The following is a 57671-nucleotide window of genomic DNA, read 5'->3' as shown; positions in this document are numbered from 1 at the left end:
ACAACTTGTGGATCCGAGTCCATCACTATGTAGGTTTTAACCCCGCAACTTAAACGATAATAACGACGGAAGCTCGCATCCCCCGTAATCAATGAAAGCTGATACTTCTCATTATTGAAGTGGCGATTTAAAAACTGTTGTAAACATTTATAACGATTCATTGCACACGATATCTATTTTTCACTAAGTCTAATACTGTATTTGCCATTGATTTCCTTTATTATGTCAGTCCTGTATTCAAAGACACCATATTAAGGTTACTAAATGAGCAAAACCTGGGGCATTATGATGCTAAGCGTACTCAGCGCACCATCGCTTGCCGAAACTGAACTGACACACAACTTTTGTGGCAATTCAATGCAAACCAGTGCTTGGCAACCGCTTATTGGCCTAGATTTGGGCATGATCGATATCCGTTCAGATGATATAGAGCTGCTTGGTACCCAAAGCGCTGAATTTACTGGTAACGTTGATATTAACACCCTTAATATGAGTTTGTCCGCACAAAGTGCACTAATTGATAAACAACGTGGATTGCTTAATGCCACGGGGCCTATTACCTATCGCGATGCAATAAGTCAGGTTGATAGCGCAGGACTTAATGCCGATTTAAATAACTCAGAAATTAGTTTGCTTGGTGCTGATTACACATTAACAGAGCAACAAGGTCATGGTGGCGCTGAAAAACTCACTGTTAATGAGTCTGGCTTAAACTTGCTGAATGCAAGCTTTACTACGTGCCCTGATGAAACACCTTTGTGGGCGATTCAAGCCGAAGAGATTTTATTATCCAGTGAAAGTGGCTGGGGAGAAACACATGATATGGTATTGCGTATAATGGATACGCCAGTGCTCTATCTACCCTACTTTACTTTTCCAATAGATGACCGTCGTAAATCGGGATTATTAACCCCCAACATCTCTAGTTCAGATCGTTACGGTGTTGAAACTATCACTCCCTATTATTGGAATATTGCTCCTAACGTTGACGCAACCATTACACCACGTTATATGTCTAAAAAAGGGGTTCAGCTTACCAGTGAGTTTCGATATTTAACAGAGAATAGTAATGGCTTGCTAGGCTTAGAGTTTTTACAAAAAGATGATTCTGAGCCTGCGCTTAAAGAACGTTTTTTATTCCACTGGCAACAACAAAGTTATTTTGGTGATAAATGGCGTGCCAATATTGATATAACCAATGTTAGCGACGATAACTATTTGACTGATTTAGGCTCAGATTATGCGACGCGTACTGACACTCAACTTTATCGTACTGGGTCATTATCTTACTTAGGTGAGCGTTGGCGTACGGATATCAAAGTTCAAAACTTTGAAGTGCTCGGTAATCATACTGAATCCTATGCAGCATGGCCTCAAATAAGTTTTTCGCAAACAGAGCCGTATACACTCAGTGATGTAGAATTTACACTTGACGGCGAACTCAGCCACTTTACAAACAGTAATGCTATTATCGACAAAGCGACTCGACTTCATTTAGAGCCGAAAGCCAGTTATGGCTATCAAGAATACGCTTGGTCGTTTTTATCTGAGTTTAGTGTATTACACACTAATTATAAGCAAGAAGGTGATTTAGCCAACAGTGACTATGCTGATTCGGTATCACGGACATTACCCAAAGTGCGCTTGTACAGTCAGCTAAACTTTGAACGTGACACCACACTAGTAACAAATGGGATTCAAACCTTAGAACCTCAATTGCAATATTTATATACGCCTGATAAAGATCAATCAGACATTGGCTTATACGATACCACTAAACTTCAAGATGACTTTTTTGGTTTATTTCGTGATAAACGTTTTTCAAGCGTAGACCGTATTGCATCTGCTAATCAATTCACATTGGGTGCAACCACCCGCTTGTTTAGTGACAAAAATGAAGAACTCTTTAACTTCAGTGCCGGCCAGATATTTTATTTGAACGATTCAGCCAAACCCACAGCACAGGGCATTGATCCTAATACTAACTATAATGCCTTGTTTGCAGCACAAACCATGATACATTGGCATCGTCGTTGGTATTTATCCGGCGGGATTCAATATGATGCCGATGGCAAGCAAATTATTCAGTCAAATGTAACTTTAGATTACAAAGGTGACAATAATCAGCTAGTCCAATTGAACCATCGCTATGCAAATGATGTCTCAGGCAATACAATCGAACAAGTTGGCTTGTTTACTAGTTTCCCAATTAGTGAGCAATGGCAATTTGTGAATAGCTACCACCGTGATCTTGAAACTGGACGTAGCATTGAGATATTCAGTGGATTGCAATATGAATCGTGCTGTTGGGCTTTTCAACTCACAGCCCGTCGCCAAATCGAAACTGATTTAAATCAATCGATAGGCCAAGAACAAGCTACATTTGACTCAAGCATTGGATTTAATATTGTCTTGAAAGGATTAGGTAGTAAGAGCCGTTATGATGCACAAAAATTATTACAACAAGGTATTTTTGGCTATCGTAGACCGTATTTTCTTAATAACTAGTATTAGCAGAGTATTAGAAAAAGTATGAATTTAAAAAAATTATTAGCATCAGCACTATTAGGTTTTGGTTTATGCCAAAACGTTATTGCAGCACCAGTAGAAATTGATAAAGTAGTTGGCATTGTTAACCAAGGCGTCATTTTACAAAGTGAAGTAGACACCATTGTCAACCGAGTCAAAATGCAGGCGAAAGAACAAGGCCAGCAACTCCCATCCGATGAAACATTGCGTATTCAGGCTATGGAGCGCTTAGTTAACCAAACACTTATGATGCAGCTAGCTCAGCGTATGGGCCTAGAAATTTCTGATAGCCAGCTTGACCAAACGCTTGTCAATATGGCAAAAGAGCAAGGTGGTGGTATTGCTGACTTGCGCCGTACGATTGAAGCTTCAGGTGAAAGTTTTCAAGCATATCGAGAAGAGATACGTAAAGAAATAACAACGCAGCAAGTGATGCGTGCAAATGTAGATCGCCGTATTTACATCAGCCCACAAGAAGTGGACAATCTATTAAAAATAATGGAAAGCCAAGGGCAAAACACTGAAGAATTTGATATTGGTCACATATTGATTGATATTCCAAATAATGCAACAGCAGACGAAATCAGCAGCGCAAAAACACGTGCAGATAAGGTTATTGAATTCTTACAAGACGGTAAAGAATTTAAACGTATTGCCATCTCATCATCAAGCGGTTCAAAGGCCCTTGAAGGCGGCCAGCTAGGTTGGATGAGCATTAACGAAATGCCATCCTTGTTTGCTGAAGCAGTAAAAGGCGCTAAGAAAGACGCTATTATTGGACCGCTTCGCTCTGGAGCCGGTTTTCATATTGTAAAAATTCAGGATATCCGTGGCCGACAGGTTGTCGAAACAACGGAAGTTCGTTCGCGTCACATCTTAATCAAACCTTCAATAATATTAAGTGAAGAGAAAGCCCGTTCAATGCTCAATGGCTTTGCCAAAGAATTGCGCGAAGGCACTGCTGATTTTGGTGAATTAGCGAAAGAGTACTCAGAAGATCCAGGCTCAGCATTAAAAGGCGGAGAGTATGATTGGACAGATCCAACGACCTATGTCCCTGCATTTAGAGATACGCTTTTATCGCTAGATGAGCAAGAAATTAGTGATCCTTTTAGAACGACCTTTGGCTGGCATATAGTGCAACTTCTAGGTAAGCGCGTAGCTGATAAAACAGAGCTTGCTAAGCGAAACCGAGCTCATGGAATGTTGTTTAACCGAAAATTTAAAGAGGAGAGTTTTAACTGGCAGCAAGAAATGCGCGAACAAGCCCATGTTGAAATTTTCCCAATTGAAGATTAACCAATGACTTTACGTATTGCAGTTACCCCCGGCGAACCTGCCGGGATAGGCCCTGACTTATTACTTAAGCTTGTTCAACATGATTGGCCAGCTCAACTAGTCGTCATTGCTGACGGAGGCATGCTTAAACAGCGAGCCAAACAACTCGGTTTAACGATTAACCTTATCCCCTTTGACGCATCAGCCCCCGCCTCACTTGCGCCCGCGGGCAGTGTGTTTTTGCATCAAGTCGATATCGGGTGTGAAGTTCAATTAGGGGTGCTTGATGATGCTAATGGCCAATACGTTCTGGATACTTTACGCATTGCGTCTGAAAAGAATATGGATGGGACATTTGATGCCGTTGTAACTGGCCCTGTGCATAAAGGTATTATTAATAAAGCCGGAATTTCATTCAGTGGTCATACTGAATACTTCGCACAGCAATCAAATACCGCTGATGTCGTTATGATGTTAGCAACTGAGGGTCTGCGCGTTGCACTAGTGACAACGCATATTCCACTTGCCTATGTCTCTCGTGCGATCACCGCTGAACGGCTGTGTAAAGTCGCGGGTATTTTACATCATGACTTACAGACAAAGTTTGGCATAGAACAACCCCGCATTTTAGTCTGTGGATTAAATCCGCATGCTGGTGAAGACGGTCATCTAGGTCGAGAAGAAATTGAGACCATTACGCCTACTCTTGAGTTACTAAATAACCAAGGCATGAACCTGATTGGTCCACTCCCTGCTGATACACTGTTCCAAGATAAATACTTATCTCAAGCCGATGCAGTGCTTGCAATGTATCACGATCAAGGATTACCTGTGCTAAAATATAAAGGATTTGGTAAGTCCGTGAATATCACTTTAGGTTTACCTTTTATTCGCACGTCAGTTGATCATGGTACAGCGCTAGATTTAGCCGGTACAGGTGATGCTGATGTTGGTAGTTTTGAATTAGCGATCCGCGAAGCAATTAAGCTCGCCCATGAAAAAGCACAGAATCAATGACAGATAAAGTACACTTAGGTCACCGCGCCCGTAAACGTTTTGGACAAAACTTTTTGTTCGATGAGTCAATCATCGATAAAATAGTTACTGCAATCGATCCGAAACCTGAAGACAACCTAGTAGAAATCGGCCCTGGTTTGGGCGCTATTACTGAACCTGTCAGCGAGTTAAGTGGTCACTTAACAGTTGTAGAACTCGATAAAGACCTTGCACAACGTTTAACAGAGCACCCATTTTTAGGTCCTAAATTAACCGTGCATCAGGGTGATGCGATGAAGTTTGATTTTTCAAGCTTGGTTCGTGATGACAAAAAATTAAAAGTATTTGGCAACCTGCCTTACAACATTTCAACGCCATTACTGTTTCACTTGTTTGAGTTTGCAGACAACGTTGAACATATGCATTTTATGCTTCAAAAAGAAGTCGTAAAACGCATGGTTGCAGGCCCAGGTAGTAAAACATTTGGCCGCCTGAGTGTAATGACACAGTATTATTGTAATGCGATGCCGGTAGTTGAAGTGCCACCAGAGTGCTTTAAACCTGCGCCAAAAGTTGATTCTGCAGTGATACGCTTAATCCCGAAAAAACCAGAGCAGCGCACAGCAAAAAGTGTAAAAATACTGAACACTGTATGCCTAGAAGCCTTTAATCAACGCCGAAAAACACTTCGTAATAGTCTGGGTAATTTATTAACTGCCGATGAACTAACAAGTATTGGTATCGATATTACACTTCGTGCTGAAAGCCTTTCATTACAACAATTTATAGATATAGCTAACTGGATTTATGACAACAAGCAGTAATTTGGGCTCCCCCATAAAAGTGTCGGTTGAGACTTTCTACGTTGAAGGACAATCTCAACCTGAACTTGATAAATACGTTTTTGCCTACTCGGTGACAATTAAAAACCACAGTTTATGCAATGCGAAACTCGTCAGCCGTTATTGGTTGATAACAGACGCAAACGGTAAAGAAACAGAAGTGCAAGGCGAAGGTGTCGTTGGGGAGAAACCAACGATCGCACCTGGTGAGAGTTACAAATACACCAGTGGCGCTGTGCTTGAAACCCCTGTGGGTACTATGCAAGGTTATTACACATTAAAAAATGAATTCGGCACTGAATTTGATGCGCCAATTAATGTGTTTAGATTAGCTCAACCTAATATTCTGCATTAAGTTATATGGCTGATTATGCTATAGGTGATTTACAAGGCTGTTATGATGAGTTTCAGGCTTTGTTACAGCGGGTAAATTTTAACCCAGCTAAAGATCACCTATACTTGGTTGGCGATATTGTTGCAAGAGGACCTAATTCCCTCGCCTGCCTTGAATACCTCTATCGACACCAAGATAGCATTACTGTGACGCTTGGGAATCATGACTTACACTTGATTGCGTGTTATTTACTCAACAAGCCTTTTAACCCTAAAGATAAACTCGGCGCAGTATTTGACTCCCCTCTCCTTGATAATTATATTCGTTTTTTACGCCAACAACCCCTTGCACTGTGGTTAAACGACAAGAAAATATTTATTTCACATGCAGGTTTAAACCCTGACTGGTCAATAAAACAAGCGATGGAACATGCGCAATTTGCCGCTCACTGTTATCAAGGTGTTGACGCTCGTGAATTTTTTAATGGTATGTATGCTCAACACCCTGCCCATTGGGATAATCAATTAACAGATATTGAAAAATTTCGATTCATTGTTAACTATTTTACGCGAATGCGATTTTTAACTCCAGAAGGCCAACTTGACTTAAAATTTAAAGGCTCGATTGATGAAAAAAAAGCAATAAAACCTTGGTTTTCACACCCTCGATTTCAAGCGATTAAAAAGCACATTATATTTGGCCATTGGGCTGCACTTGAAGGAAACACTCAGCTCTCAAACGTTCATGCGCTTGATACTGGATGTGTATGGGGAGGTAAAATGACGCTAATGGAACTAAAAAATAAGCAATGCTTTAGTGTTAATTCTAATCATTTTATCTAAATTAACTGAAAAATAAGTCATTCTCTGTTAGATTTAGTATACTAATTGTTAAAAGTAATTAAATTTAATTACTTAACTTATCTGCATTAAAGCCGATAAAGTCTAATCAATACTCTTTTATGGAAATTCATATGAACTTAACTGTTAGCCAACGCATCTGGGGTGGATTCATCTGCATCACCTTATTGCTTCTTTTAATTGGTGGGAACTCTCTGTTCAGAATTGCAAATATTAATAACTCTGCCCAGCAAGTTAATCAGCTATCTTTGCCTGCATTGAAAGAAAGCTCAGACTTACAAGTTGAGTTCACTTTAATGAGTAAGGCTGCACAAGCAAGTTTTTATACAACATCAGCATCCGAGCTTGAGCCGATAAAAAAAGCGCTTCAGACTCGCCAGCAAATTTTTGATAAATCACAGTCTCAACTTAAGCAGGTTGTTGCGAACAACCCACAGTTAAGTCAAAGCAGCTTTGATGTTGAAAAAACCTATAATGGCTTTTTAAAAACTGTACAAGACTTATTAAAAGACAAAGCGATCGAGCTTGAGCTAAACAAAAAGCTACGAGCACAACTAGAGAGTATTGAATTAGCCGCAGAAGATGCGAATTCCGTCGTACTAGACATTATCGATATCGACGGCCTTGAAGAAAACGATTCTCGCGCTTATCAAGCAGCCAATATGCTTGAAAATAACTTTTTATCATTAGTTACTACTAGCACCGATATGCTCACAGTAAAAACTCTCAATACGCTTGATATCGTTAAAAATGAACAAATTTACTTCCTCGAAGAAATTGAACGCAGCATCGCTCTTTTAAAGCCAGCAGTTGAAGCTGCAGATGCTGATCTTTTTGATGACTTAAATAATTACTTCATATCAGTTAAAGACAATGTTCAAGGCAATAACAGTTTATCAGCAAATAAAAAACGCTTAATCGACACCATCGCACTGACTAAAACAGAGTTAGCAGACGCTGAAAAAGCAACAGCTAAAGCACTTCAGCAACTTAATGAGCTCGTGAAACAAGCAAATAATGTAGCCTTTGAATTACAAAAAGGTGTAAGTAGCGATGTATCATCAGCAAATCTATGGACTTGGGTCGGGATGGTAAGTGCAACATTACTTGCTATTATTGTTGCTTACATAACTGTTAGCCGTATTACTAAACCTTTAGCTGAAGTTAATCGTGTACTCGATATAGTCGCCAGTGGTGATATGACACAACGCCTAGATGACTCAGCTAAAGACGAATTTGGTGAACTATCGCAAAGCTGTAACACATTAATCGACAGCTTAAGGAATTTGATTAGAGGCATTATATCGCGCTCTACTCAGCTTGCTGCGGCCTCTGAAGAAACATCTGCAATTACTGGTGAATCTAGCCAAGCTATTCGTAACCAGCAGGCACAAGTTGAACAAGCAGCAACCGCTACGACTGAAATGAGCAGTACATCACAAACAGTAAGTAACAGTGCTCAACAAGCATTGAAAGAAATCAAAAATGCGGATAAAGAAGCTGACCGAGTAAAAGGGATTTCAAGCCAGAATAAAGCGACTATTGAACAGCTTGCTCGTGAAGTTGATGATGCATCACAAGTGATTAATAAACTTCATCAAGACAGTGCGTCGATTGGTAGTATACTTGATGTGATCCGCGGTATTGCCGACCAAACAAACTTACTTGCGCTTAATGCTGCAATAGAAGCGGCTCGGGCCGGTGAGCAAGGTCGCGGCTTTGCTGTTGTAGCTGATGAAGTACGCTCTCTTGCAAGCAAAACACAAGAGTCAACTCAAGAGATTCAAGCTATGATTGAATCTTTACAAAGCGGTGCTGAGGCTGCGGTATCAGCAATGTCTAAAGGCAAACAACAAGCTGAGTCATGTGTTGAGCAATCAGATTTAGCAAACACCGCTCTAGACTCAATTACCGCGGCGGTTGCACAAGCCCACGATGTTAGTGAAGAGATTTCAACGGCAGCGCAGGAACAACAGCAAGTATCTCAAGAGATAAGTGAACGACTTGAGTCAATCGTTGCAATTGCAGAACAAACTGCAGAGGGTGCGAATCAGACCAATATATCTAGCTCTGAAGTTGCAAAACTAGCAGAAGAATTACGCTTATCAGTTGATGAATTTAAAGTGTAATTTATCAGTTAAATAGAATAGTAAATAGCCGCATTTGAGAAATCAAACGCGGCTTTTTTAATACCTAATTTACACACCAAATAATAGTTGAATATAGCTCAGTAACACTACAGCTGTTATTAAAGTTAAAAAACTGATGGCGCAAAGCCGATGTGGAATGGTGTGATATAAAAGGCTGGGCATTTGCCGAAGGTTTGCAAAGCTAGGAATAAAAAATAAGGAGTAGCATTCAAACTTACTGAATTTGTTGAGCGTGTTTTTACATACTAATCTTAGCCCCGAAAAATACATTAGCACAAAGCTGGAAGCACCCATTACCTCTACTAATGCCATTAGTTCCATACTAATTACTATCTCTGGCCCAGCAATAAACATGACAATTATAATTGCGAATGACTGCCAAATCCCCTTGGTAGCATACCCCTTTAATCGATTAAGCATTCATAACCTTCCCTTACTCTATGCATATCTCACTTTAGCGTAACGTTAGATTAAAATATAGATGCAGAAAAATAATAGTACTCATGACCTACTAACTAGCCAGCATATAATCAATGGGCTAGGTCCTTAAAAGGTTTCACTCAAAGTTATATTAATAGATTAAAGTTTATGTAAGTAATAGACACAAAAAAACCGCGATAAACGCGGTTTTTACTAATAACCTGTAGACTTATTATAAGCCTGCGCGGTCTTTAATCGCGGCGATAAGTGCTGAGCCACCATGTCCATTAGATTCAGCCCAGGCGATATCTGCGCCATCTGCTAGTGAACTTTTTGAGAGGTTCTTAACAACATACTCACCAGCATCAACTGCATTGCTCGCAATTGCATGGCGCAATAAGTTGTTTCCATTACATTGAATTGCATCGTAAACATTACGAATTTTAACACGAGAGCTTTTTAACTTGCTACGAAGGCGATTTTTATCATCTGCAGCTATATACTCACAAATAGACACTGCTAACTGATCATTCGCTTTAGCTGGTGCACTAAAAGCAAAAGACCCAGAAACCACCGCAGTAACAACTAGTAATGTTGATAATTTAACCATTAGAGACCCTTAAGTAATACTTTTTACCTATATCGATTGTTTAATATTGTACCAATCTATAAGATTAATCGCAATAATGTTACTCAACTTTATCTAAAGTTACGAATTTATACTGATGTAAATTCTTATCATCAGGTGCGTTAACGGACTCTTCAATGATCTGCCAATCAGCTACTTCCTCGTAATCTGGAAACTGAGTGTCGCCAGCTACATCAAGTTCGATGAACGTTAAGTAAAGTGTAGTCGCTTTATCCAAAAACTGCTGATAAATATTGCCCCCCCCAATAATCATCACTTCATCAACATTATTAACTAACATCAACGCCTCTTCAGGTGATTTTACTACTTCAATACCGGGTGCACTATATGCCTCGTTACGACTGATGATGATATTTTGCCTGCCAGGAAGTGGGCGCCCAATAGACTCAAATGTTTTTCGCCCCATGATCACCGGCTTACTCATCGTCACTCGTTTGAAGTGCTGCAGGTCAGCAGGCAAATGCCATGGCATTTTATTGTCATTGCCAATAATACGGTTATTAGCCATTGCTGCAATCATTGAAATTTTCACAAAACCACCTATACTTTTTACTGAATAAAGAAAAAAGGAGCATAAGCTCCTTTTTATATAAATCTATTTTGTATTAACGCTCATAGACAACTTCTACGTCGTAATCATCTTCGTCCCAATCTTCCCAGTCATCATCATCGGTATTTTTGGTTGCATCTTTATGATACGTATCCCACTTAAACTCGACTTCTTCATCTTCGATTGGAACAAACTTTTCTTTAGGCATACTATCAAGCAACGCCATAATATCATGGCAAAGTGCTTGCGTATTTTGCTTATTAACTGCTGAAATACGATAGATATTTGCCTCTTCGCCCAATTCTTCTGCAATTTGCTCACACAATGCTTGCGCTTCATCTTCTGGGAGTAGATCAATCTTATTAAATACTAACCAACGTGGCTTTTCAGCAAGCTTAGGACTGTACTGATGCAACTCGTTGATAATAGCAAACGCATTCTCTACAGGGCTCGAGCCATCCACAGGCATAATGTCGATAATGTGCAATAACACACGGCAGCGCTCAAGGTGCTTTAAGAAGCGAATACCTAAACCTGCGCCATCCGAAGCACCTTCAATTAGACCTGGTATATCAGCAATTACAAAAGACTTATTTGCATCAGGTCTCACAACACCCAAATTTGGAATAAGCGTTGTAAACGGGTAATCAGCAACTTTTGGCTTTGCAGCAGATACACTGCGAATAAAAGTAGACTTACCTGCATTTGGTAACCCAAGTAAACCAACATCAGCCAATAGCATGAGCTCAAGCTTAAGCATACGCACTTCACCTGGCGTGCCTAACGTTTTTTGACGAGGCGCACGGTTAGTACTTGATTTAAAACGTGCGTTTCCTAAGCCATGAAAACCACCTTTAGCAACCACTAAACGCTGACCATCCTGAGTTAAATCACCCAATGACTCTTGCGTATCAACATCAGTTACACGTGTGCCAACAGGCACTTTTATATAGAGGTCTTCACCTTTTTTACCCGTACAGTTACGGCTCTGGCCATTCGTTCCTCGCTCAGCACGATGAAAGCGCTCAAATTGATAATCAATTAAGGTATTTAAGTTTTCATCCGCTTGTAGATAAACACTGCCACCGTCACCACCATCGCCGCCATCAGGGCCACCATCCGGCACATATTTTTCACGACGGAAAGACACGATACCGCTGCCACCGTCACCAGCTTCTGCGCGAATTTCTACTTCATCTACAAACTTCATGATTACTCACTTTAGGATTGGCTTGTTAATAACTCTATTATATACCTAAGTGGCCTATTGAGCACACTATGCATAAAAACACTTGGGTATATAGTTTGATAGGCTTAAAACAAAAAACCCCGCAAAGGCGGGGTTTTTTAAGAACCGGCTCTGATTACTCAGATACGATGCTTACGTATTTACGGTTTAAAGGACCTTTTTGTTCAAACTGAACTTTACCATCTGCTTTTGCGAAGATAGTGTGGTCTTTACCGATACCTACGTTTGAGCCAGCGTGAAAACGAGTTCCACGTTGACGTACAATGATGCTACCCGCTAGAACTGATTCGCCACCAAAACGCTTAACACCTAGGCGTTTGCTTTCTGAATCGCGACCGTTACGAGTACTACCAGCTGCTTTTTTATGTGCCATTTCTAAGTACCTCTAATTAAGCGCTAATGCCAGTGATTTTAACTTCTGTGAACCATTGACGATGGCCCATTTGCTTACGAGAATGCTTACGGCGTCTAAATTTAACAACCTTAATTTTCTCACCGCGACCATGTGAAACAACCTCAGCTGTTACTTTACCACCGTTTACGAACGGTACACCGATCTCGATTTTCTCACCATCAGCAACTAAAAGTACTGAATCAAATTCAACTGCTGCACCAGTCTCAACGTCTAATTTCTCAAGACGAATTGTTTGACCTTCAGTCACACGGTGCTGTTTACCACCACTTTGGAAAACCGCGTACATAATTAACTCCGTCTGTGCGCCCTCAAATCGACGCAACTAAAATATTCTTCAATAGGGCGCGAAGTTTACGCTAATGTGCAAAAACTAGCAAGCCCGTTTTTTAATTAAATGAATAAAAAATAGCTGCATTGAGAGCAATTCAATATTTTCACCTATTTTATATTAAATTAGCGTTATGCCAAGTGCTTTTTTGTTCATGATGACAAATAAATTACATATGCTGTAAACGCATACAAAGAATAAAAAACAACCGTGTGAATCATCATTATTTTTAAGTTATCCCCTGTAATAAAGGTTAAATTAAGTACTTTAAACCTATTTTTTTAGCGAATTGTCACAAAATATCGAGCAAGCGCGTTTTTTGTTGTACAATCAGCACCGTATACCCATAAAAATTGGCTCGGAGATCAATGGATATAAAAGCTATCCAGGCGTTAATCGAAAACGATATGAATGACGTCAATCAACTTATTCACGCACAAATGCGCTCTGATGTGGCATTAGTCAATCAACTTGGCTTATATATAGTTAACAGCGGTGGCAAGCGAGTTCGCCCTATGTTGGCTATTTTAGCCGCTAAAGCGCTTGGCTATAAAGGGTGCGATCATATTACACTGGCAACCATTGTGGAGTTTATTCATACAGCTACATTGCTCCATGATGACGTAGTAGATGAATCTAACTTACGCCGCGGCACACCCACTGCAAATGCTGAGTTTGGCAATGCAGCAAGCGTGCTTGTCGGTGACTTTATCTACACGCGTTCTTTTCAACTGATGGTTGGCATTGGCAAAATGCAAGTAATGCAAATACTTGCAGATGCAACAAACGTTATTGCTGAAGGTGAGGTGTTGCAATTGATGAATTGCAATGATCCAGATACAACTGAAGCTAGTTATATGCAGGTAATTTACTCCAAAACAGCTAAGTTATTTGAAGCTGCAACAGGTCTCGCAGCTGTTATCACAGAGCAAAACGAAACAACGCTAAAAGCACTTAATTTATATGGTATGCACTTAGGCACCGCGTTTCAGCTAGTCGATGATGTGCTTGATTATAATGCTGACGCTGACCAACTTGGTAAAAATATTGGTGATGACTTAGCTGAAGGCAAACCTACATTACCTTTAATCTATGCTATGCAAAAAGGTGATGAGCAGCAAGTTCAACTTATTCGCGACGCGATAGAGCACAGCAATGGTATGGAGCATTTAGAAGCTATCTTAAGCGCTCTTCGTGAAACAAACGCACTAGAGTTTACAATGAACAAAGCTGACGAAGAAGCTGATAAAGCCATTGCGTGTTTATCTGTATTACCGGACTCGCCTTATAAAGAAGCATTAGTCAGCCTGGCCAGAATTGCAGTTGAGCGAAATCACTAAAATAAATTTACTTCGAGCATAAAAAAGCCTGCATTAGCAGGCTTTTTTATTACCGCCAACTACTTGGCAGTAATAGCAAGATTATGCGTTGATGAAATCAACACCTTCTTGGATATCTTTCTTAAGTGTATCAAGCATGTCATTTTTTGCCTGCTCTTCAAATGCACTTAGTTCACCGTAAGAAAGAATCTCTTCAACGCCGTTTTTGCCTAAACGCACTGGGTGAGCAAAATATTCAGCATCGCCACTTTCAACAGCAACATATGCATAATCAATAACGTCTTCACCTTGTAAGCCTTTAACTAAAGACATACAAAAACGTGCAGCAGCCGCACCCATTGATAATGTAGCTGAACCACCACCTGCCTTTGCATTTACTACTTCAGTACCTGCATTTTGGATACGTGGAGTTAGTGCCGCCACTTCTTCATCAGTGAAAGTCACACCTTCAACTTGAGAAAGTAAAGGTAAGATAGTTGTGCCTGAGTGACCACCAATAACGGGTACTTTTACAGTTGCAACATCAACACCTTTAAGTTCAGCAACAAACGCTTCTGAACGAATTACATCAAGTGTCGTGATACCAAAAACACGCTTAGCATCGTAAGTGCCTGCTTTTTTGAATACTTCAGCAACAATTGGAACTGTACCGTTAACTGGGTTAGTGATAATACCCACTAATGCTTTAGGGCAGTTAGCAACAATACCTTCAGCTAATGTTTTAATAATACCAGCATTTACGTTGAATAAATCAGCACGATCCATACCAGGCTTGCGTGGCATACCAGCTGGAATAAGTACAATGTCACAACCAGTTAGTGCTTGATCAAGTGCATCAGCACCAAAGCCTGCTACTTTAACATCTGTTGGGATGTGAGAAAGGTCAACAGCAACACCAGGAACAACTGGGGCAACATCATAAAGTGATAATTCAGAACCTGCTGGTAAACCCGTTTTTAGTAATAAAGACAAAGCTTGACCGATACCGCCTGCAGCACCTAATACAGCAACTTTCATTGGAATTCTCCGTAATTTAAGGTAGAAAATATTTGTGGCACTAAGATAAAGAAATTAACGCCTAAAAACAAATTTATCCTGCTTATTTTGCGTATAATTTCGACCATAGTTGTAAATAAGTTAAGCTAAAGATAATAAGGTGAGTGATTAGCTTCATAAATCAGCATTAATTAATGCAAGCCTGCAACTCTTCAAGCTGCACATTTTTGGCTTTTACAGCAATATTGCTTATTCATAGCAAAATAAACACGCGACATATATTATGGCTTGCCTAAAAGCCGCGCTAAGTATCGAATAAATCAACCTCAAAATATAGTGATACACTTTGGACCATCTATTGTTTTAAGCCATACTTATGGTGCTCACTCATCAAGCAAAACGAATCAACTACTGCATAAATATTCATTTTTGTGTAAACTTTGCGTTATCACATAATAAAAGCAGACCACACACATGCAACCACAAGATAAGCAAGAAGCGTTAGTTAAAGCCTTTAAATCACTTTTAAAAGAAGAAAATTTTGGCTCTCAAGGTGAAATTGTCGACGCATTAAAAGAGCAAGGTTTTGATAACATAAGCCAAAGCAAGGTCTCGCGCATGTTAAGTAAATTTGGTGCCGTGCGCACTCGCAATGCTAAACAAGAGATGGTGTATTGTTTACCAGCCGAAATGGGCGTGCCAACAGCAAAAAGCCCGCTGCGACAACTAGTCATCGATATCATGCATAATGAAATGATGATTATCATACGTACAAGCCCCGGTGCTGCCCAGTTAATTGCCCGTTTACTGGATTCTTTAGGTAAAGCCGATGGCGTATTAGGAACAATTGCTGGTGACGACACTATTTTTATTGCGCCGGCTAAAATATCTGAAATAGACGTTACATTAGAACGAGTAAGAATACTGTTCGATACAGTGTAAAACGAGGCTCTCTTAGAATCTCTTATTTAAAGAAGGTTAGGCTATAACTGCTTTAAAAAGTTAACTGATGGGGCAAAAAATGCGGATCCCATATCCGCTTGGGTAAAGTCAAGCCAGTGATCATAACACTCTCCCTGCCCCAAACGGCTTTGAAGTATTTTTTCAAACATACTCCCATTCGCTGCACAATGTATTGCTAATATCCCCTGCTCATATACATCACCATACGGCATACTTTGATTCAATAACAAAGGGTGCCCTTGTTCGTCCTTGAGCTCCGTACGGATCGCATGACTCGTTTCAACAACAGGATCAAGTAACGTATTATCGAGGCGAGTTCGGCCCATAATTTGCTCTTGTTCATATAACGATAAGTGCTGCCAAACAGTCAGATCATGCTTATAACGTTGAACATGTATGTAACTTCCCTGATCTTCAAAATTACCAGGTTTATGAACTAGCGCAGTAGTGCGCTTTTGGCGCCCATGAGGTGTATCACCACCAAGTATAAAGCCATTAAAGTCACGGCCATCTAAAAACCTAAAATTACGTACTTGTTCAACTAACTCCACATCCGGTGAAAACAGTTTTAGAATCTGAAGCGCAAATAAGTGATTTACATCCTCTCTGTCAGAACGGATTTGGACAAAAAGATCGAAGGGTTGTGCGGCCATAACATGATCATTATGGGTAATATGAGGAAAGCTTTGTAATTGACTAGGAATAAATTCAGGGAGTATATGAGGCCAATACTGTGCTCCCACAGCAACGAAGCTGGATAGCATTGACTCAGAAAACTGATCTGAGAACTCGTCTTGGATAATACTGACACGCTTTAGCTTTTTACGTAATGACTCGTCATGTCCATCAAATACATTAAAAAACAAATGCAAACCGTGTAAGTTTGCTTCAGCACAAATCCCTGATTGCGCTTGCGCCATGGTGATTCCTTAACTCTCGGTTATACACAGCATTACCACTTTAATCATTATTCAGCGAAAAAATTTACCGTGTGTGGTTTTATTTTTATTGTTACCTGTTCATTTATAGTAAATGATTGGCTTAATTCTGCAGCGACTTCAATTTCTTGACCACAAATCATCACTTTAAACACATTACATGAACCAATAAATCGTTGACTCAATATTGTCACAGCTTGACTATCGGGTTCTGATGTAGCAGATAGCACTAAATGATGTGGGCGAATATACAACACCCCTTCATCTAACTTATCGCTATGGGCTTGCAATGACTTTACGTGTCCAAAACAGGTTGAATATTCAGTTGCTGTTATTACTTTTGCGTCTAAGTATATGCCCTGACCGAGAAACTCTGCAACTACCTTTGAGTTTGGCATATTAAAAAGCTGCTCTGGTGAGCCTTGTTGAGCAATTTTTCCTTGATGCATAACAGCTAAGCTATCTGAAAATGCAAATGCCTCTTCCTTTGAATGGGTCACAAACACAGCTGAAACTTGCTGATTTTTTATTATACGACGTATGTCAGCAATCAACTCAAAACGCACTTGAGTATCAATGTTTGAAAAAGGCTCATCTAGTAACAATAAACTAGGTTTATACGCGAGCGCTCTAGCAATTGCGACACGCTGCTGTTGCCCACCAGATAATTGATGAGGAAAACGTGCTGCACAGCCCAGCAAATGAACTAACTCTAGCATTTCTGTAACACGTTCTTTCTTTTGTGCCTTGGTCATATTTGTAAGACCAAATGCAATATTATCGGCAACAGTCAAATGTGGGAATAATGCATAATCTTGGAACATCATACCTATATTACGATGCTCTGGTGCTAAAAACGAATGCTCATCTGACACCAATTTTGAATCAATGAACACCTTCCCTTGTTTAGCTTCAATAATGCCTGCAATAGCTTTAAGTGTCGTGGTTTTTCCACAGCCACTGGCACCAAGCAGGCAAACAATCTCATCTTTTGCGACTGTTAAGTTTAAGTGTTCAATCACTGAAGTACCGTTATATTGATAAGATAAATTATCTAAAACTAAACTACTCATTTAACTACGCTGCTCCATTGAGCGGTTAACAAAATACAAAGGCACTAATCCCACCAAAACAATACTAAGTGCTGAAATTGATGCGAGCTCTAACTGCTCATCACTCACGTATTGAAACACATGTGTTGCAAGCGTTTCAAAATTAAAAGGCCTAAGTAGCAATGCGGCAGGAAGCTCCTTCATACATTCGATAAAAACTAACAGCCCTGCGGTTAGAATACCACGGCGCAATAGGGGAATATGAACTTTTCTTAACGTTTGCCCTTGGCTTTTCCCCATTGATTGGCTTGCCATATCAAGCGAAGGGCTAATGCGCATAAAACTCGCCTCCACTGCACCATGCGCTATAGCATAAAATCGCACAACATAAGCAAAGGTTATCGCAAACAAAGTACCACTGAGCAGTAAACCAGGAGAAAACCCTAATGGCTCTAGCCAAACATTTAGACGATCATCAAGCATTGTTAAAGGTAACAGCACGGCTATCGCTAAAACAGTGCCCGGTAAAGCGTAACCGGTACTCGCTAATCGGCCAGGGATAAGTGGGTATTGTTGCTTTGCGATGCGTTGATAAAACACGACTAATAAACTTAATACAATGGTGATAATACACACTATGGCGGCGACCTTAAAACTTTGCCATGCGTATAAGAAAAAGGCATCACTCCATGCTTGTTCTACATACGAAAAGGCATAGTTTATAAGAACCGCAACAGGTAAAACAAAAGCAAAAAATAAAACTGCACTGCAAAATAGGGTTGCTAACCAGGCATAAACACCTTTTAAGCTATACAGTGTTTCGCTATTAACCCCTGATTGACGCTCAAACACGGCTTGTTCGCGCCGGCTAAAGCGCTCTAACATCAGTGCTAAAAACAATATTAATAGCATAATCCCCGATATTTTAGCCGCTGCTGTTAAGGAGTAATACCCCAGCCATGTATCATAAACTGCAGTAGTAAGTGTACTCACCGCAAAATAATTAACCGTGGCGAAATCAGCCATTGTCTCCATGCTAATTAACGCAAGACCGGCAACAATCGCACCACGCGCCAATGGCATACTCACACGGTAAAAACTTTTTAATGGGGATAAACCCATAATCTGACTTGCTTGAACTAACTTAAATGATTGTTCACGTAACGCTGTTTTAAAAATTAAAAAAAGATATGGGTAAAGCACGAGCGCAATCATGATAATCGCACCTGGTAAGGTTCTAATATCAAAAAACCAATAATCACTAGGTGACTGCCACCCAAACCAATCTCGCAGGGCAACTTGAATCGGCCCTGCATAATCAAATAAGTCAGTATATACATAGGCAATGATGTATGTAGGCATCGCGAGAGGCAACATTAATGCCCACTCAAAGTGTTTTCTACCGGGGAAGTCACAGTAAGCGGTAATCCACCCAAGAGGTAATGCTATGGCGCTACTTACTATACAAACACCCAGGATCAGCAATAACGTATTGCGTACATAATCCCACAACACTGTATTCCAAAGGTGGCTAAAAACATCTGAATCGCCTTGTAGCGATTCAAATAAAAGAAAGCATAGCGGAGTTACCAGCACAGCGCCGATAACCCACGCGAAGAACTGCCATCGAGACAGTGAAAATTTAAAACTCATTAAAGGTCGAACTTCACCTCATCAATCAACTTAAGCGCTAATGGACGATATTTGCTAATCTCATCCAGTGGTAAACTGTCTTCCTTAAAGTTACCCCAAGATGCGACTAAACTTGATAATTCCACACCTGGTTTAACCGGATATTCCATATTGACCGAGGCATACATATTTTGCGCCTTATTGTCGGTCATAAACTCGATGAGTTTCAAGGCATTTTCTGGATTTTTAGCGTATTTGGTCATTACCACGCCAGAAACATTAATATGTGAGCCACGATCATCTTGATTCGGAAAATTAATGTTAACAGCATCAGCCCATGATTGTTGAGCTGGGTCTTGTATCATTTTACCAAAGTAGTAGCTATTACCCAGAGCTAGATCACATAATCCCTCTTTCACCGCCTTAACCTGGGCGCGATCATTGCCTTGTGGCTTACGCGCCAAATTTGCTTTTACACCTTCTAGCCATTGCTTTGTGTGTGCTTCACCATGATGCGCTATCATAGAAGCTACAAGGCCTAAGTTATATGGGTGTTTACCAGAACGAGTACACAGCTTTCCTTTGTATTTTGGTAAAGCTAATTCTTCATAACTTAAATGTGCTTGAGTACCCATTCTTTCTTTTGATGAATAAACATTACGCACGCGCTTTGTTAATGCAATCCACTGCCCTTCATTATCACGAAACTTAGCAGGTACATTTTCATTAACCGCTTCACTTTTAATTGTTTGTGTTAAGTCAAGCTCATCTAATTGCACTAAATCACTGAAGTTTGAGGTTAAAACCAAATCTGCTCGACTGTGTTTGCCTTCTCGCTTTACGCGTTCAATAAGGCCTTTTTTAGCAAAAACGACATTGGTTTCAATGCCCGTTTGCTCAGTAAAATCATCCAAAATAGGTTGGATTAAAAATGGCTGACGAAAAGAATAAATATTTACAGCTTCATCAGCCAACGCTGGTGCTGTCACTGTAAGTCCAATCAAAACTGCTAATGTTTTTTTCATAAATCGCGCTCGCACAAATAGTAATTATTATCACTCAATAATACCTTTTAACTACTTAAAGTGCACCTAAAATCTAATTTGAGGGCATAAACAGAAGTTGGTTGTGAGATATCTCTTACGCTGTTGACAGCTATTGAGGATAAACATGACGAGTTACAGCGCTAAAAAAACATAAACCAATGATTAATATAAACTTATTACATAGCTACTGCAAACAATAGGGTTTTTAATGTCGTTTTTCGCCTATTTTGTTTGCATTAATTCTCTATACTTACTTCATCGGTTAAGCAGACAGCTCTGGTCAGTTTGCAACAGGGAATGATGACTCAACAATCGTTAATTAAGGTTTAGTTGGAAAGCTAGGAAACTCGGACAGGCTCAGGAAGAGTAGCACAAAGGATTGGTAAGAAATGGATAGCATCATGACGATGCGAAATGGACTAACAACAGGGCTCGAAAGAGAGTTGTTATACAGGAAGTAGTAAAAGCGGATAGATGGACAGGCCTTCAAGGCATCGCAATGGAACTGTTTAATAAAAGGATAGCATCAGGAAGATGCGTAAAGGACAGGTAATAGACGTTACCAAAATGGACGTATGGATACGACAGGATAAAGGCCCGGATAGCCTACATTACGCAGAACGAATAAGTAACAGCGTAATCACATGGATTAGTAAAAATTAGGAGTTGATTAAGTTCAATTGCAGGATGCAGAAAATTAGAAGATTCCGCAAGCGCGACTAGAGATAGTACGCGCATTTCTTTTGTCTGTTACTTAGCCTTCAAAATCATCTAATCTTTAGTTTACAGCGGTTGTCCCTTATTTCGTTTGCCCAATAAATAAGCATCACGAAACTTCATAAAATGGGTTTCTAATTTAGTTGCTGCATCACTTTCACCCGCTAAAGCCAATACCATAATTGCCACTTCTGCCGTGCCTAGTTGATGGGCATGCGGTGCAACGCGTAAGCGGTAATCGGAGAGTTTGTCAGCCGTGATAGACAGTACAGGTAAGCTATCAAGGTAAGGGCTTTTACGGATCATTTTTTTCGCTTCACGCCATGTGCCATCTAAAAAAATAAATAACGGACGTTTACTTTCACCGTGTGTCACCTCTGTAATAACACGAGAAGTATCTTCAACGTCAGTCGCGGGAAAAATAACCATAGGCTGATAGCGAGGATCGTTCAATAAAGCGAGCAAGTTAGGGTCCGGATCTGTTCGGTCCCAGCGAAAAGCATAATTATCAGGTACAATCTCAGCAATTAAGCGACCAGTATTAGAAGGTTTGAAGCTTTCATTATGATACATCAACATACAAACTGCGGCATCACATTGCGCTTGCTCAACACCGTCACAAATACAGTAATGCTTTGCAATCAAGCATTGCTCACAGCGGTCCATTTTACCCCCGCGAGCATTAAATTCGCGCCGAGATTCACTTACTTGCTGAGCGCGTAAGGTCAATACTGAGTTAGTAAAACGGTTAGTCACGTAAAAATACCTAAAAATTGATCGGCGCATAGTGTAGCTAAAATTAATAGAAATAGATATCTACTGATGCAAGGCGATCCCACGAACGCTCCACGTTAAGTTAGTGGTAATTAAAAAACAAAAAACCCAAGCCAAAGCTTGGGTTTTTAAACGGTTATCTAAAAGAAATTACTTCTTCTTTTTAACCGCTTTTTTGTTTGGTAAGTCAGTGATTGAACCTTCAAAAATTTCAGCTGCAAGGCCGATTGATTCGTTCAATGTTGGATGAGCATGAATGGTAAGCGCTAAGTCTTCGCCATCAGCGCCCATTTCAACAGCTAGACCGATTTCACCCAGCATTTCGCCAGCATTGATACCGATCATAGCGCCACCGATAATTCGGCCGCTTTCTTTATCAAAAATAAGCTTAGTTGAACCCTCAGTACGCGCAGATGCGATTGCACGACCAGATGCAGCCCACGGGAATACCGCAGTTTCAATGCTTAAGTTTTGCTCTTTTGCTTCTTTCTCAGTAACACCTACCCATGCGATTTCTGGGTCAGTATACGCAATTGAAGGAATGCATTTAGGGTCAAAGAAATGTTTTTGACCTGAAATAACTTCAGCAGCAACATGACCTTCATGAACCGCTTTGTGCGCAAGCATAGGTTGACCAACAATGTCACCAATTGCAAAAATGTGGTTAACGTTTGTTTTAAGTTGCTTATCAACATTGATAAAGCCGCGCTCATCAACATTAACGCCTGCTTTGTCAGCATCAAGCAATTTACCGTTTGGTGTACGACCAACAGCAACAAGTACTTTGTCATAACGTACTGGTTCAGCCGGTGCATTTTTGCCTTCAAACGTTACATATAAACCGTCTTCTTTTGCTTCAACGCCAGTTACTTTAGTAGACAGCATTACATTAAACTTGTCTTTAACGTAACGTTGGTAAATTTTGATAATGTCTTTATCAGCAGCTGGAACAAGTTGGTCAGCAAACTCAACAACATCAATATTTGAACCTAGCGCACGGTACACCGTACCCATTTCAAGACCTATGATACCACCACCTAATACAAGTAGTTTTTCTGGTACGTCTTTAAGCTCAAGCGCGCCAGTTGAATCAATAACACGGTCATCTTGTGGAATGAAAGGTAAGTTTACTGGTTGTGAACCTGCTGCAATAATAGCATTATCGAACGTGATCGTTGTTGCGCCATCAGCACCTTCCACTGCGATAGTGTTGCTGCCTGTGAATTTACCGTAACCGTAAACCACTTTAACTTTACGCATTTTAGCCATGCCATCAAGGCCGCCTGTTAACTGACCAATAACAGAGTCTTTCCAAGAGCGAACTTTGTCTAAGTCAATTTGTGGTGCGCCAAAAGTAACACCATGAGATGACATTTCCGCAGCATCATCAATGACTTTAGCTACGTGTAAAAGTGCTTTTGAAGGGATACAACCCACATTAAGACATACACCGCCTAATGTGTCGCGAGATTCTACTAATGTAACTTCTAAGCCCAAGTCAGCAGCACGGAAAGCCGCAGAATAACCACCAGGACCACCGCCTAGTACAACAACTTGAGTTTTTAATTCGTTGCTCATGCTATTACCTTAATTGTTTGAACGGGACACTGCCCTAAAGTTTAACTGCCAAGTTTCTGCAAGGCAGAAAGTCAGAGCAGATCAAAAATTTGTGCAAAGATTGTATCATTGCAAATGGTAAAAATCCCAGCAAAAAACAACTGGCTGGGATTTGATTCTGTTCACATTGTAGTGATTACATCACTAACTGGCGTATATCGCTCATGTAACTTGCTAGCGTAACAGTAAAGCGTGCTGCTAATGCACCGTCAATCACCCTATGGTCATATGACATTGAAAGTGGAACCATTAACTTAGGTTCAAACTCTTTGCCATTCCATTTTGGTTTCATTTCAGATTTAGACACACCCAAAATAGCAACCTCTGGCGCATTAACGATAGGCGTAAATGCAGTACCACCAATCCCACCTAAGCTTGAAATAGTGAAACAACCGCCTTGCATATCAGACGAGGTAAGCTTACCTTCACGCGCTTTAACAGAGATGTCCATCAGCTCGCGTGATAATTCAATAATGCCTTTCTTATCCACATCTTTGAATACAGGTACAACTAACCCGTTTGGTGTATCAACCGCTACACCAATATTGATGTACTTTTTAAGAATTAAGCTTTCACCGTCTTCTGATAACGACGAGTTAAATGTAGGGAAATCAGCCAATGCTTTTGCCGCTGCTTTCATTACAAAGACTAAAGGTGTAATTTTAACACCCAGCTTTTTCTTCTCGTTAAGTGCATTTTGCTCTTTACGGAATTGCTCAAGACTAGTGATATCAGCTTCATCAAACTGGGTAACATGTGGGATTTGCACCCAGTTACGATGCAAGTTTTTGCCTGATAGTTTTTGAATACGAGAAAGCTTCTTCTCTTCAATTTCACCAAATTTAGCAAAATCAACCTTTGGCCATGGGATTAACCCAAGTTCACCGCCACCAGCATTACCTTTGGCAGCAGATAACTGACCTGATTCAACTTGCTTAACTAGGTTTTTAACATAGTTTTGCACGTCTTCTTTAATAACGCGATTTTTACGACCTGAACCTTTTACGTTCGCAAGGTTAATACCAAACTCACGGGCTAAACGGCGAACAACTGGCGATGCATGTGCATAAGCACTGTTGTTTTCAAAGCTTTCATTACTTGCTTTTGCAGGTGCTGCTTGCGCTGGCGCAGGTTTTGACTCTGCTTTTGGCGCTGGTGCTGATTTTTCTGCAGGTGCTGCAGCTGGCGCGCTTCCGGCAACTTCAAATACAAAAATAAGTGAACCGGTCGATACTTTATCGCCTGCGGCTACTTTTATTTCTTTTACTGTGCCCGCAAACGGTGCGGGTACTTCCATTGCTGCTTTGTCGCCTTCAACGTTTAAGATTGATTGATCTTCTTCAACCTTATCGCCAACAGCAACCATGACCTCTGTCACTTCAACTTCATCACCGCCGATATCTGGCACGCTAACTTCTTTGCTGCTCGGCGCAGCACTTTGTGCAGGCGCAGATTCAGCAGCAGGAGCGGCCTCTGCTTTAGCTGGAGCAGACTCGCCACCAGCAATTTCAAAAACAAACACTAAAGAGCCTGTTTTTACTTTATCGCCTGCAGCAATTTTAATTTCTTTAACGGTACCAGCAAAGGGTGCAGGTACTTCCATAGCCGCTTTGTCACCTTCAACGTTTAAGATAGATTGCTCTTCTTCTACGCTATCGCCCACTGCAACCATAATTTCTGTTACTTCAACTTCATCATCACCGATATCTGGTACGGTCACTTCTTTTGTTGTTAAGCCTGAAGAGGCAGCAGGTGCTGCGTCTTCAGATTTAGCAGGAGCTTCTGGCGCTTTTTCTTCGCCAGCACTCTGGCCTTCAAAAATCATAATTAAAGAGCCAGTCGTAACCGTGTCACCTTCACTTACTTTAATTTCTTTTACTGTACCCGCTTGCGCAGCTGGTACTTCCATTGACGCTTTATCGCCTTCAACAGTTAGTAATGATTGGTCAACTTCAACAACGTCGCCAACATTTACTAGGATTTCGGTTACTTCGACTTCATCGCCACCGATATCTGGTACATTAATTTCAATACTCATTGCAAAACCTCTTAAGCGTACAGTGGGTTAAGTTTGTTAGTGTCGATGTCGAACTTCTTAAGCGCGTCAACCACCACTGACTTTTCAACTTCACCACGTTTAGCAAGTTCAGATAACGTAGCAACAACAACATAACCTGCGTTAACTTCAAAGTGACGACGTAAGTTTTCACGGCTGTCAGAACGGCCATAACCGTCAGTACCTAATACTTTGTAGTTGCTGCTAGGGATGAACGAACGCGCTTGCTCAGCGTAGTTTTTCATGTAATCCGTTGCTGCAACAGTCACTGAATCATTCAATACGCTAGTGATATACGCCGTTTTTTGCTCGCTTTCTGGGTTAAGCATGTTTGAGCGTTCAACGTCTTGACCATCGCGAGTTAATTCGTTGAATGACGTAACAGAGTAAACATCTGACGCAATACCGTAATCATCACTTAAGATAGCCGCTGCTTTGCGAACTTCAGTCATGATGGTACCTGAGCTTAATAGCTGTACGTTGGCTTTTTTGCCTTCATAGCTTTCAAGCTTGTAAATACCTTTACGAATGCCTTCTTCTGCGCCTTCAGGCATTGCTGGTTGCGCGTAGTTTTCGTTCATCAGCGTTAGGTAGTAGTAAATGTTTTCTTGGCCTTCACCATACATACGACGAATACCATCTTGAATGATTACCGCTACTTCGTAAGCATACGTTGGATCATAAGAGATACAGTTAGGCACTGTGTTCGCAAGAATATGGCTGTGACCATCTTCGTGTTGAAGACCTTCACCATTAAGCGTTGTACGACCTGCTGTAGCACCTAATAAGAAACCACGCGCTTGTTGGTCACCTGCCATCCATGCCATGTCGCCAACACGTTGGAAACCAAACATTGAATAGTAGATGTAAAATGGGATCATCGGCAAATCGTTCGTGCTGTATGATGTTGCTGCAGCAACCCATGAAGACATTGCACCTAGCTCATTGATACCTTCTTGCAGTACCTGACCTGATGTGGCTTCTTTGTAGTAAGAAACGATATCACGGTCTTGTGGTGTATAATTTTGGCCATGCGGGTTATAAATACCGATTTGACGGAACAAACCTTCCATACCAAACGTACGTGCTTCATCGGCAATAATTGGCACGATATTTTTACCGATACCTTTATCTTTTAATAAGATATTAAGCGCACGCACAAAGCCCATTGTTGTTGAAATATCGCGCTTTTGCTCATCAAGTAGCGGCTTGAACGCATCAACTTCTGGCAGCTGTAACTTTTCAGTAAAGTTAGGAATACGTGTTGGTGTATAACCTTTAAGTGCATCACGACGTGCATGCAAGTATTTGTATTCTTCAGAACCTTCTTCAAGTTCTAAATAAGGTAAGTCTTTAATTGCCTCGTCAGACACAAGATCTTGCAGACCCAAACGTGAACGTAAATGTTCAACGTGCGTCATGTCCATTTTTTTAACTTGGTGAGCAATATTTTTACCTTCAGCCGCTTCACCCATGCCGTAACCTTTTACCGTTTTAGCAAGGATAACCGTAGGACGGTCATTAGTTTGTTCAGCTTTTTTGAATGCAGCGTATAGTTTTGATGGCTCATGACCACCACGCTTGAGGGCAAAAATTTCGTCATCTGTCATATCAGCAACAAGTGCTGCTGTTTCAGGGTAGCGACCAAAGAAATGTTCACGTACGTAAGCACCATCTTTCGCTTTATAAGTTTGGTAATCACCATCGATGGTTTCGTTCATCAATTGTAAAAGCTTACCCGTTGTATCTTTAGCAAGTAAGATATCCCAACCACTGCCCCATACAACTTTGATAACGTTCCAGCCAGCACCTTTGAATAGGCCTTCAAGTTCTTGAATGATCTTACCATTACCCATTACTGGGCCATCTAGGCGCTGTAGATTACAGTTGATTAGGTAACAAAGGTTGTCTAACTTTTCACGCGCAGCAAAAGAGATAGCACCACGTGATTCTGGCTCATCCATTTCACCATCACCTAAAAACGCATACACACGTTGGTTTTTAGTATTTTTTAAACCACGACCATCTAAGTATTTTAAGAAACGCGCTTGATAGATAGACGCGATAGGACCTAGACCCATAGATACGGTAGGAAACTGCCAAAACTCAGGCATTAGCTTAGGGTGAGGGTATGATGGTAAACCATTGCCATCGACTTCTTGACGGAAGTTGTCTAACTGAGCAGCAGATAAACGACCTTCAACAAATGCGCGCGCATAAATGCCCGGAGAAATATGACCCTGATAGTAAACTAAGTCACCACCGTCTACATCATTAGGTGCTTTAAAGAAGTGGTTAAAGCACACTTCATAAAATGCAGCTGAAGATTGGTAAGACGCCATATGGCCGCCTAAGTCGAGGTCTTTTTTCGATGCACGCAATACAATCATGATTGCGTTCCAACGAATAATAGAACGAATACGGCGCTCAAGATTTACATCACCTGGGTATGCAGGTTCTTGATCGACCGGAATCGTATTAACGTAGTTTGTATTGATACCTGTTGGCATATCAACACCGTCTAAACGGGCTTGCTCTAATACTTGCTCAAGTAAAAACTGAGCACGTTCAACACCTTCTTCACGCACAACTGATTCAAGAGCTTGTAACCACTCTTGTGTTTCTAGCGCGTCTACGTCAATTTTATTGACTTCAGACATATGGAGGTTTCCTTATGTTTAAAATACGAATGTTTTTAATTAATACGATGAGTTTTTTGCCCACCGTACTTGTTTAAAGAGTTATGTTTACTAATTCTGTTTTGTGCGTCTCAAACTGCGTTCAATTCGCGAATGCTCTTTACCCGCTTCAAGTAAGGCCTCTTCTATAAAGGCTAAGTGAGCATTACTGGCTAGGCGAGCTTGTTCTGGATTCCCTTCAATCACCGCATCCATTAGCAAACGGCGATGCGCTGCTAGTTGTTTACTAATATGCGGCTTTTCTAACAATACGGTTAAGTTTTGTAAAATATTTTGCTCAAGCAGTGCTTGCATGCCTCGCACTAAATGCAGCAACACCACATTGTGTGAAGACTCCGCAACACTAAAGTGAAAAGCATTGATTGCTTTGGCTTTTTGTTGCAAGTCATCGTTCGCTGATGCAATGCTGTCAAAACTTTGTTTCACTTTATCAAAGTCAGTACTGGTGCCACGAAGTGCAGCATAATAGGCAGCAATACCTTCTAAGGCGTGACGAAACTCTAATAAATCAAATTGTGATTCAGGGTGTTTACTGATCAAATCAAACAGCGGATCAGTTAGCCCTTCCTCTAGCTGGTTTTTTACAAACGTACCACCACCTTGGCGGCGCGTAACCAGGCCCTTAGCTTCAAGCTTTTGAATTGCCTCACGCAATGAAGGGCGAGATACTTCAAACTGCTTCGCTAATTCGCGCTCTGGCGGCAGTTTTTCACCGGGTGCTAATGACCCCTCAAGAATCATATTCTCAAGTTGCTGTAAGATAACATCCGACAGTTTTGCTGCTTTAATCTTTAAAGACATTAATCAACATCCGCATTGTAGGAGCCCTAGCTTAAAACAAGCTGTTACTGCCTGTAGCTGAAACCAAAAAGGTAAATTGGTCATACCAAATTGGGGCATACGTTACCAAAAAGCTAGTTTGCTGTCAATTTCATGAAGAACACATACAGTAAAACAGCCTAACGCATTTAGCTCAAAGAATAAACAGTAGGTTATAACGACAGGTTTTGGGAGGGGTTTTTATAGAAGCACCAAATGGTCTGACCAGATGATATGTAGTTTAAAAGGCTTAACTCGTTAAGCCTTTTAATGAGCTTTAAGCTAAACCACCAAACAAGGTAAGTAACGCAATGAGCACCAAGTAAAACATAACGTTCCGCTTTACTAACTTCATCATACAGGTTGCTTCAAAAGTGCAACCAAAGTGTGCTTGCTCAATTTGCTCTGCAGCCAATGCCGTATTAGCCACCACTTTTCGGTTGCTGACAGAGAAATCAAATGCATACCTAAGTAAACAACTCGTGCCTTTATTAAAGTTACCAATAACCAAATAACCAAAGCTGGTGATACGTGCAGGTAACCAATCGAGCCAAAATAGCAGCGTATGGATGAGCTTAAACCGAGCAGCATAAGTCACTTTTTTATCTTCGCGCACTAAATCAGCATAAGTACGCACAAGTGCATATAATACTGCACCAGGCACACCTAAAATAACAAACCAAAATATAACAGCACAATAAAAGCGAAAATTGATCCACGCGAGCGTTTGCCCAAACGTTTCACCACCGGGTTCATTTTCAGTTTTTTTCTGCCCCATTTGCAAGGCATATAAAGTTGCCGCTTCTTTATCATCACGGGTTAGTGCGTTAAGGTATGACTTGTATAATGCTCGGTGTTTAGCGCAGCCAAAACATACTAGTAATACCACTATATTAACGACTAATTGCCACACAACAAAATCAGAAAGAGTGTAAATCAATGCAGTTGCGATAACGGGTAATACCAACCACACTAAAAAGCCATACGCTGAGTTAAATAGACCATTTTTACCCAACTGCTTTTTAGAACGCGTTAAATAACCTTGTGCATAGTAGCTAACCTGCCAACAATCAGAGCGCGCGCCTAGGCGCTCTAAAATTAAAGCAATTATTATTGAAATTAAAATCATAACGTTCTCTTTACTAAAAGCCGGGTTAATTTAGTTCAGCAAAAAAATGTTGCCAGTCAAAACTTTCACCGGGGTCTGTTTTACGCCCTGGTGCAATATCGCAATGCCCAACAATACGTGCTTTATTAATTGCTGGGTACTTATTCATCAATAACTTAGTAAGTGATTGTAATGTATTATATTGCATTTGGGTATAGCCACTAGTATCAGTTCCTTCCAACTCAACGCCTATACTAAAATCATTGCACTGCGCACGCCCTAAAAATTCAGACTGACCTGCATGCCATGCTCTTTGTGAAAAAGGAACGTATTGCACTATCTCACCCGTGCGCTTGATAAAACAATGCGCAGAGACCCGTAAACCATCTAAATCAATAAAACTTGAATGAGCTTGGCTGTCAATGGCTCCCATAAATAAATCATCAACATACTTTGTGCCAAACTCACCCGCTGGTAACGAAATATTATGAATTACCAGCAAAGATATTTTTTCATTGAGCGGTCGCGCATCGCAGTGCGAACATGCACGCTGCAACACTCCGACGAGTTTTCCTTCGTTATCAATTTTCATGCTATTACACCATTATTACACTGTGTTGAAGATGCTAATGGATAAAACGCAAAAATAATAGCTGCCAACGACTTACTATTGGAAATGCCTTTGCTTTAATGTGTATATTTATGTCCACCTACATCAGCATAGCCAAAAATAAATGTAGAACAGCACACAGCAAATGATCCCCGCTCTTCTATTCGCTATACAAACATAGTAAAATTTTAGCAATTCCCTAATTATAATGAGCTTTTATAATGTCTATCCCACAGAGCCTTTTAAGCCAGTTAGTTAAACTTGCCCTTGACGAAGATCTTAATTACCAAAGTGCTGAACAAGGTGATATTACTGCCGCCTTGATCCCACAGTCACAGCACGCAAACGCCAAAGTAATCACGCGTGAAGACAGTGTATTTTGCGGTAAGGACATTATCTTAGAAGTGTTTAAGCAAGTTGACCCTAGCGTAAACGTAGAAGTGTTAGTCAATGATGGCGACGTTGTCAAAGCCAACGACACCCTGTTTACAGCTAAAGGCTCTGCACGCGCTATTTTAACCGCTGAACGTACCGCCCTCAATTTTGTTCAAACATTATCTGGTACAGCCACAACCACAGCCCACTATGTCAAAGAGTTAGCTGGCACAACAACACTATTGCTGGATACGCGTAAAACTATTCCAGGCTTGCGCGCGCTACAAAAATACGCTGTAAAGTGTGGAGGAGGGGCCAACCATCGAATTGGTTTATTTGATGCGTTCTTAATTAAAGAAAATCACATAGCGGCATGCGGCAGCATTCACAATGCAGTCAGCCAAGCTAAACTAAATCACCCAAACAAACCCGTTGAAGTAGAAGTTGAATCACTTGATGAGCTAGATCAAGCCATTAAAGCCGGCGCTGATATTATAATGCTTGATAACTTTACGCCGCCGCAAATTGAGCAAGCAGTTAAGTTAACTAACAAACGCGCAAAAATTGAAGTGTCAGGCAACATGACCATTGACACGCTCAAAGCATACTCTCAAGCCGGTGTTGACTATATTTCAAGTGGTGCGCTTACAAAACATTTACAATCAATTGACTTATCAATGAGGTTTGAGTAAATACACCTAACTTATTGAATATATTATTTACCTAATACGTTGACATTGTAAACAATTAATATTTAAATAAGCCGAAAGGCTTATTTTGTAACAAACTGTTAATTAAAGTACCCTTTTGACTAAAAAATGGTGCTATGATAAGACCATAGTTTGATATAAATAAAATATACCGCACCTAAATAACTAGTTTTAATTATTTGGTGTAGTACATTGTATTTTGAAAATGCAGTGAACGCCTCTTAATGACTAGGAAAGTTCTCAAAGTGCCGTTAAATAACGACTAAGTGACTTCCAAAACAGTATTTTAGTGCTAAAGTAAATCTAGTTTAATATTTTTACTTAGTTAACTATTAGATTAGGTATTAACGCATCATTTAAAAAAACAGTAAGAAAAGTTGCTTATACTAGGGGACGTGCAATCCATTTAACCTGTAAATCGATTTAGCTTACACACATACTATCCTTTAGGAGAGGAACATGGAAAAAATGACACAACAAAGTCAAAAGGGTTTTACCCTAATTGAATTAATGATTGTTATCGCAATCATCGGTATTCTTGCTGCTATCGCATTACCGCAATACCAAACTTACACTAAAAAAGCCCGCTTCTCTGAGGTTGTTCTTGCAGCATCTTCAGCTAAAGGTCTCATCGACGTATGTTTCCAAACTCGTGGGGCAGGCGTTTTAACTAACTGTGACGAAGCTGCTGAAATAGGCCTCAATGCAACTGGAGCAGCGGCTGGTGACCATGTTGCTTCTGTTGCAGTAGCTGAAACTACTGCAGCCGTCACATCAACAGGTAATGCTTCTGTTGATAGTGTAACATATGTTTTAACCCCAACTGCAACTAATGGAACTCTTACCTGGGACCAAACAGGTACATGTATTGCAGCAGGTATCTGCTAATTATCTTGTATAATTGTGATTAAGCCTAAAGGGTTTACTCTTATAGAGCTAATGATGATCATTGCCATAATCGGCATTTTGATCTCATTAGCTCTTCCTGCCTATAACAACCACTTCAAGCGGGCTAAGTTTACCGAAGTCGTGCTCGCGTCGAATGCGTTACAACGAGCTATCGAAGTTTGTTTTTATACCAAAGAAACGCTCGATAATTGCGACTCTTTCACTAAAGTGGGTATCAAAAAGTCTGACTACACAACCCCAAACTTTATCGCTAACATTGAGATATCAAATAGTTCAGGCACTTTCACTTTAACTTCCACAGCAAGCAGTGAAGCATCAAAATCTAATAGTGGTGATACCTATATCATGCTCGCAAACGTTAATTCAAACCAGTTACTATGGGAGTTATCCTCAGCAAGCACCTGCATCAGTGAAGGGACTTGTTAAATATCAGCTCATTATTTTTTTGAGTTACATTTACAATGCCGTTTTTAGTGATCACACCACATATGGTTTCGCACTCAGTTTCAAAATCAGACAATACAAAGAATTCTTTCATTTCCACAGGTGAAATAGACTGGCTAATAAAATTATCATAGGCAATCCGCTTTTGGCTGCCAACCTCTGGTTCTGCAAACACATAAAAGCGTTCAAGCGCTTGTTCACCCCTTGCGTCATTTTTAGATACAGCAAAATATGATGTTTGCCACTTGATAATATAGGCAAGTCGTTGGCCGTCAATTTGTTTTACCCCGTAACCTAAAGAGATCAACTGGAGTGAAGCTATTAACGCGAGGTTTGTCATATTTTCCTTTTTAGATTTATTAGGAGACAACAACCAAAAACCCAGTATTGGACCAAGCACAAGGTCAATTAAAACAACAATACTCGCTAAGCCAAATAAATCTGTTAGGTGATACCTCCCAGCATAAAACCACTGGGTATATATAAATATTCCAACTGCAGATAAAACGGTAAAACCGATTAAAAAGTGTAGGCATACCCACTTGATTTTTTTAGTATATATTTCATTCACGGCACAATTTACTCCTATTAGAAAACCATTTCACACCCAAGAACTATTTAATCAGCTAAAGTTTACCTAATCAATTGTTTAAGGGACTAAACCTAGCTAATATGGGTGTAAGTATGAATTTATTTCTGAACTCAACTTGGATAAGTAATGGCTAAAGAAGCGGATAAAAAAGGACAAGACACTTTTGAGTGGGTTGGCGTGAGTGCCAGAGGCAAGCGTCTTGAAGGTGAATTAAATGGAACCAGTATCGCGTTAGTCAAGGCACAGCTTCGTAAACAAGGCATTACTCCCTCTAAAGTAAAACGCAAAGCCAAACCGTTATTCGGCGTGCGTATGCAAAAGATTACACCAAAAGACATTGCATTAGTTACCCGACAAATTGCCACCATGTTAATGGCTGGCGTGCCCCTTATCCAAGCCATTGAAATGATTGGTACAGGTGCCAGTAATAAAAGTGTTGGCAAACTAATGGAGACGATTGGTGACGAAGTAAAAGCCGGTGGCACATTATCCAACGCTCTGCGAAAGCACCCGCGTTATTTTGATGATTTATATTGTGATTTAGTTGCCTCAGGGGAGCAATCCGGTGCGCTTGATAAAATATTTGACCGCGTTGCGCTTTACAAAGAAAAGTCAGAAGCGCTGAAATCAAAAATAAAAAAAGCCATGTTTTACCCTATTGCCGTTTTGGTAGTCGCACTTATTGTTACCTCTATTCTACTTATATTTGTAGTACCCCAGTTTCAAGATATTTTTGCTGGCTTTGGCGCAGAGCTGCCAGCCTTTACCTTAATGGTGATTGGTATCTCTGAGTTTATGCAAGAATATTGGTGGATTATCCTCATTGCGATTGTCGGGTTTGGTTATACCTATAAAGAAGCGCTACTGAAAAGTAAAAAACTTCGCGATGCAACCGACCGTGCTATTTTAAAACTCCCAGTCATCGGTATGATTTTAAATAAAGCGGCTGTAGCACGCTATGCCCGCACACTTTCAACCACCTTTGCTGCCGGTGTCCCCCTCGTTGATGCACTCGACTCTGCCGCTGGCGCGTCAGGCAATGCGGTTTACCGCTATGCTATTTTAGATATTAAAGCAGAGGTTAGTTCTGGTAACCAAATGAACTGGGCCATGCGTAACTCAAAAATCTTCCCCGATATGGTGGTTCAAATGGTCGCCATTGGTGAAGAGTCTGGCTCATTAGATGGCATGCTGGCAAAAGTTGCGACCATTTATGAACAAGAAGTAGACGATGCCGTCGATGGCCTATCAAGCTTACTTGAGCCACTAATTATGGCGGTGCTCGGTGTGCTGGTTGGCGGGTTAATCATTGCTATGTATTTACCAATTTTCCAACTTGGTGCTGTTATTTAATTATTTTTCGTATTTAGGTTTAGGTAGTTTAATGCACGAATTTTTTCTCGACATAATCACTGTTATGCAAAGTCATTTATGGTTTTATTTACTCACAGTAGGGCTTGTAAGTGTGTGCGTGGGCAGTTTTTTAAATGTGGTTATTTATCGCATTCCAAAAATGATGCAACGTGAATGGCAAACAGAGTGCCGAATTTTACTGGGTGATGAACTCAAAAAGGCAGATAAACCTTCTCCTGACGTGTTTAATCTAATTAAGCCCAATTCAACCTGCCCTAAATGCAAAACAGCGATTAAACCTTGGCAGAATATTCCTGTTATTAGTTGGCTATTACTCAAAGGTAAGTGTGCCAGTTGCGAAAACCCAATTTCAGTTCGCTATCCTATTATTGAGATGCTGACTGCCCTACTCAGCTTGGTTATCGCAATAAATTTGGGGGCGTCTGATTTAGCGCTACTTTATATCGCGATCACGTGGGTGCTTGTTGCGTTGACCTTTATTGATATTGACCACATGTTACTACCGGATCAATTGACACTTCCTTTAGTTTGGCTTGCATTAATCGCGTCTGTGTTTGGCGTCACAGCCGTTTCCCCAGAAGAGGCAATTATTGGTGCTGCTTGCGGGTATTTAAGCTTATGGAGTGTTTTTTGGTTATTTAAACTAATAACGGGTAAAGAAGGGATGGGGTATGGTGACTTTAAATTACTTGCTGTATTCGGTGCCCTACTTGGTTGGCAGTCATTACTCACCATTATTTTGCTCTCTAGTGTCGTTGGCGCAGTAATGGGTATTATTTTGTTAAGTATTCAAGGTAAAGATAAAGCCACGCCAATTCCTTTTGGCCCTTATTTAGCTATCGCAGGTTGGGTAACATTATTGTGGGGCGAACACATTCAGCACTACTACTTTAATACCTTAGGTTATTAATATGCTAGCAACTCATACAATTGATAATTGGGTACTGGGTTTAACTGGCGGCATTGGTTCAGGCAAAAGTGCTGTGAGTGACATGTTTGAACAATTAGGGAGCACTGTCGTGGATGCCGATATAGTCGCACGAGAAGTCGTCGCCCCAGGCACAGAAGGGTTACACGCAATAACAGCCCACTTCACAGATGACGTACTAAACGATGATGGCTCTTTAAATCGCGCACATTTACGCCATATTATTTTTGCCGATGAAACTAAAAAAACGTGGTTAAATAATTTATTACACCCACTAATCAGAGAAAAAATACTCAGCGATTTAAACAGCGCAAACAGTGAATATGTTGTACTCGTTGCCCCGCTTTTATTTGAAAATAATTTAGATCAATACTGCCAACATACATTAGTTGTTGACGTACCCGTCGAAGTACAACTAAATAGAACTGTTCGCCGCGATAATGTAAGTGAGCAGCAAGCAAAAAGTATCATCGCGTCACAAATGAAGCGTGAAGATAAGCTAACAAGAGCAGATGATGTACTTGATAATAATCGCGCCTTAAAGCTGGTTGCAAGTGATGTAGAAAAACTACACTCGCAATATTTAATCCATGCAAAAAAGCGTAAAACAACGAATACTGTGGGCCGCTAAATACACAGCAATAAAGAAACTTGCGCTTTTTTGTTGGTAAATTACGCTAAAATGACAAGACTGATGTTCTACCCCTCTTTTTTCTGATAAATTGCGAGCATGAAAGGATTTTACTGGGTGCACAATGAATATTAATTCACCATTACTTCGAAAATTTATCACGTTAGGCCGTGTTGACGCAGAAGCCGTCAAACTAAAGCAACGTGAATTTAACTCAACGGCTGAGCTTATAGCTAAATGCAGTGGGATTAGTGGTCAAGAGTTAGCAGAACAGTGTATTGATTTGTTTCGTGTTCCCCACTTTGATCTAAAAGATTTTGATGTTGAGTTAATCCCCAAAGATCTGATAAAAGAAAAACTGATCAGGCAACACCATATCCTGCCTCTCGTTAAAAAAGGCCGTAAGTTATACATAGCAGCATCAGATCCGACTGATTACGGCGCATTTGAAAACTTTGAATTTAGCACCGGCCTTTCTTGCGAAGTGGTTGTTGTGGATTACCGCCAGCTCGATAATAAAATTGAGCAACTACTTGATGCCACTGGCAGCTTGCATCTCAGCGAAGATGAGTTTAAAGAGTTTGCGGATCTTGATACAGACTCATCAAATGAGCCACAAAAAAACACTGACGAAGATAAAGACGATGCGCCAATCATCGTCTATATCAATAAAATTTTGATGGACGCCATTAAAAAAGGCGCGTCCGATCTTCACTTTGAACCCTATGAGCACAAATACCGCGTGCGATTTCGTATTGATGGTATTTTGCATGAAATGGCCAGCCCTCCAAACAGTTTAGCCACTCGTTTATCAGCGCGTATTAAAGTGATGTCACGTTTAGATATTGCCGAAAAGCGCAAACCACAAGATGGCCGTATCAAGCTTAAAATTACTGAACGTAAAAGTATCGATTTTCGTGTGAGTACGCTGCCGACTCTGTGGGGTGAAAAAATAGTAATGCGTATCCTCGATTCATCCAGTGCGATGCTGGGAATTGATGTACTAGGTTATGAACCTGAGCAGAAAAAGCTCTACATGGATGCGCTGCAACAACCACAAGGCATGATCTTAGTTACCGGTCCCACAGGTTCAGGTAAAACGGTATCATTGTACACAGGTTTGAATATTCTCAATCAGCCTGAACGTAATATCAGCACCGCAGAAGATCCCGTTGAAATTAATCTCGAAGGGATTAACCAAGTACAAATCAACCCTAAAGCAGATATGACCTTTGCCAATGCGCTAAAAGCGTTCCTGCGCCAAGATCCTGATGTCGTGATGGTTGGTGAGATCCGTGATCTGGAGACCGCTGAAATATCGATTAAAGCGGCCCAAACAGGTCACTTAGTTATGTCAACATTACATACTAACTCCGCACCCGAAACGCTTACCCGCTTATTAAATATGGGTGTGCCTGCTTATAACGTCGCAAGTTCAATTAGTTTAATTATTGCTCAGCGATTGGCTCGCCGTCTGTGTTCTAAGTGTAAAACACCTGAAACATTACCTGCCGAAGAGCTGCAACGCCAAGGCTTTACGCCGCAGCAAATCAGTGAACTTACACTTTTTGCACCCAAAGGGTGTGATAGCTGTACCGAGGGGTATAAAGGTCGTGTGGGTGTTTACGAAGTAATGCAAATTACTCCTGAAATAGCACAGATCATTATGCGTGGCGGTAATTCGCTGGAAATAGCAGAGGTTTCACTACGATCAGGATTTAATAATTTACGCTTATCGGGTCTTCGAAAAGCGGCAGCAGGTGTCACCTCCCTGGCTGAAATAAACCGAGTTACCAGCTTTTAAACTAAAATTATTTGTACGAGAAATGTTATGCCAACTGTTGTTAATTGCCCAACCTGTAAAGCTAGTGTTGAATGGTCAGAGCAAAGTCCGCACCGCCCTTTTTGTTCTAAGCGTTGCCAATTGATTGATTTAGGCGAGTGGTCATTTGAAAATAATAAAATTTCAGCGCCCATCACATCTGCCGAAGAACTAAGCCAAGACATGATTGAAGACATTGAAGAGATGCTTGCTAAAAACGATGACAACTTTTTTAAATAAACGAGCTAGTATGTTTTAACCCTAAAAAGCCAGCTTAATGCTGGCTTTTTGATACTGAATGTACACTTTGCCTAATCCATCTTTACTTACTATGCTTTTTATTTAATCGCTGTTGTATTTTAGCCAACTTTTCTTGCTGCTCACCATTAAGTACCTGCATCACTTGATGCTGCGTTTTCAACTTAATGAGTCCAAATTGCTCATGTTTTTCATTACGCTCATTTAGCAGCTCTTTCGCGGCATTTTCATCAAACGCAGGAGCTAATAGCAATACATCCATCTTTGCTTTATGTTCAGCTCGTTGAGTTTTACGAGCTTCTTTGTTACTGCCTTTTAAAGCTTTCATTTGCTCTTTTTGTGTTTCAAAAATAGCGCTCAGTTTAGCTTGCTGCTCATCCGTTAAATTTAGTTTCTCAGCGGCACGATCTGATAATAAAAAACGTGCTGATGGGTTGCCCTGTTTTTCATACATGCCGCCTTTTGCCAATGCACTGCTGGCACCAAGCGTGGCGGTTGCTAAACCACAAATTAATACAAATTTTGAAAGCGTGTTTATTTTAGTCATACTCATCACCTTGATAGTTGGGTTGGTTATGGCTACGAAGCCAGTGAGTTAACTATATCCGTTACAATGCAAAGCAACGCAAAGCAATGTAAAGGTTGTGTAAAGGTTCACTTTTGCGCACTTTAAAGCGTAAAATAGCATTATTGCAGCATGATAAGGGCAGCTGAATGAAACTATTGATGATTGATGACGATACAGGCTTATGCGAACTACTAAGTGAATACCTCTGCGCACAAGGCTATAAAATTGAATGTAAGCACGATGGTGAACAAGGCCTTAAAGCCGCCCTTAATGGCGATTATGCTCTTATTTTACTTGATGTCATGTTACCTAAGCTCGATGGCTTTGATGTTTTAAAGCGACTTAGGCAAACAAAATTAACACCTGTCATTATGCTAACTGCGAAAGGTGAAGATTTTGACCGCATTTTTGGCTTAGAGCTCGGCGCTGATGATTATATTCCAAAACCGTTTAACCACCGTGAGTTGCTCGCAAGAGTAAAAGCAATTACTCGCCGCATAGAACATATAACAAGCTTAAGTAATAACCAGACAAATAAGCTTAATGTAAATAATATAATCATCAACCTTGCTGCCCGCGAAGCGTATGTAGATGAATGTAAGCTAAGTTTAACAGGCACCGAATATGAGGTACTTGCTTTGCTGGTTAAAAGTGCAGGCCAGGTTGTCAGCAAAGAACAGATAAGTGAAGAGGTACTGGGCAGACGTTTAGCTGCTTTTGATCGCTCAATCGATATGCACGTGAGTAACATTCGTAAAAAAATTGCTGAGTACAACAGCACTGAACGAATTAAAACAATGCGAGGGGCGGGCTATGTCTTTATCCAAGGAGAATAAAGCAGCGCGCTTTGCGTGGATAAGACATCCAAAAGATTTTTTGTTTTTTAAAATATTTATTTGGTTTTGGCTCACTGTAGTTGGCACTATCACTTCACTCGTATTTTTAAGTAACCTTGCAACCAACCAAGTTAGCAATGAAAAGCTACAAGGCCCCGTGCTTAAAAACTTACAATACACGGCCAAAAGTATTGAACGAATTGCGTTAAAACATAATAGAACCGCAACCGATATTTTACAGAACCCGCGACTAGCTAAACGTAAACTGCTCTACTTAAGTTCAGAGCAATCAGAAAACTCGCTCACAAGCCGCCCTCCTGCAAATAACGTTGATTTGAGCCTAATAAACTTTACTAAAACCATGGCTCCACAAGCTATTTTTACTGAAAACTTTATGGCATTTGGGCCGATTAAAACAACCCTCCCTGAGGGCATATTTTATTTATACGAAATAGATGAAAACAATCATCCTCCGTTTTTTATCCGCTTAAAATTAATGCCTACATGGCTAAAAATAGCCGTTGCTTTTGTTGCTTCATTAGCCCTTAGTTTTGTCTTTAGCCGAAACTTAATAGCCCCTATCACTCATTTAAAACAAGCCGCGAATAAGCTTTCGCAAGGTGACCTGACAGCCCGTGCAAACATTAATGCAGGCAGACAGGATGAACTAGGCATATTAGGGCGTGATTTTAATAGTATGGCGACGCAAATTGAACAACTAATTGCGGCGCAAAAACGATTACTTGCTGACATTTCTCATGAGCTTCGCTCCCCGCTTACTCGCCTAAAAATGGCCACAGGCCTTGCCCAAATGCAAGCTGAAGATCAAAATCAAACCTATTTACTGCGCATTGAAAAAGAAGCGAATCAGCTTGATAAGATGATTGCTGACGTACTACAGGTTTCACGATTAGAAGCAAAAAGCCAGCCTCTTTCATTACATGAACAATCTATGCAAGTAATCATCACACATGTATTAAATGATGCACAATTTGAAGCTAAGCAAAGCAATAAAACATTGCATGTCGAAGGGCAGCTTGACATTGATATACAATGTGATGAAAGCTTACTCGCCAGTGCGCTTGAGAATATTCTGCGTAATGCGATAAAATATGCAGTACACTCAATTTTTATCAAACTCTCATTAACAGACACCATTAATATAGAAATTAACGATGATGGCCCTGGGGTTGAGCCGCACAATTTAGCCCGATTATGTGAACCGTTTTTTAGACAATCTGATGCCAGAGACAGAACCAGTGGTGGCACAGGTTTAGGCCTTGCGATAGCAAAAAATGCGATTACAGCACATGCAGGGCATTTAACACTTCACAATCAAGCACAGGGTGGGTTAAGTGTGCGTATTGTTTTACCTATAAACAAGCAGCTATAGTTATGTTTTACAGTTCTGAGCAGGCGCTTCTTGAGCACCAAACACACATTAATGATTTTTTTACTCACCATGTGACCAAGCAACATCTATCAACCCCTAATGGTGGTTTGTACTATGGTTATGCTATTCCTAAGCAAGCCCATACCGCAATACTGATTAGTTCAGGGCGCATTGAAGGGCTAGATAAGTACAGAGAGTTAATGTGGGAGTTATACAAAAACAACTACGCTGTATTTATTCTAGACCATCAAGGGCAAGGGCGTTCTTATAGGTCGTTAAAGAACATTCACAAAGGCTTTGTGAATGTATTTTCTGATTATGCACACGACTTAGCCTTATTTGACTCAACAATCGTTAATAAACAATGGCAAGGAAAAAAAATCATACTTGGCCACTCCATGGGTGGGGCAATTGCATTTGATTATTTAACCCGATTTGAGCATAACTACAGCGGTGTTTTTTTATCTGCCCCTATGTTTGATATATACACCAAAGGCACACCAAAACCTATCGCTAAATTAGTCGCCAGTATGGCATGTTTAATTGGTTTAAATAAGCTATACGCTTTCGGACAGGGCGACTACAAACCAGAACCGTTTGCCCTAAACACATTAACTAGCAGCGAAGTTCGCTACCAATTATTTAGACAAATTTACCAGCAAGAGCCGAGCGTACAGTTAGGCGGTGTGACTTATGGCTGGCTAAATGCAGCCTTTCAATTCATTAAACAAGCCCAATCATCCAGACTCGCTATACCCATGTTTATTGCCAGCGCGCAGTTAGATACTGTGGTTGATAACACAGCCCAACACACCATCACTCACTTACAGAAGAGTGCGACTTTAGAAACCTTTACCGATGCTAAACATGAACTTCTATTTGAGCAAGATAGTATTCGCAAGGCCGTGCTCACTCGGTTTTACGAATTTTGTCGCTCACTTACTTGAGCCTGACTTAACGATAAAGGATCTTGGTGAATGAGGATATCCATTTCACACTCAAATTGCTGCTGAATCATATCAACAACTTCATCAGCTACATAGTGTGCTCGGATAAGTGGGAGTGTGTCTTCAAGCTCTAAATGCATTTGGATAAACTTCACTTTTCCGCCTTGACGAGTGCGAACATCGTGCACACCAAAAACGTCATTGTGGCTGTTTGCAATGTCAACTATCTGAGCTTTTTCATCATCTGGCAGCTCTTTATCCATTAAGTGATCCGCGCTTTGCCGTGCAATATCCCAACTGTTATAAAGCAGGTACCCTGCAACACCAATCGCGAAAATGGGATCTGCATACTGCACGCCATTTCCCGCTAATAAAATGGCAACTAAGACGGCAGCATTTAAGATAAGGTCGCCTTTGTAGTGAACCGAATCGGCTTTTATAGCAATTGAATCAGTGTGGTTAATCACTTTAGTTTGTACAAACACCACCACGAGCGTACACAAAATTGCAAATGCACTTACCCAAACCCCGAGCATTGAATGACTTAATTCAACGGGGTTAAATAAGCGTTCAATGCCGTGAAATGCAAGTAAACACCCCGATCCTGCAATAAATGCAGCTTGCCCTAGCCCCGCTAACGCCTCCGCTTTACCATGACCAAAACGATGATCATCATCAGCAGGGCGAAGCGCATAACCCAACACTAAAAAGCTCATTGCAGAGGCGGTAATATCCATTAATGAATCAGTAAGAGAGCCAAGCATAGACGCTGAGCCTGACGCTAACCATGCCCAACATTTGGTGGCAATCATTAGGCTAACCATAACCATAGTTACTACACTGGCCGTTTTCACCCAAAATTCATAACTGCGATTATGCACTTTTTTACCTATACGTAAGCTGCTCTTATAGTCAGAGTATATCATTTTTTTGAAACGTTTAGTGTATACTCACATGAGTAAAAATTAGTTTCTAATAAGGCACATTCATGCTCGATATCGTTTTATACCAACCTGAAATTCCGCCTAATACCGGTAATATTATACGCCTGTGTGCTAACACTGGGTTTGCACTTCACCTAATTGAACCACTGGGTTTCGAGTGGGATGATAAACGCGTTAAAAGAGCGGGCTTAGACTATCATGAGTTTAGCAATGTGCAGCGTCACGCCTCATTTGAAGCTTACTTAGAAAAGTGCAAACCTAAAAAAGTGTACGCTTGCACCACGAAGGGCAGTCAGTTCCATCATCAAGCCAAATATGAAGCGGGTGACAGCTTAGTATTTGGTCCTGAGACTCGAGGTTTGCCTGATGAAATGATCCAAGCATTACCCAATGAGCAACGCGTGCGTATTCCTATGCAAGCAGATAGTCGCAGTATGAATCTATCTAATGCGGTAGCTGTATTTGTGTATGAATCATGGCGCCAGCTTGGATTTCCTAACGCAGAATAACGTGTTGCTTATAACCGCCTTTCTCTATAGATTAAAAAAGCGCGATATAAAATCGCGCTTTTGGCTTTTAAGAACTAAATACTATTCAGACTTTTGCTCTCGGCCTAATAATGCCATGGCTGCTTCTTTCACGTCTTTATTCTCATAAAGGACTTGATAAATTTGTTCTGTAATGGGCATTTCAATCCCCGTACGCTGGGCAAGTAAATACACTTCTTTGGTATTACGATAACCTTCAACAACCTGCCCTATTGACTCGATAGCAGCATCCACCCCTTTACCTCCGCCTAACGCTAAACCAAAGCGGCGATTACGAGATTGATTGTCTGTACAGGTTAGAATTAAATCTCCAAGACCAGCCATGCCCATAAAGGTTTCTGACTTTGCGCCAAGTGCACACCCTAAACGGCAAAGCTCAGCCAAACCACGTGTAATGAGAGCTGTTCGCGCATTCGCGCCAAAACCAAAGCCATCAGACATTCCAGCACCAATCGCAATTACATTCTTAACCGCACCACCAAGCTGTATACCAATAAAGTCGTTATTGTTATAAACCCTAAAGGAGCGCCCGCAATGTAGTAAGTCAGCTAATTGCTTAGCAAACGTCGTTGATGTGGAAGACACTGAAATAGCCGTTGGTAAACCCATCGCCATTTCTTTCGCAAAAGTAGGACCTGATACAACAGCAAGTGGCACATCATCACCCAACTCTTGTTGTGCAACTTCTTGTAATAAACGCCCAGTATTTGGCTCGAGGCCTTTTGTAGCCCAAGCAACTTCGGCACCGTCACGTAAAGATGGCTTAATCTGTTGTAATGTGTCGCCAAATGCATGGCTTGGCACAACCACCAAAATTATTTGACTGTCACCAACGGCACTGTGTAAATCAGACTCAAGGCGAAGTGTGTCAGGAAAGGTAACATCGGGTAAGTAACGTTGATTCTTCCGCTCAGCTGAAAGCGTGGCAACGTCATCGCTATTGCGACCCCAAAGTGTCACTTGATGACCATTTCGGGCTAAACAAATAGCAAGGGCGGTGCCATAAGACCCCGCCCCTAATACAGTAACAGCTGAATTTGCTGTACTCATAAATTATGCGTCTGCAGTTGCCTGATCAGCTTGTGCTGCACGCTGCTGCATGTACTGTGCAAACAAAGCATCAAAGTTAACAGGTGCAAGGTTAAGCTGAGGGAACGTACCACGATTAACCAAGTTAGACACCGCTTCACGTGCATACGGAAATAAAACATTAGGGCAAAAAGCACCTAGCATATGAGCAAGTTGTACTTCTTCAACGTCGCCTACAGTAAAAATACCTGCTTGCTGAATTTCACATAAAAACGCAGTTTCGTCACCAATTGAAGCTGTTACAGTCAATGCTAGCACGACTTCAAACAGGCCTTCGTCTAATTTGTTAGAACGTGTATCAAGGTCTAGTTTAACTTCAGGTGTCCACTCTTTTTGAAAAATAGCAGGCGAGTTTGGTGTTTCAAAAGACACATCTTTTGTGTAAATACGTTGAATGCTAAATTGTGCGCCAGATTCTTGAGCTGCTACGTTTTGATTTTCTTCGTTCATTGTAATTCCTAACTTTAATCGTTTTTATAATAAATACGTTAATTAATTTTTAAGCGCTTAATTTAGCATCAAGTTTGCCTTGAGCCTCAATATCCATCATGTCGTCACAACCGCCGATATGTTCATCATTAATAAAGATCTGCGGTACTGTGCTCGCGCCACCTGCTTTTTTTATCATTTCAGCGCGAAGCTCAGGCTGTACACCAATATCAATATTTTTAAACGCGACGCCTTTACTTTCAAGCAGTGCCAAAGCACGTTGACAGAAAGGGCAATACGCTTTGGTGTAAAGAACAACATTACTCATACTAATTCCTCTATCGACCCGCTAAATAAAATTAACGGCCTGTTGTGGTTGGTAGGCCTGCATTTTGCCATGCGCCCATACCACCTGATAATACATAAACCGACTCAAACCCAGCTTTATGCATCGCTGTTGCAATACCTGAGGCAGTCATGCCTGTTGTACATACTAATATAATGGGTTTGCTCTTATGCTTTTCAAGGCTTGAAAAGTCAGATTGTTTGGCTTTTTCAGGATTTAAATGCTCTGCGCCCGCAACGCGGCCATTATTAAATTCTTTTTGTGCTCGTATATCAACAACTAAGCCGTCCTCACGATTAATCAATAACGTTAACTGTTGCGGGTTTATTTGACGGATTGCTGAAAATTTACTTTTAAACCACCCACCCACAATTAGCGCAACTAAAGCGACCCACGCTAAACTTAAAATCGGATGATTTCCGATAAATTCAATATATTGTTCCATGCGACTTCCACTATGAAAATTGTCCCGCGCCAAAGGCGCTAGGGTTATTAATAACAGGGCTATAATCTAGCCTCGCAAGTATACGTGCTTGATGAAAAATTACCAGAGAGTGAAATATTTTAATATCCTGATTTGAATGCTGATCCACAAGCAAAAACACGGTATGCTAAGCATCCAACAGGTTGCATATTTCAGGAGCTATAATGACACCACATAAAAAACCTCTCGTATTAATGATCTTAGATGGGTGGGGATACCGTGAAGACACTCAAAGCAACGCCATTTTAGCGGCAAACACGCCGGTATTGGATGAGCTTTGGGCAACACGCCCACATACATTAATTTCTGGGTCTGGTTTAGATGTTGGTCTACCTGATGGTCAAATGGGTAACTCTGAAGTGGGTCACGTCAACCTAGGTGCTGGGCGTATTGTTTATCAAGACTTCACCCGCATTACCAAATCAATTGACGACGGTGAGTTTGAGCACAACCCAACGCTTGTTGAAAATATCGACAAAGCAGTAAACGCAGGTAAAGCTGTGCATTTAATGGGTCTTTTGAGCCCAGGCGGCGTTCATAGTCATGAAGACCACATTGTTGCTGCAATCAAAATGGCAGCAAAGCGTGGTGCGAAAGAGGTCTATTTTCATGCATTTTTAGATGGCCGTGACACACCACCACGCAGTGCCCAAGCCTCAATTGAACGAATAGAAACGTTATTTAGCGAGTTAAACTGCGGTCGCTTAGCCTCTATCGTTGGTCGTTATTATGCAATGGACCGCGACAACCGCTGGAATCGTGTTGAGCAAGCGTATGACTTAATGGTTAGCGGCATTGCACAGTACAATTTTGCTAACGGTGTTGACGCACTTGCTGCGGCATATGAGCGTGACGAAAACGATGAGTTTGTTGCTGCAACAACAATTGCAACCGAAAATCAAAATGCAGTGCAAATCAATGATGGCGATACAGTTATATTCTTAAACTTTAGAGCCGACCGCGCCCGCGAGATGACACGTGCCTTTGTTGATGCCGATTTTGATGGCTTTACCAAGAAAAAAGCCCCTCAACTAAGCGGCTTTGTTATGCTAACAGAATATGCCGCTGACATTGATGCACCTGCTGCATTTGCCCCAGAGCCACTTGTTAATGTATTAGGTGAGTGGTTCGAGAAGCACGATAAAACTCAACTGCGTATTTCTGAAACAGAAAAATACGCACACGTGACCTTCTTTTTTAGTGGTGGCCGTGAAAACGAGTTTGCAGGTGAAACACGCGAGTTAATTCCATCGCCACAAGTTGCAACCTACGACCTGCAACCTGAGATGAACTCAGAAATGCTCACGGACAAACTGGTCAATGCAATTAAAAGTGGGCAATACGACGCCATTATTTGTAACTACCCTAACGGCGATATGGTTGGTCACTCAGGCGTATTTGAAGCCGCTGTAAAAGCCTGTGAGGCGGTTGATACTTGTATTGGCCGTGTAATAGCTGCGCTTGATGAATTTGGTGGTGAAGCACTTATTACCGCAGATCATGGTAACGCAGAGCAAATGGCAAACCCAAAAACAGGGCAAGCACATACAGCACATACCAGCGAGCCTGTTCCCTTCATTTATATTGGCCGTGACGCCACTCCAAGTGATGGTAAAGCACTGAGTGACGTAGCGCCAACGATGCTACACCTAATGGGCATGGAACAGCCTAGCGAAATGACTGGCACACCTATCATGACATTGAAATAAATCATGCTAAAAAGTGTTAACCTGTTTATTATTAGTCTGTTAATACTTACTTCATTCGCTATTGCCCCGGCAATAGCGAATGAAGACCGTACTAAAAAAGACCTCTCTGAAATTCAAAATGCGTTAAAGAAAAGTGAAGCCGAATTAGCAGCACAACGCAAAGACATTGCAAAACTACAACAATCCTTAAAAGCATATGAACTAAACATAGCGAAGAATGCAAAGGCACTCTCGATTGCAAAACAATCGATTAAAGATACCGAAGCACAGCAAGCTAAACAGCAACGCCAAGCTAATAAATTAAAACAACAACAACAAAATCTACAACGCGTACTCGCTGCACAACTAAAAAGTGCGTATATGTCAGGCGGTAATGACTACGCAAAGATGCTCCTAAATCAGCAAAACACGGCACAAGTAGAACGCACCCTTAGTTACTACAACTACCTTAACAAAGCCCGCATCGAGCAAATAGAAGAATTAAAAGCGTTAATGGTTGAGATAGAAGCAGTTCAAACCGAACTTGAACAATCTAAAAAACACCTTGTCGCATTACACCAAGAGCAAAAATCTCGACACCAAGCATTGGTTGATGCGCAAAAACAACGTAAGAATAATATTAGCGAATTAAAAGCGAAACTTGATTCGACTAAAGGCGCCATAAACTATTTAAAAGAAAACGAAAAAACCCTTGTTACCACCTTACAAGAGCTCGAAAAAGAGAAAAATCAGACCATTGAGCTGATTGGCTTACAATCAAGTAAAGGGCGTTTAAATTGGCCAACAAAAGGTAAACTTGCACATCGCTTTGGTCAGCGAAAGCATAGCGGTATTGATTGGAAAGGAGTTCTAATAAGCGCTAATGAAGGCAGTCAAGTAAGCAGTATTCATAACGGGCAAGTTGTATATGCCGATTGGCTTAAAGGCTACGGCTGGGTGATTGTAGTAGATCATGGTGAAGGGTTTATGAGCCTGTATGGTCATACACAAACTCTACTCAAAGATGTGGGCGACACAGTACGTAAAGGCGATATTATAGCTTTAGTTGGGCAAAGCGGCGGACAAGCAAATTCTGGTCTATACTTTGAATTACGCCACAAAGGACGCGCAGTAAATCCTGTAAAATGGTGCAGACGCATTTAATTGACTAAACAGTGCTGCACCCAATGGGGAGCAGCTGATGCCAACAACACACACAATTATTGATCGTCTAACCAATTGTTTAGCCAGCAACAATACCATCAAATGTTTAATGGTAATGTTTTTTATATGCTTTAGCCTAAACGGCTTTGCCGTTACTTCTATCCATGAGCTAAAGAAACAACAGCAACACGAAATTCTATTTAATATTCATGCTTACTATGTGGAAGATCTTTCCCTGCAAAGTAGCTTTAATGATAAACATCAATTCGAAACACTGTTAAATCAACTTGATCCCTACTCAAAATACCTTGATGAAAGTGAACTAGACGCCCTATTTAATAGCACTAATGGCCGATACACAGGTTTAGGTATTGAAGTACAAGCCAAAGACGACCAAATTGTCATCATTAATGCACTAAACAATTCCCCTGCCCATAGCGCAGGTATCAAACAAAATGACATTCTTCTTGCTATCAATAATCAACCGGTTGCCAATAAAGATATAAGCCAAGTCGCAAATATGATTTTAAAGAGTGAATCAGCGACAGTGCAGTTAAGCATCAAGCGCAACAATATTCTGCAACCTCTTAGCTTTGCACTCACCCGAAGAGAGATTAACATTGAAAGCGTGAAAAGCGCATTGTATGACTATGGTGTGGGTTATATGGCGATTAAAAGCTTTAGCAACCACACATTACACGATGTTTCGCGCCAGCTTGCACAACTTGAAAATAACTATGGTAAAACACTAACAGGGCTTGTCTTAGATTTACGTGATAACCCAGGTGGTACATTACAAAGTGCGGTTGCCGTTGCTGATTTGTTCTTACAGCATGGCACAATTGTCACCACAAAAGGACGCTTTTATGATGCCAACCAACACTATAAAGCCAGTGCAGGTGATATTTTAAATGGCTCCCCTATTGTTGTATTGATCAATGAAAACTCGGCATCAGCCGCCGAGATACTTGCCGCAGCGTTAAAAGACAACCAACGAGCTACTTTAGTTGGCAATAAATCATATGGCAAAGGCTCGGTACAATCATTAATACCCTTAGGTAACGGTAATACAGCTTTAAAACTAACAACGGCTAAATACTTTTCACCTTCTGGAAAATCAATTGACGGAATAGGGGTTGCCCCTGATGTAGCGATTAATAAATCAACACTTTCACAAATAAATAAAGTCGCTATAATAAAAACTGAACAAGGAAACAGCAACGGTGCGTGGTTTAGTGATAACCCAACCGATCAACAGTTATTAAAAGCTAAGCAGTTGCTTACTATGAAGTGAAATAGCTTAAATAAAAAGATAATAAAAACTATAAATTTGAAAAAAATACTTTTGCTAATTATGGCTATTTGCCTTTTACCTAGTTATGTACACAGTAAACAAATAGCCATCGTGATTGATGATATTGGCAACCATCAACGCGACCTAGAAACTCTCAACCTTCCTGGTAAAATTTCGTATTCGATTTTGCCCCACACCCCGTTTTCTCAAATATTTGCGCAATTAGCCAGTCAGACTAATAAAGAGCTTTTACTGCATATCCCAATGCAAGCGCTGGATCAAACTAAAGCACTCGGCCCTGGCGCACTGACCAATGATATGAATAAAGAGCAGTTACAAAGTACGCTTTACAATGCACTTGCAAGCCTTCCACAAGTTAAAGGCGTTAATAATCATATGGGCTCAGACCTGACCCAAAAAAGCACACCAATGAAGTGGACAATGGAAGTACTCAAACAACGTGGCCTGTACTTTTTAGACAGCCGCACCACAGGGTTAAGCCAAGCCCAAAACGTGGCAAACCTGTACGGGGTAGAAAATGTTGGCCGCCATGTATTTTTAGACAACATCCCCAATGAGCAACAGCTGCAATTTAGATTGGATGAACTCAAACACAAAGCTCAGCGTTATAATTTCGCTATCGCCATTGCTCACCCCTACCCTGAAACTATTGAGTTTTTATCGCGCAAACTCCCTGAGCTAGAACAACAAGGGTTTGAACTCGTGCCGCTATCACAGCTGGTAGAGCGAAAATACATACAGCTCGCACAAGCTGAACCTAAAGCGGTTAATGCAAGGTAAGCTTTAAAGTTATAAGGGAAAGGAGCTAGGTTCTAGGTTCTAGGTTCTAGGTGCTAGTTGCTAGTTGCTAGTTGCTAGTCAAACAGCATAGTCCGTCGTTAAATTAATCACGTAGGTTGGGTTGAGAGCAACGAAACCCAACGATTAAAGGTATGAGTTAATAGACAGCTTTGAGCGAGATATAGTCATTGAAAAAGTTAAATTTATTTCTGCATTTGTGAATTGGAGCCTAACTTTTCTGATAACATTATTAACCGCCGTTTTAATGTAAAATAAAATGCTTAATTTCTAGCTATTTTAATCACTTGTTTACAAAGGGGATTATAGGAAACACCATTATAGAATACAATATACACCACTTTGGTGTGTTATAAACCACCAAAATGATGTTCAATATGCAGTTCTGCTTCCTTGGGCAAGCTATCTAAACCGAAGAGTAAATTTTAACTATATGATTTATCACTACTGCGCTATCGATTCGTTTGTTCCGATAATAAATTCAAAACAACTTTGGATGTCAGATCTAGAAAAAATGAATGATCCTTCTGAATATAACTTGGGATTTAACATAGTAATTTCAAAGTTTGGGGAGATTTATCCAGAGCATGTTCCTTGGCTAAAATATAGACATGCCAAACACTCTAATAGGGTTTTAAGCACGTCATTTACGAAACAAGGGGATATGCTAAGCCAATGGAGAGCATATGCTAGTAATGGCTCAGGTTTATCGCTAGGTTTTGATATAGAAGCTCTGTTGGATATAAATAAACATATTCAATCTGATGAGGTTAACTATAGTAAGAACTTTTTAATTGAAAAAGCTTATGAATTAATCTCCAAACATAAAGTTAGTGAAAGTAGCTTTGTGATGAAAGGCTTTAATACTTACGATCTAAGTCTAGCTCATGAACTATCCAAGCTATCAATTTTCTACAAAAGTGAATTCTATCGCGAAGAAGAAGAAGTTCGACTTGTTGCTTACTTGAGTGATGACTCGGTAATTCATTCGAAACAGACAGGTAACAAAATAGAAGACGGAGAAATACAATTTAGAGTTTCCAAATACGGGTTAGTACCTTATATGGGCTTACAATTTTGTGGTGAAAATAAAAATGCGTTAAGAGAGGTTATCATTGGCCCAAATTCATCTTTTTCACCTAAAGATGTAAAATTGTTACTTGAGTGTAATCATTTAACTGGGGTGAAGGTGGTCTCATCAAACGGAAACTATCGGTAAGCTCTATTACATGTAATTTTATCATAAGCATAATAAGGTAGATTCGCAAAGTTCAGCACTTTTAGTTGGCTTTCAATTTCGTATTCACAGCACATTGGTTTAGATATGTTGGTGGCGTTGCTCACTAATTAACGCGGCGTTACCTGTGTCCGCTCATACCACATTCAAGACAGCCAATAATGCAAAACACTGACGCTCGTTGGTTGGGTGTTTTTTCGTTGGGTTTCGCTGCGCTCAAACCAACCTACGTTGATAACTCTGAAGCGCGGCGCCTCTTAAACTCTGTGTTAATAACTCACTAAAGCTTCCCTAAACACAAAAAGCCCCGCATTTTCATGCGGGGCTTTTAAATTTTATACAATGCTATGCGTTAGCTCATTGCTGCTTGTAGCTTTTTCATCGCTGTTTTTTCAAGCTGGCGAACACGTTCAGCTGATACACTGTACTTTGCAGCAAGCTCTTGCAAAGTTGCCTTATCATCTGACAACCAACGCGCACTGACGATGTCTTGTGAACGCTCGTCCAGTGTTTTTAATGCATTAAATAAGCGTGTATGAGATTGCTCTTGCCACTGCTGTTGTTCAACTTCATCAGCTAAATCGTTACTACCATCCGTTAAGTATTGTACTGGCGAGTAAGTGCTGCTTGGTGCGTCGTCATTATCGTCGCCAGTTAAATCAAAGCCCATGTCTTGGCCGCTCATGCGCGATTCCATTTCACGTACTTCTTTTTCGCTAACACCTAGCTCGCTCGCTACAGTTGCTACCTCTGCTTGGTTAAACCAACCTAGGCGCTTTTTATTTTTACGTAAATTAAAGAACAATTTACGCTGTGCTTTCGTGGTCGCAACCTTAACGATACGCCAGTTTTTAAGCACGAATTCGTGGATTTCTGCTTTTATCCAATGCACTGCAAATGATACCAGACGTACGCCCACTGAAGGATCAAAACGTTTTACGGCTTTCATCAGACCGATGTTGCCTTCTTGAATCAAATCCGCTTGTGGTAAGCCGTAGCCTGAATAACCTTTTGCTATATGCGCTACAAAACGTAGATGTGACATGATGAGCTGCTTTGCAGCATTAAGATCGCCGTCTTCCTGTAAGCGGGTCGCTAACTCTTTTTCTTGCTCAGCCTCTAACATAGGTATTGTACTTACCGCTTGTAGGTAACCATCAATACTCGCGCTTTGCTGTCCAACTGTGAGTGCCATTGCGTATAAATCTTTACTCATTTTTCACCTCGGTGATAAACATTTGAAACCATCTTAGCACTCTTTAAGTGAGAGTGCTAACTTCAATTTAAATCTTTTTTTCGATTGAAGCAAGTGATTTTTTCGATGTTTTTTATTCTACTTTAAACGTCTGAATATGCGATGAATTCTAGCTTTGAAGAACGTTATAAAAAACAACCGAAGTTATTTTTTATAACGCTTTGAGTCATTCTATACACTCATTGTTACACTTTATCGGGTTCTATTTCTTTAATGTAACGATTCACTGATAGGTAAGAGCCAACAAAACCAAGTGTGGTGGCTAATAATACCAATGAACCAAACTCAGACACACTCAAACCGATTAAATCAAAGTGTGTTTGATACACACCCGCAACCTCAGTAACAGCTGCGCCTAACCACCACATCATTAAGGCGACACAAATAAAAGCAAACAAGCCACCAATAATGCCATACCAAATCCCCGTCCATAAAAAAGGCGCGTGGATAAAGGTGTTGGTTGCCCCTACGAGCTTCATAACTTGAATCTCTTCTTTTTTATCCATTATTGATAAACGAATTGTATTGCCAATAATCAGTGTCACGGAGGTTAACAACAACAGAGCGATTGTGATCACACTCTCTTTTAATAAACTAAGTAATGCATTTAGGCGTTCAAGCCAAGCAATGTCTAGCTTGCCAAAGTCCACCTCACGTTCTTTTTCGAGCTTTGCAAGTAGCGCGCGAGCGGCATCGGCTTGGCGATGACGCGAAGTGGGCGTGATCAAAACAACGTCTGGTAGCGGGTTTTCATCTAAATACTCAAGTGCCTGGCCAAAACCCGATACGTCTTTAAATTCAACCAGCGCATTTTGTTTTGAAATGAATGTGACTTTATCAACCTCTGGGTATAACGCTAAACGCTTGACTAATGTTTGTGTTTCTTGACCGCTCATTGACTCTTTGACGAACAATGAGATTTCAGCGGCTTCTTCAAAGCCACTATTTATTTGCTGAACATTTTTAACCACTAAATACAATGTAGCCGGTAACGTTAAGCTTAAGCCTAGCACTGCAATCGTCATCATTGACGCCATTGGCGTTCGCCACATCTCACCGAGGCTATGAATGCCTTGGCGGAAAATATTCAAAACAAAAAAATACCCAGCCGCTATGAATGATTTTTTAGCTCGTTCATTCTGGCTCTCACGCCCTTTAAATAACAAACTCATAATGACGCCTCAGCCAGTGGATCTTGGCTCATTCGCCCCTCTTTCAAAGTAAGGCTACGATAACGCATACGCGAAATAAGCCCTAAATCATGGGTTGCGATTAATACTGTGGTGCCGTGTTTATTAAAGTCTTCAAATAGGCGGAGTATGTCCATCGATAACTCTGGATCTAAGTTCCCTGTTGGCTCATCAGCAAGGAGCAGTGGAGGCGAATTAACTATCGCGCGAGCTATACCTACTCGCTGCTGCTCACCACCTGATAACGTTGAAGGGTGGCATTTCACTTTGTCTAACAAACCGACTTTATCTAAAGCGCCATGTACTCGCTTTGCGATTTGCTTATGATGAGTCCCTTCTATAACGAGTGGGAGTGCAACATTATCAAAAATAGTATGGCGCTCTAACAAGCGATGATTTTGAAATATGATACCAATGTCACGACGTACATAGGGAATTTGCCTAGACTTTACAGCACTTAGATCAACGCCATTAATTAAGACTTTCCCTGCCGATGGCCGCTCCATTAAGCTAATAAGTTTAAGCAGAGTACTCTTACCAGCTCCACTGTGGCCTGTTAAAAAAGCAAGTTCACCAGGCCTGATATGAAAACTTACTTTTTCCAGGGCGCGATGGCCGCCAGGGTATGTTTTACTCACTTGCTGAAAATTTATCATTATTATCCCTCAGCTAAAAAAGGGGTAAAAACCCCTTCTAATTTTACGCGTCGTCCTCGTCTTGACTGAATAGTGCATCGATAAAATCGTTACTATTAAATGCACGTAAATCATCTATGCCCTCGCCCACTCCGATATAACGGATTGGGATATTGAACTTATCAGCAACAGCAAAAATTACGCCCCCTTTTGCTGTACCATCAAGTTTAGATAAAGTAATCCCGGTTAAACCAACGCATTGATTAAACAGATTCACTTGGCTGATGGCATTTTGGCCCGTACCAGCATCAATCGTGAGCATCACTTCATGTGGCGCATCTGGGTCAATTTTTTTCATTACACGTGCTATTTTTTCAAGCTCTTGCATTAAGTTATCTTTGTTTTGCAAACGCCCAGCGGTATCAGCGATTAACACATCAACATTGCGGGCTTTAGCGGCTTGGAATGCATCAAATACCACTGACGCGCTATCAGCACCGGTATGCTGCGCGATAACTGGAATCTCATTGCGCTCACCCCAAACCTGAAGCTGCTCAACCGCGGCGGCACGAAAAGTATCACCAGCTGCGAGCATCACTGATTTACCTTCGTTTTGAAATTGCTTAGCAAGCTTACCAATAGTAGTGGTTTTACCTACCCCATTCACACCGACCATTAAAATAACAAACGGCTTTTTATCACTTGGGATCGCTAACGGCTGCTCTGCAGTTTTAAGCATCGATGCCATCTCTTGTTTCATCAGATCATAAAGTGCATCACCGTCTTTAAGTTGCTTGCGATCTGCGGCGTCTGTCAGATTATCAATCAGCTTCATGGTGGTATCGACACCTAAGTCAGCCGTTAATAATTGCGTTTCTAATTCTTCAAATAGCTCATCATCAATTTTTTTACCACTAAAAATTGACGCAAAACCTGAGCCTATATTCAGTTTTGTTTTAAGTAAGCCTTTTTTAAGACGCGAGAAGAAGCCTTCTTTTTTAGGTTTATCTGCTTTTTTAGCTTCCTCTTTGGCAAGTTCAGCCGTAAGGCGTTCTTGTTCTAAGCGCTCAGCTTCTGCTTTTTCATCAGCAATACGTGCTTGCTCTACACGCTCAGCTTCTGCTTTTTCCGCAGCAATACGTGCTTGCTCTGCACGCTCAGCTTCTGCTTTTTCAGCAGCAATGCGTGATTGCTCTTCACGCTCAGCTTCTGCTTTTTCCGCAGCAATACGTTCTTGCTCTACACGCTCAGCTTCTGCTTTTTCCGCAGCAATGCGTGATTGCTCTACACGCTCAGCTTCTGCTTGTTCAGCAGCAATACGTGCTTGTTCTGCTTTCTCTGCAGCAATACGTGCTTGCTCTACACGCTCAGCTTCTGCTTTTTCCGAAGCAATGCGTGCTTGCTCTGCACGCTCAGCTTCTGCTTTTTCAGCAGCAATGCGTGATTGCTCTTCACGCTCAGCTTCTGCTTTTTCAGCAGCAATGCGTGATTGCTCTTCACGCTCAGCTTCTGCTTTTTCCGCAGCAATACGTGCTTGCTCTACACGCTCAGCTTCTGCTTTTTCCGCAGCAATGCGTGCTTGCTCTACACGCTCAGCTTCTGCATTTTCTGCAGCAATGCGTGCTTGCTCTTCACGCTCAGCTTCTGCATTTTCTGCAGCAATACGTGATTGCTCTTCACGCTCAGCTTCTGCTTTATCTGCAGCAATGCGTGCTTGCTCTACACGCTCAGCTTCTGCATTTTCTGCAGCAATGCGTGCTTGCTCTTCACGCTCAGCTTCTGCATTTTCTGCAGC

The 57671-nt window shown here is 40.9% G+C and carries 55 protein-coding genes (1 of these 55 running past the window's edge); 26 read left to right on the top strand and 29 right to left on the bottom strand.

The features are described from left to right. Positions 1-161, bottom strand: the beginning of a protein-coding gene (locus ATS75_RS17325; protein WP_058561678.1) for an aminoglycoside phosphotransferase family protein. The gene continues 844 nt to the left of window position 1, outside the view; only the first 161 of its 1005 coding nucleotides appear in the window; it begins with the start codon at positions 159-161; its stop codon lies beyond the left edge, outside the window. Positions 162-264: 103 nt separating this feature from the next. On the opposite strand from ATS75_RS17325, the gene lptD reads away from it, so the two are divergent. The 7 genes from lptD to ATS75_RS17290 all read left to right on the top strand — a co-directional run bounded on the left by lptD (position 265) and on the right by ATS75_RS17290 (position 8968). Next, positions 265-2508, top strand: coding sequence for an LPS assembly protein LptD (gene lptD / locus ATS75_RS17320; protein ID WP_058561677.1), 2244 nt, complete (start codon positions 265-267; stop codon positions 2506-2508). A gap of 12 nt (positions 2509-2520) precedes the next feature. Beyond that, positions 2521-3828: a peptidylprolyl isomerase SurA gene (gene surA / locus ATS75_RS17315; protein ID WP_321164319.1), complete on the top strand. Its 1308-nt coding sequence runs from the start codon at positions 2521-2523 to the stop codon at positions 3826-3828. A gap of 3 nt (positions 3829-3831) precedes the next feature. After that, the gene (gene pdxA, locus ATS75_RS17310; protein ID WP_058561675.1) at positions 3832-4824 is read left to right on the top strand and encodes a 4-hydroxythreonine-4-phosphate dehydrogenase PdxA; all 993 of its coding nucleotides are present in this window, start codon (positions 3832-3834) and stop codon (positions 4822-4824) included. Further along, positions 4821-5627 carry a 16S rRNA (adenine(1518)-N(6)/adenine(1519)-N(6))-dimethyltransferase RsmA gene (gene rsmA / locus ATS75_RS17305; protein WP_058561674.1) on the top strand — a complete coding sequence of 269 codons (807 nt, stop codon included), beginning with the start codon at positions 4821-4823 and terminating at the stop codon, positions 5625-5627. The genes pdxA and rsmA overlap by 4 nt, the downstream gene beginning before the upstream one ends. Continuing rightward, on the top strand, positions 5611-6000 hold the full coding sequence (gene apaG, locus ATS75_RS17300; RefSeq protein ID WP_058561673.1) for a Co2+/Mg2+ efflux protein ApaG: 390 nt from the start codon (positions 5611-5613) through the stop codon (positions 5998-6000). The genes rsmA and apaG overlap by 17 nt, the downstream gene beginning before the upstream one ends. A 5-nt stretch (positions 6001-6005) precedes the next feature. After that, a complete protein-coding gene (locus ATS75_RS17295) occupies positions 6006-6821 on the top strand; it encodes a symmetrical bis(5'-nucleosyl)-tetraphosphatase (RefSeq protein ID WP_058561672.1) in 816 nt (271 codons plus the stop codon). Positions 6822-6952: 131 nt separating this feature from the next. Continuing rightward, on the top strand, positions 6953-8968 hold the full coding sequence (locus ATS75_RS17290; RefSeq protein ID WP_058561671.1) for a methyl-accepting chemotaxis protein: 2016 nt from the start codon (positions 6953-6955) through the stop codon (positions 8966-8968). A gap of 673 nt (positions 8969-9641) precedes the next feature. On the opposite strand, the gene ATS75_RS17280 is transcribed toward ATS75_RS17290, so the two are convergent. The 5 genes from ATS75_RS17280 to rplU form a co-directional block, all read right to left on the bottom strand. Then, positions 9642-10019, bottom strand: a complete 378-nt coding sequence (locus ATS75_RS17280; protein WP_058561669.1) for a DUF3718 domain-containing protein — start codon at positions 10017-10019, stop codon at positions 9642-9644. Positions 10020-10098: 79 nt separating this feature from the next. Next, entirely contained in the window at positions 10099-10590 is a 492-nt protein-coding gene (gene folA / locus ATS75_RS17275; protein WP_058561668.1) for a type 3 dihydrofolate reductase, read from the bottom strand. A 73-nt stretch (positions 10591-10663) separates the two neighbouring features. Beyond that, entirely contained in the window at positions 10664-11818 is a 1155-nt protein-coding gene (gene cgtA / locus ATS75_RS17270) for an Obg family GTPase CgtA (protein WP_058561667.1), read from the bottom strand. A 154-nt stretch (positions 11819-11972) separates the two neighbouring features. Further along, positions 11973-12230 (bottom strand): 50S ribosomal protein L27, encoded by a 258-nt coding sequence (gene rpmA / locus ATS75_RS17265; protein ID WP_058561666.1) that lies wholly within the window; start codon positions 12228-12230, stop codon positions 11973-11975. A gap of 16 nt (positions 12231-12246) precedes the next feature. Next, a complete protein-coding gene (rplU, locus tag ATS75_RS17260; protein ID WP_004587921.1) occupies positions 12247-12558 on the bottom strand; it encodes a 50S ribosomal protein L21 in 312 nt (103 codons plus the stop codon). Positions 12559-12968: 410 nt separating this feature from the next. Here rplU and ispB point away from each other — a divergent pair, with 410 nt between their 5' ends. After that, positions 12969-13940 (top strand): octaprenyl diphosphate synthase, encoded by a 972-nt coding sequence (gene ispB, locus ATS75_RS17255; RefSeq protein WP_058561665.1) that lies wholly within the window; start codon positions 12969-12971, stop codon positions 13938-13940. 81 nt (positions 13941-14021) lie between these two features. Here ispB and mdh read toward each other — a convergent pair whose 3' ends face one another. After that, positions 14022-14957 carry a malate dehydrogenase gene (gene mdh / locus ATS75_RS17250; RefSeq protein ID WP_058561664.1) on the bottom strand — a complete coding sequence of 312 codons (936 nt, stop codon included), beginning with the start codon at positions 14955-14957 and terminating at the stop codon, positions 14022-14024. A gap of 453 nt (positions 14958-15410) precedes the next feature. Between mdh and argR the strand changes: the two genes are divergently transcribed. Then, complete coding sequence (gene argR, locus ATS75_RS17245; protein WP_006794541.1) at positions 15411-15878, top strand: transcriptional regulator ArgR; 468 nt, start codon at positions 15411-15413, stop codon at positions 15876-15878. A gap of 41 nt (positions 15879-15919) precedes the next feature. Here argR and ATS75_RS17240 read toward each other — a convergent pair whose 3' ends face one another. From ATS75_RS17240 to ampD, 11 genes are all read right to left on the bottom strand, one after another. Continuing rightward, positions 15920-16819 (bottom strand): Dyp-type peroxidase, encoded by a 900-nt coding sequence (locus ATS75_RS17240; protein ID WP_058561663.1) that lies wholly within the window; start codon positions 16817-16819, stop codon positions 15920-15922. Between the two features lie 47 nt (positions 16820-16866). Further along, positions 16867-17910, bottom strand: a complete 1044-nt coding sequence (locus tag ATS75_RS17235) for an ABC transporter ATP-binding protein (protein WP_058561662.1) — start codon at positions 17908-17910, stop codon at positions 16867-16869. Further along, complete coding sequence (locus tag ATS75_RS17230) at positions 17911-19542, bottom strand: ABC transporter permease (protein WP_058561661.1); 1632 nt, start codon at positions 19540-19542, stop codon at positions 17911-17913. Beyond that, positions 19542-20546, bottom strand: coding sequence for a Fe(3+) ABC transporter substrate-binding protein (locus ATS75_RS17225; RefSeq protein WP_058561660.1), 1005 nt, complete (start codon positions 20544-20546; stop codon positions 19542-19544). The genes ATS75_RS17230 and ATS75_RS17225 overlap by 1 nt, the downstream gene beginning before the upstream one ends. 804 nt (positions 20547-21350) lie before the next feature. Beyond that, positions 21351-22040: a tRNA-uridine aminocarboxypropyltransferase gene (locus tag ATS75_RS17220; RefSeq protein WP_235591202.1), complete on the bottom strand. Its 690-nt coding sequence runs from the start codon at positions 22038-22040 to the stop codon at positions 21351-21353. A 168-nt stretch (positions 22041-22208) separates the two neighbouring features. Continuing rightward, positions 22209-23636 (bottom strand): dihydrolipoyl dehydrogenase, encoded by a 1428-nt coding sequence (gene lpdA / locus ATS75_RS17215; protein ID WP_058561658.1) that lies wholly within the window; start codon positions 23634-23636, stop codon positions 22209-22211. 175 nt (positions 23637-23811) lie between these two features. Continuing rightward, complete coding sequence (gene aceF, locus ATS75_RS17210; RefSeq protein ID WP_058561657.1) at positions 23812-25713, bottom strand: pyruvate dehydrogenase complex dihydrolipoyllysine-residue acetyltransferase; 1902 nt, start codon at positions 25711-25713, stop codon at positions 23812-23814. A gap of 11 nt (positions 25714-25724) precedes the next feature. Then, positions 25725-28391 (bottom strand): pyruvate dehydrogenase (acetyl-transferring), homodimeric type, encoded by a 2667-nt coding sequence (aceE, locus tag ATS75_RS17205; RefSeq protein ID WP_058561656.1) that lies wholly within the window; start codon positions 28389-28391, stop codon positions 25725-25727. A 90-nt stretch (positions 28392-28481) separates the two neighbouring features. Continuing rightward, positions 28482-29231 carry a pyruvate dehydrogenase complex transcriptional repressor PdhR gene (gene pdhR / locus ATS75_RS17200; RefSeq protein WP_058561655.1) on the bottom strand — a complete coding sequence of 250 codons (750 nt, stop codon included), beginning with the start codon at positions 29229-29231 and terminating at the stop codon, positions 28482-28484. Between the two features lie 295 nt (positions 29232-29526). Further along, a complete protein-coding gene (ampE, locus tag ATS75_RS17195) occupies positions 29527-30378 on the bottom strand; it encodes a beta-lactamase regulator AmpE (protein WP_058561654.1) in 852 nt (283 codons plus the stop codon). Between the two features lie 25 nt (positions 30379-30403). Beyond that, the gene (gene ampD / locus ATS75_RS17190) at positions 30404-30949 is read right to left on the bottom strand and encodes a 1,6-anhydro-N-acetylmuramyl-L-alanine amidase AmpD (protein WP_058561653.1); all 546 of its coding nucleotides are present in this window, start codon (positions 30947-30949) and stop codon (positions 30404-30406) included. A 239-nt stretch (positions 30950-31188) separates the two neighbouring features. Here ampD and nadC point away from each other — a divergent pair, with 239 nt between their 5' ends. From nadC to ATS75_RS17175, 3 genes are all read left to right on the top strand, one after another. Next, on the top strand, positions 31189-32034 hold the full coding sequence (nadC, locus tag ATS75_RS17185) for a carboxylating nicotinate-nucleotide diphosphorylase (RefSeq protein WP_058561652.1): 846 nt from the start codon (positions 31189-31191) through the stop codon (positions 32032-32034). Between the two features lie 477 nt (positions 32035-32511). Next, positions 32512-32940: a pilin gene (locus tag ATS75_RS17180; RefSeq protein WP_058561651.1), complete on the top strand. Its 429-nt coding sequence runs from the start codon at positions 32512-32514 to the stop codon at positions 32938-32940. 15 nt (positions 32941-32955) lie between these two features. After that, positions 32956-33387: a pilin gene (locus ATS75_RS17175; RefSeq protein WP_082665511.1), complete on the top strand. Its 432-nt coding sequence runs from the start codon at positions 32956-32958 to the stop codon at positions 33385-33387. Here ATS75_RS17175 and ATS75_RS17170 read toward each other — a convergent pair. Further along, positions 33368-33976, bottom strand: coding sequence for a hypothetical protein (locus tag ATS75_RS17170; protein WP_058561649.1), 609 nt, complete (start codon positions 33974-33976; stop codon positions 33368-33370). The two genes, ATS75_RS17175 and ATS75_RS17170, sit on opposite strands and share 20 nt — an antisense overlap. A gap of 147 nt (positions 33977-34123) precedes the next feature. Here ATS75_RS17170 and ATS75_RS17165 point away from each other — a divergent pair, with 147 nt between their 5' ends. The 5 genes from ATS75_RS17165 (at position 34124) to yacG (ending at position 38992) form a co-directional block, all read left to right on the top strand. Next, entirely contained in the window at positions 34124-35350 is a 1227-nt protein-coding gene (locus ATS75_RS17165) for a type II secretion system F family protein (RefSeq protein WP_058561648.1), read from the top strand. A 31-nt stretch (positions 35351-35381) separates the two neighbouring features. Next, positions 35382-36281, top strand: coding sequence for a prepilin peptidase (locus ATS75_RS17160; protein WP_058561647.1), 900 nt, complete (start codon positions 35382-35384; stop codon positions 36279-36281). 1 nt (position 36282) lies between these two features. Next, a complete protein-coding gene (gene coaE / locus ATS75_RS17155) occupies positions 36283-36930 on the top strand; it encodes a dephospho-CoA kinase (RefSeq protein ID WP_058561646.1) in 648 nt (215 codons plus the stop codon). A gap of 124 nt (positions 36931-37054) precedes the next feature. Then, complete coding sequence (gene pilB, locus ATS75_RS17150; protein WP_058561645.1) at positions 37055-38734, top strand: type IV-A pilus assembly ATPase PilB; 1680 nt, start codon at positions 37055-37057, stop codon at positions 38732-38734. A gap of 27 nt (positions 38735-38761) precedes the next feature. Continuing rightward, on the top strand, positions 38762-38992 hold the full coding sequence (gene yacG / locus ATS75_RS17145; protein WP_058561644.1) for a DNA gyrase inhibitor YacG: 231 nt from the start codon (positions 38762-38764) through the stop codon (positions 38990-38992). Between the two features lie 82 nt (positions 38993-39074). On the opposite strand, the gene ATS75_RS17140 is transcribed toward yacG, so the two are convergent. Then, positions 39075-39557, bottom strand: coding sequence for a Spy/CpxP family protein refolding chaperone (locus tag ATS75_RS17140; RefSeq protein WP_058561643.1), 483 nt, complete (start codon positions 39555-39557; stop codon positions 39075-39077). A gap of 167 nt (positions 39558-39724) precedes the next feature. Between ATS75_RS17140 and ATS75_RS17135 the strand changes: the two genes are divergently transcribed. The 3 genes from ATS75_RS17135 to ATS75_RS17125 are packed head-to-tail and all read left to right on the top strand — an operon-like array spanning position 39725 to position 42754. Then, positions 39725-40414: a response regulator gene (locus tag ATS75_RS17135; RefSeq protein WP_058561642.1), complete on the top strand. Its 690-nt coding sequence runs from the start codon at positions 39725-39727 to the stop codon at positions 40412-40414. Continuing rightward, positions 40392-41807 (top strand): ATP-binding protein, encoded by a 1416-nt coding sequence (locus ATS75_RS17130; RefSeq protein WP_058561641.1) that lies wholly within the window; start codon positions 40392-40394, stop codon positions 41805-41807. Before ATS75_RS17135 ends, ATS75_RS17130 begins: the two co-directional genes overlap by 23 nt. Before the next feature lie 2 nt (positions 41808-41809). Further along, entirely contained in the window at positions 41810-42754 is a 945-nt protein-coding gene (locus tag ATS75_RS17125) for an alpha/beta fold hydrolase (RefSeq protein WP_058561640.1), read from the top strand. Here the strand turns inward: ATS75_RS17125 and ATS75_RS17120 are convergent. Next, a complete protein-coding gene (locus tag ATS75_RS17120; RefSeq protein ID WP_082665510.1) occupies positions 42727-43635 on the bottom strand; it encodes a cation diffusion facilitator family transporter in 909 nt (302 codons plus the stop codon). The genes ATS75_RS17125 and ATS75_RS17120 overlap by 28 nt on opposite strands. A 107-nt stretch (positions 43636-43742) precedes the next feature. Between ATS75_RS17120 and trmL the strand changes: the two genes are divergently transcribed. Then, on the top strand, positions 43743-44207 hold the full coding sequence (gene trmL / locus ATS75_RS17115; protein WP_058561639.1) for a tRNA (uridine(34)/cytosine(34)/5-carboxymethylaminomethyluridine(34)-2'-O)-methyltransferase TrmL: 465 nt from the start codon (positions 43743-43745) through the stop codon (positions 44205-44207). A gap of 81 nt (positions 44208-44288) precedes the next feature. On the opposite strand, the gene gpsA is transcribed toward trmL, so the two are convergent. The 4 genes from gpsA to ATS75_RS17095 are packed head-to-tail and all read right to left on the bottom strand — an operon-like array spanning position 44289 to position 46555. Next, a complete protein-coding gene (gpsA, locus tag ATS75_RS17110; protein WP_058561638.1) occupies positions 44289-45296 on the bottom strand; it encodes an NAD(P)H-dependent glycerol-3-phosphate dehydrogenase in 1008 nt (335 codons plus the stop codon). A 3-nt stretch (positions 45297-45299) separates the two neighbouring features. After that, the gene (gene secB / locus ATS75_RS17105) at positions 45300-45785 is read right to left on the bottom strand and encodes a protein-export chaperone SecB (protein ID WP_058561637.1); all 486 of its coding nucleotides are present in this window, start codon (positions 45783-45785) and stop codon (positions 45300-45302) included. A 49-nt stretch (positions 45786-45834) separates the two neighbouring features. Then, positions 45835-46092 (bottom strand): glutaredoxin 3, encoded by a 258-nt coding sequence (grxC, locus tag ATS75_RS17100; protein ID WP_058561636.1) that lies wholly within the window; start codon positions 46090-46092, stop codon positions 45835-45837. A gap of 31 nt (positions 46093-46123) precedes the next feature. Next, complete coding sequence (locus ATS75_RS17095; protein ID WP_058561635.1) at positions 46124-46555, bottom strand: rhodanese-like domain-containing protein; 432 nt, start codon at positions 46553-46555, stop codon at positions 46124-46126. Between the two features lie 203 nt (positions 46556-46758). Between ATS75_RS17095 and gpmM the strand changes: the two genes are divergently transcribed. The 5 genes from gpmM (at position 46759) to ATS75_RS17070 (ending at position 52778) form a co-directional block, all read left to right on the top strand. Next, on the top strand, positions 46759-48303 hold the full coding sequence (gpmM, locus tag ATS75_RS17090; protein WP_058561634.1) for a 2,3-bisphosphoglycerate-independent phosphoglycerate mutase: 1545 nt from the start codon (positions 46759-46761) through the stop codon (positions 48301-48303). A gap of 3 nt (positions 48304-48306) precedes the next feature. Then, positions 48307-49446: a murein hydrolase activator EnvC family protein gene (locus ATS75_RS17085; protein ID WP_058561633.1), complete on the top strand. Its 1140-nt coding sequence runs from the start codon at positions 48307-48309 to the stop codon at positions 49444-49446. Between the two features lie 37 nt (positions 49447-49483). Beyond that, positions 49484-50740 carry a S41 family peptidase gene (locus ATS75_RS17080; protein ID WP_082665509.1) on the top strand — a complete coding sequence of 419 codons (1257 nt, stop codon included), beginning with the start codon at positions 49484-49486 and terminating at the stop codon, positions 50738-50740. A gap of 60 nt (positions 50741-50800) precedes the next feature. Beyond that, positions 50801-51541: a divergent polysaccharide deacetylase family protein gene (locus tag ATS75_RS17075; RefSeq protein ID WP_058561632.1), complete on the top strand. Its 741-nt coding sequence runs from the start codon at positions 50801-50803 to the stop codon at positions 51539-51541. 514 nt (positions 51542-52055) lie between these two features. Further along, a complete protein-coding gene (locus tag ATS75_RS17070) occupies positions 52056-52778 on the top strand; it encodes a DUF2971 domain-containing protein (protein ID WP_161936910.1) in 723 nt (240 codons plus the stop codon). 370 nt (positions 52779-53148) lie between these two features. On the opposite strand, the gene rpoH is transcribed toward ATS75_RS17070, so the two are convergent. From rpoH to ftsY, 4 genes are all read right to left on the bottom strand, one after another. Next, positions 53149-54012 (bottom strand): RNA polymerase sigma factor RpoH, encoded by an 864-nt coding sequence (rpoH, locus tag ATS75_RS17065; protein ID WP_058561630.1) that lies wholly within the window; start codon positions 54010-54012, stop codon positions 53149-53151. 224 nt (positions 54013-54236) lie between these two features. Continuing rightward, entirely contained in the window at positions 54237-55223 is a 987-nt protein-coding gene (gene ftsX, locus ATS75_RS17060) for a permease-like cell division protein FtsX (protein ID WP_058561629.1), read from the bottom strand. Then, positions 55220-55897 (bottom strand): cell division ATP-binding protein FtsE, encoded by a 678-nt coding sequence (gene ftsE / locus ATS75_RS17055; protein ID WP_058561628.1) that lies wholly within the window; start codon positions 55895-55897, stop codon positions 55220-55222. The genes ftsX and ftsE overlap by 4 nt, the downstream gene beginning before the upstream one ends. A 43-nt stretch (positions 55898-55940) precedes the next feature. Then, positions 55941-57671: signal recognition particle-docking protein FtsY (ftsY, locus tag ATS75_RS17050; RefSeq protein WP_058561627.1), on the bottom strand; the 1731-nt coding region annotated here is incomplete at its 5' end.

Origin of the sequence: Pseudoalteromonas sp. H105 (assembly GCF_001469215.1) — a bacterium.
Taxonomy (GTDB): domain Bacteria; phylum Pseudomonadota; class Gammaproteobacteria; order Enterobacterales; family Alteromonadaceae; genus Pseudoalteromonas.
Note: the sequence above shows the minus strand (reverse complement) of the source record. Positions and strands in the feature narration are given on the sequence as shown.

Excerpts from the sequence above, each read along its gene's own strand:
- yacG (WP_058561644.1), top strand. The coding sequence starts at position 38,762 with ATGCCAACTGTTGTTAATTGCCCAACCTGTAAAGCTAGTGTTGAATGG.
- ampD (WP_058561653.1), bottom strand. The coding sequence starts at position 30,949 with ATGAAAATTGATAACGAAGGAAAACTCGTCGGAGTGTTGCAGCGTGCA.
- aceE (WP_058561656.1), bottom strand. The coding sequence starts at position 28,391 with ATGTCTGAAGTCAATAAAATTGACGTAGACGCGCTAGAAACACAAGAG.
- grxC (WP_058561636.1), bottom strand. The coding sequence starts at position 46,092 with ATGAGTAATGTTGTTCTTTACACCAAAGCGTATTGCCCTTTCTGTCAA.
- argR (WP_006794541.1), top strand. The coding sequence starts at position 15,411 with ATGCAACCACAAGATAAGCAAGAAGCGTTAGTTAAAGCCTTTAAATCA.
- gpmM (WP_058561634.1), top strand. The coding sequence starts at position 46,759 with ATGACACCACATAAAAAACCTCTCGTATTAATGATCTTAGATGGGTGG.
- nadC (WP_058561652.1), top strand. The coding sequence starts at position 31,189 with ATGTCTATCCCACAGAGCCTTTTAAGCCAGTTAGTTAAACTTGCCCTT.
- ATS75_RS17240 (WP_058561663.1), bottom strand. The coding sequence starts at position 16,819 with ATGGCGCAAGCGCAATCAGGGATTTGTGCTGAAGCAAACTTACACGGT.
- rsmA (WP_058561674.1), top strand. The coding sequence starts at position 4,821 with ATGACAGATAAAGTACACTTAGGTCACCGCGCCCGTAAACGTTTTGGA.
- ATS75_RS17130 (WP_058561641.1), top strand. The coding sequence starts at position 40,392 with ATGTCTTTATCCAAGGAGAATAAAGCAGCGCGCTTTGCGTGGATAAGA.
- ATS75_RS17160 (WP_058561647.1), top strand. The coding sequence starts at position 35,382 with ATGCACGAATTTTTTCTCGACATAATCACTGTTATGCAAAGTCATTTA.
- ATS75_RS17085 (WP_058561633.1), top strand. The coding sequence starts at position 48,307 with ATGCTAAAAAGTGTTAACCTGTTTATTATTAGTCTGTTAATACTTACT.
- rpmA (WP_058561666.1), bottom strand. The coding sequence starts at position 12,230 with ATGGCACATAAAAAAGCAGCTGGTAGTACTCGTAACGGTCGCGATTCA.
- trmL (WP_058561639.1), top strand. The coding sequence starts at position 43,743 with ATGCTCGATATCGTTTTATACCAACCTGAAATTCCGCCTAATACCGGT.
- lpdA (WP_058561658.1), bottom strand. The coding sequence starts at position 23,636 with ATGAGCAACGAATTAAAAACTCAAGTTGTTGTACTAGGCGGTGGTCCT.
- ATS75_RS17230 (WP_058561661.1), bottom strand. The coding sequence starts at position 19,542 with ATGAGTTTTAAATTTTCACTGTCTCGATGGCAGTTCTTCGCGTGGGTT.
- ATS75_RS17235 (WP_058561662.1), bottom strand. The coding sequence starts at position 17,910 with ATGAGTAGTTTAGTTTTAGATAATTTATCTTATCAATATAACGGTACT.
- ATS75_RS17140 (WP_058561643.1), bottom strand. The coding sequence starts at position 39,557 with ATGACTAAAATAAACACGCTTTCAAAATTTGTATTAATTTGTGGTTTA.
- aceF (WP_058561657.1), bottom strand. The coding sequence starts at position 25,713 with ATGAGTATTGAAATTAATGTACCAGATATCGGTGGCGATGAAGTCGAA.
- gpsA (WP_058561638.1), bottom strand. The coding sequence starts at position 45,296 with ATGAGTACAGCAAATTCAGCTGTTACTGTATTAGGGGCGGGGTCTTAT.
- ATS75_RS17080 (WP_082665509.1), top strand. The coding sequence starts at position 49,484 with ATGCCAACAACACACACAATTATTGATCGTCTAACCAATTGTTTAGCC.
- apaG (WP_058561673.1), top strand. The coding sequence starts at position 5,611 with ATGACAACAAGCAGTAATTTGGGCTCCCCCATAAAAGTGTCGGTTGAG.
- ATS75_RS17070 (WP_161936910.1), top strand. The coding sequence starts at position 52,056 with ATGTCAGATCTAGAAAAAATGAATGATCCTTCTGAATATAACTTGGGA.
- ATS75_RS17165 (WP_058561648.1), top strand. The coding sequence starts at position 34,124 with ATGGCTAAAGAAGCGGATAAAAAAGGACAAGACACTTTTGAGTGGGTT.
- pilB (WP_058561645.1), top strand. The coding sequence starts at position 37,055 with ATGAATATTAATTCACCATTACTTCGAAAATTTATCACGTTAGGCCGT.
- ispB (WP_058561665.1), top strand. The coding sequence starts at position 12,969 with ATGGATATAAAAGCTATCCAGGCGTTAATCGAAAACGATATGAATGAC.
- ATS75_RS17280 (WP_058561669.1), bottom strand. The coding sequence starts at position 10,019 with ATGGTTAAATTATCAACATTACTAGTTGTTACTGCGGTGGTTTCTGGG.
- ATS75_RS17075 (WP_058561632.1), top strand. The coding sequence starts at position 50,801 with ATGGCTATTTGCCTTTTACCTAGTTATGTACACAGTAAACAAATAGCC.
- ATS75_RS17295 (WP_058561672.1), top strand. The coding sequence starts at position 6,006 with ATGGCTGATTATGCTATAGGTGATTTACAAGGCTGTTATGATGAGTTT.
- pdxA (WP_058561675.1), top strand. The coding sequence starts at position 3,832 with ATGACTTTACGTATTGCAGTTACCCCCGGCGAACCTGCCGGGATAGGC.
- ATS75_RS17125 (WP_058561640.1), top strand. The coding sequence starts at position 41,810 with ATGTTTTACAGTTCTGAGCAGGCGCTTCTTGAGCACCAAACACACATT.
- ATS75_RS17180 (WP_058561651.1), top strand. The coding sequence starts at position 32,512 with ATGGAAAAAATGACACAACAAAGTCAAAAGGGTTTTACCCTAATTGAA.
- secB (WP_058561637.1), bottom strand. The coding sequence starts at position 45,785 with ATGAACGAAGAAAATCAAAACGTAGCAGCTCAAGAATCTGGCGCACAA.
- rplU (WP_004587921.1), bottom strand. The coding sequence starts at position 12,558 with ATGTACGCGGTTTTCCAAAGTGGTGGTAAACAGCACCGTGTGACTGAA.
- ampE (WP_058561654.1), bottom strand. The coding sequence starts at position 30,378 with ATGATTTTAATTTCAATAATAATTGCTTTAATTTTAGAGCGCCTAGGC.
- coaE (WP_058561646.1), top strand. The coding sequence starts at position 36,283 with ATGCTAGCAACTCATACAATTGATAATTGGGTACTGGGTTTAACTGGC.
- ATS75_RS17095 (WP_058561635.1), bottom strand. The coding sequence starts at position 46,555 with ATGGAACAATATATTGAATTTATCGGAAATCATCCGATTTTAAGTTTA.
- ATS75_RS17135 (WP_058561642.1), top strand. The coding sequence starts at position 39,725 with ATGAAACTATTGATGATTGATGACGATACAGGCTTATGCGAACTACTA.
- pdhR (WP_058561655.1), bottom strand. The coding sequence starts at position 29,231 with ATGTCTTTAAAGATTAAAGCAGCAAAACTGTCGGATGTTATCTTACAG.
- ftsE (WP_058561628.1), bottom strand. The coding sequence starts at position 55,897 with ATGATAAATTTTCAGCAAGTGAGTAAAACATACCCTGGCGGCCATCGC.
- lptD (WP_058561677.1), top strand. The coding sequence starts at position 265 with ATGAGCAAAACCTGGGGCATTATGATGCTAAGCGTACTCAGCGCACCA.
- mdh (WP_058561664.1), bottom strand. The coding sequence starts at position 14,957 with ATGAAAGTTGCTGTATTAGGTGCTGCAGGCGGTATCGGTCAAGCTTTG.
- ATS75_RS17290 (WP_058561671.1), top strand. The coding sequence starts at position 6,953 with ATGAACTTAACTGTTAGCCAACGCATCTGGGGTGGATTCATCTGCATC.
- ATS75_RS17225 (WP_058561660.1), bottom strand. The coding sequence starts at position 20,546 with ATGAAAAAAACATTAGCAGTTTTGATTGGACTTACAGTGACAGCACCA.
- ftsX (WP_058561629.1), bottom strand. The coding sequence starts at position 55,223 with ATGAGTTTGTTATTTAAAGGGCGTGAGAGCCAGAATGAACGAGCTAAA.
- rpoH (WP_058561630.1), bottom strand. The coding sequence starts at position 54,012 with ATGAGTAAAGATTTATACGCAATGGCACTCACAGTTGGACAGCAAAGC.
- cgtA (WP_058561667.1), bottom strand. The coding sequence starts at position 11,818 with ATGAAGTTTGTAGATGAAGTAGAAATTCGCGCAGAAGCTGGTGACGGT.